Source organism: Variovorax sp. LARHSF232 (assembly GCF_052871435.1).
This window is the reverse complement of record NZ_JBIXJS010000010.1, coordinates 57084-114455: the sequence shown is the minus strand read 5'-3', so window position 1 is coordinate 114455 and position 57372 is coordinate 57084. Positions and strand designations below refer to the sequence as shown.

Genomic DNA, 57372 nt, shown 5'->3' with positions numbered 1-57372 from the left:
ACAAACGTCGCCCTGTCGCAGCACGCAGTCCTTACCGCGAACAACGGGGGCCACCGCGACCGAAGCGGCGCCGTGCTTCTGAACAATCCTGCAGTTGTGCAGCTGTATGCGCACACCGCCATCAATGTTGCGACCAAGTTTGGCAAGGCGGTGGCGGAGAAGTACTACGCGAAGACAGCCAGCTACTCGTACTACCAAGGCTGTTCGAATGGGGGCCGAGGAGCGCTGAACGCTGCAGCCAAGTACGGCTCGGATTTCGACGCCGTGATCGCGGGTGCGCCAACCCGAAACCTGCCTGGCCAGATCGAGCAGTGGACGCGCGCTTCCGCACTTGCAATGCCATCGTCCACCAAGCTCGCTGCGGTCAATGCCGCAGCCGTCGCCAAATGCGACGCGCTTGACGGGGCGAATGACGGAATTGTCTCGAACTGGTCGGCATGCCAGTTCGACCCGACCACTGACGTTTCCGCTGCGGCAGGCCTGACCGCGGACGAGGCTTCTGCGGTCAAGGCGCTCATGACGGACCTCAAGCTAGTGGACGGGAGAACGATTTACTCGGGCTTCGGCTTCGGAAGCATGAGCCAATGGGGCCCAGCCTATGCATCGCTCGGCGTTGGCCACATGAGGAACATTGTCCTCAACGACGCGAGCTGGTCGCCCACTAACTTCAACGTAGACACCTACTACCCAACCATTGCCGGAGTGATCGACGGGTACTACGGGTTCAGCGCCTCCGTGGGCGGCCTTGCCGATTACCTCAAGACAGGCAAGAAGATTGTGATTTGGCACGGCTCCGACGATGCGTTGCTGTCGCACAAGGACACCATCCGGACGTGGGAGCCGGTCGCCGCGTCCGCTGGTGCGGCAGCTCCGGCCAATTCGCGCCTCTACATTGCTGCTGGTGTGAACCATTGCGGAGGCGGGCCCGGCGCTGACACCTTCGATTTGCTGACGCCGACCATGGCTTGGGTGGAAGAAGGTACGGACCCAGGCACGCCAACGGCCACAAAGATGAACTCGTCCGGTGCAACGTTGTTCTCACGTCCGCTTTGCCAATACCCGTCGTACCCGAAATACAACGGGACCGGCGACATCAACAGCGTGAGCAACTATCAGTGCAGCGCAACCTGAGGAACTGTTGGCCACTGCGCGGTGGCTGCCACGCATGAGTCGACCCAACGGCGTATCCGCTTGCTGTCTAGCCGCCGTTGGGTCCGACTCGGCCCTCCACGTTCGCGGTGGCAAGCGTGGTGACACAAGCGGCGAGCGTCAAACCATCCTCGGCTCCGGGGAAGAGCCACTCAACGACCCGAGGTCAAGGCGGCCTGCTTAGGTGCCCGTTGACCATCCCTCACCCCACTCGATTCACTCTAAGGAGGTCTCCATGACCCAGACCAAGAAGTTCGCCAGCCAAGCTGACTTGGAAGAAAAGAAGGTCACCTTCAGCCAGATCTCGGAGCACGCATGGGCATACACCGCCGAAGGCGACCCGAACACCGGCATCATCATTGGCGACGACGCTGTGCTAGTCGCAGACACCCAAGCGACGCCCGCGATGGCCGCCGATGTCATCCGCCGCATCCGTGAGGTGACCGACAAGCCAATCAAGTACGTCGTGCTGACGCACTACCACGCGGTCCGGGTCCTTGGAGCCAGTGCCTATAAACCCCAGCAAATCATTGCGAGCCAGGACACGTACGACCTCATCGTTGAGCGCGGTGAGCATGACAAGGCAAGCGAGATTGGCCGCTTCCCGCGTCTGTTCAGCAACGTCGAAACCGTGCCGCCCGGTATGACCTGGCCAACGATGACCTTCGCCGGCAAGATGACACTGTGGCTCGGCAAGCTCGAAGTACAACTGCTGCAGCTTGGTCGTGGTCATACAAAGGGCGACACCATCGTGTGGGTGCCCGAGGAGAGGGTACTGCTGTCGGGCGACCTGGTGGAGTTCGGTGCGACGCCATATGCCGGCGACGCTTACTTCAAGGACTGGCCTCAGACGCTGGACAACTTGGCTGCGCTGAAGCCTAAGGCCCTGGTTCCCGGCCGCGGCGCCGCGTTGACCACACCCGCCGACGTGGCCAAAGGCCTGAGCGAAACGCGTGACTTCATCGCAGACGTGTACTCGAACGTGCAGAAGGGCGTGGCTGCCGGCAAGGACCTGAACGTGGTCTACAAGGACACGTTCGCCGCGCTCAAGCCGAAGTACGGCCACTGGGTCATCTTTGACCATTGCATGCCATTCGACGTGACGCGTTGCTACGACGAGGCTACGAAGTACACGGACCCGCGCATCTGGACCGCTGAGCGCGACATCGAAATGTGGAAGACGCTGGAGGGCTGACGCTCCTGCTGCCAGATGGAAGCGAATTGACGGAGCCGTAGTCCGTTTGACGATGAGTCTCAGCCAGAAGCAGGAAATCCGTCCTTCGCCGGACGGATTGTCCGTGTGGCTGAGAACAAGAGACGGCCAGGCTCACCCGGCCGCTTCAAGCGGGTTGATTACGGCAACCGAACGAGCTGTCCGGCGGCAGTGCGCTGGTATTTCGAGAACATCTCGCTCCAGATCTTCTCTGCTTGACCTTCGCTCCAGAAGTGCGGCTGGTACTGAGTCAGCTGCCACCTGTATTCGGCGACACCGTTGTTCCAGATTTCGGTCACGCGCCGTCCGTCGACTTGCAGCGTGGGGATGCCGCTATTCTTGTTGACAGTCTCGCGCCAGAACACTTGTGCAGCAGCTTCGCCCGCAGTACCGCCTGGGAAGTCCGAAGGCACTTCGTCTTGGCCCCGGCATTGCCATGTTGGCATCGGAACGTCCGTGCGAACGATTGCGTCGGCGTAGGCGGCGGGGCTCAGATGACCCGAGTAGCACGGTGCGATGGCCGCGAACAGGAGCGGGAACTGAACTGCCATGCGGTTCGTGAATGCGGATCCCATGGACGCCCCGTTCAGGAAGACCCGCGTTGAGTCAACGGCGTACTTGGTCTTCAACTCGTCGATGAGCGCGAGCTCGAAGGCCGCATCGACGTTGGTCGGAGCAATGCTTGTGTTCCAAGTTGCACCGTTTCCTTGTGGATACACCACAATGAAACCGTACTTCTCGCCGACTTCGTGCCACTGCGAGGTGATGGCTTGCCAGCGTCCGGAACCGTTACGCCCGTGATGACTAATGACGAGTGGGAGCTTCTGGCCGCCAGCGGTCAGCGCAGCATAGTTGGACGGCAGATAAGCGAGCCAGCGGCGAGGCGAGCCCGAGACGAACTCCTTCGTCGTCTCGATGAGCTTCATATCTTCGATGGTCTGGTTCGCATGCAGCGTTCCGTTCGTTCGGTTGTCATCGAAGAAGCGGACGGTCTTTGCGAACAGGGAGTCCCAGATGTTTTCCGTCAGCGCCTTTCCTGCATATCCTGAAAGCTTCGGCGTGGAAACCTTGACCTGGTGCAGCGGACGTGCATCCGATGCATACACCCGCGAAGTGAAGATTGGATCCTCGAACGCAGCCGGCGCGGAATAGGCCGAGTTCTGTTTGTTCCAGTATGCGATCTGCGTGGCTTCAGTTTCGTCTGTCTGGCCCTTTGTGTTGATGATCCATGACGACATCGTCGTGGGCGGAAGCTTGTTCGACGCCAGGCCGAATACCTCGGGCTCTGCGGTCCCATCGATGCTGGCGACCGCGGCCAGGAACTGAGGTGCCTGCATCGCCATCGACTGTGCCATCCGCCCGCCTTGTCCCACACCGGTGTAGTAGACGATCGCGTTGCTCGCCAAGGCGTACTTCGTCTTGATGGCAGGCAGCAGAGCTTTAAGGAAAGCCACTTCGTCGACGCTGGTCGGAGCAAATTTCGTGTTCCACGAACCCGCCACTGCAGAGGGAAAGACCGTGATGAAACCCTTCTCTTCCCCCACCTCATGCCAACACGTCGCTTCAGCCCCCTTCTGCCCTGTCTCGTTTGCATCGTGAAAATTCACCACGACGGTCAGACCTCGCGCATCGTATTCACGTAACGCGAGCACGTTGCTCGGCGCGCTTTCGTAATATTCGCGATCCACTCCGCCCACGTTCAGTGTCTTCTTTGTGAGCAAAGCAGCGCTGGTTGGACATGAGATTGCTTGCGCCGCGTTTGGCGTCACGGGGTCAGAAGGGGGCGGCGTTGTGGGGGCGGCGGTGGGCGGCCGATTGTTGTCACTGCCACCGCAGCCGGCGAGCAGAACTCCGGCGATGCAGAGTTCGAGAAGGTGTCTTTTTTGCAATTTTGTCTCCATTGGTTGTACCCAATGGAAATGATCCGCGGCCGCTGCGCGCAGTGCCAATGCCGAATTTTTCGGAATTGATGCTTTGAAAGCACCGCCCAGCAGCCCGGGCGTCGGCCGGTTTCGCGCGGCTGGTTCGCACCGCGCGACAAACAACCAGCACTACTCCGCCGCAACGCTCAACGCGGCGTTCCAGAAGTCCTCAGCGGCCTTTCCGATTGCACCGTGCGATCGAAACAGACGTATTTGCGCCGGCACACGCCAGTTGCTGTCGGCAGTCGCCTGGACAAGGCGCTTGCTGGCGAGGTCTTCTTCGATGAGCGTCCGGGGTAGCCAAGCGACCCCTCTGCCGTCCAGCGCCATGGTCCTCAAGACTGACGCCAAGTGCGCTGTGAACACGACGTTTGTCTTCATGTGAGCGAGCCTGTCGCCTACTACCGCTCGCGTGATTCTTCCGATTCCAGAATCAGTGCTGTACTGGAGGAAAGGAACCGGGTCCGCACGCGGGCCGTCCAGTGAATACATCGCATCCCCGCGCTGATTGGCGGCGCTAACGGGCACCAGCACGTCGCTGCCGACGATCGTTGATGGATATCCATCGACTTCAAGAGCGCCTTTGGTCATGGGATGTGTATGGCTCAGAACAAACTGGACTTTGCTCTGATGCATCAAAGCTTCGCACTGCCGAAGAACATCCGACATCAACTGCACCGGTCCGAGGCTCGTGCGTGTCTCCAATGTACGGAGCCATCGCGGCAGAAACGTAAAGGACAGCGCATGCGTGGCGGCTAGGCGCAGGGTTGTGGAATGCGCCTCAGCAACGCTCCTGGCCTCTCCCGGAATGCTCGCGACGCGAACCATCAACTCTTCAGACACGCCCCGGAACCATTCCCCCACTTCGGTGAGCCTCGCGGGCTGGGAGGTGCGATCGAGCAACTCCGTCCCCAACCAGTCTTCGAGTGCGCGGATCCGCCTGCTGAATGCCGGTTGCGTGACATGCCGTTCCTCGGCAGCTCGCGAGAAGTTTCCAGTCTCTGCGAGCACCAGGAAATCTTCGAACCACAGAAAGTTCATGCCAGTGCTTTCAAAACATCAAAGCCAAGAAAAACAGCATTGGCCAGTAGGTGTCGGTTCGCGCGACGATGGCTTCTCTTTGACCTCACCTCACCGGAACCAAGTATGAAGATCGTCGAAATCCGCGAGAAGACCATCCCAATCAGCTCGCCCATCCGCAATGCCTACATCGACTTTAGCAAGATGACGCTGAGCCTGGTCGCAGTGATCACCGACGTGATCCGCGACGGCAAGCCGGTGGTCGGCTACGGCTTCAACTCGAACGGCCGCTACGGCCAGGGCAAGCTGATGCGCGAGCGCTTCATCCCGCGCATCTTGGAAGCCGATCCGGCCTCGCTCGTGGACGACACCGGCGACAACCTGGACCCGCACAAGATCTGGAACACGATGTTCACCAACGAGAAGCCGGGCGGCCATGGCGAGCGCTCGGTGGCGATCGGCACCATCGACATGGCGGTGTGGGACGCGGTGGCCAAGATCGAAGGCAAGCCGCTGTTCCAGTTGCTGGCCGACCGCTATGGCGACGGCAAACCCAACCGCAAGATCTTCGTCTACGCCGCCGGCGGCTACTACTACCCGGGCCAGGACCACGGGAAGCTCAAGGACGAGATGCGCAGCTACATCGACCGCGGCTACACGGTCGTGAAGAAGAAGATCGGCGGCGCCTCGCTCGACGAAGACCTGCGTCGAATCGACTCGATCATGGAAGTGCTGCAGGACGGCCAGAAGCTCTGCGTCGACGCCAACGGCCGCTTCGACCTGGAAACCGCGATTGCCTATGCCAAAGCCCTGTCGCAGTACGACCTCTTCTGGTACGAGGAGCCGGGCGACCCGCTCGACTTCGAGTTGCAGGCGGCGCTGCGCAACTTCTACAAGAACCCGATGGCCACTGGCGAGGATCTGTTCTCGATGCAGGACGCGCGCAACCTGATTCGCTACGGCGGCATGCGCCCGGATCGCGACTGGCTGCAGTTCGATTGCGCCCTGAGCTACGGCCTGGTCGAGTACCTGCGCACGCTGGACATGCTCAAGGAGCACGGCTGGTCGGCCAGCCGCTGCATCCCCCACGGCGGGCACCAGATGTCGCTGAACATTGCCGCGGGCCTGGGCCTGGGCGGCAACGAGTCCTACCCGGACCTGTTCCAGCCCTTCGGCGGCTTCCCGGACGGCGTGAAGGTCGAGAACAGCTTCGTGACCCTGCCCGATCTACCTGGCATCGGCTTCGAAGGCAAGGCGGACCTGTATCGCGAGATGCAAGCGCTTTCGGCTTGAGCACCTATCTATAAGGAGACAAAAATGAACACGATTTCGCGCTTCGGCGCCGGCATCGCCCTGGCGGCACTGACCACACTGGCTTGCGCGGACTATCCCGACAAGCCCGTCACCCTGGTCGTGCCATTCGCCGCCGGCGGGCCGACCGACAAGATCGCCCGGGACCTGGCCGAAGCGCTGCGCAAGCCCCTGGGCCAGACGGTCATCGTCGACAACACGGTGGGTGCGGGCGGCACGATCGGTTCGGCCAGGGTGGCGAGGGCCACGCCGGACGGCTACACGCTGCTGGTGAACCACATCGGCATGGCCACCGCGCCGACGCTGTACCGCAAGCTCAGCTACAAGGTGCCGGACGACTTTGAAACCTTAGGCCTGGTCAACGAGGCGCCGTCCGTCCTGATCGGCAAGCCGACTCTGGCGGCCAACAGCTTCGCCGAGCTGCGCCAGTGGATTGCGTCCAGTGGCGGCAAGGTCAACCTCGCCAATGCGGGCCTCGGATCCGCGTCGCACCTGTGCGGCCTGATGCTCCAAAGCGCGCTGAAGACCAGCATGACGCCCGTGCCGTACAAGGGCACCGCGCCCGCCATGACGGATCTCATCGGCGGGCAGGTCGACGTGATGTGCGAGCAGGCTGTCAACGCGGTGCCGCAGATCGAAGGCAAGAAGGTCAAGGCCTACGGGATCACCAGCCTGCAGCGGCTCCCGCTTCCCGCCCTTAGGGAAACGCCGACCCTGTCGGAAGCCGGCCTGAAGGACTTCAATGTCCAGGTGTGGCATGGGCTCTATGCACCCAAAGGCACACCGCCCGCGGTTCTTGCCAAGATCAACGCCGCACTTCGAACCGCGCTGAAGGACCCCGAGCTGATCAAGCGCGAGGAGGCGCTCGGTCTCGCGATCGTGAACGACGACCGACTGGACCCGGCAGGCCACAAGAAATTCCTGGTCGCCGAAACGGCACGCTGGTCGAAGGTGATCAAGGACGCGGGCGAGTACGCAGACTGATGTGTCTGGTTCTGGCTGCCTCAGGGCGAGACGATGACCTGCAGCGCCAGCCGCAGAGCGCTTTCGTAGATCTCGTCCGCCGGCACGTTGCCGCGCGGCCGCGAGGCCACGTCGTCCTGCAACGGGGTGGCGGGCGCCGCGCCGGCCAGGCTCTGCCAGCGCGCGGCAGACAGCAGCAGCGCTTCGCCCTGCGGGCCCGGCAGGGCCATGCCGGCCAGCCGGCCCTGCGCATCGAACACCGGTCCGCCGTACGCGCCTGCCGCCACGTCGATGCCCAGCGGGCGCGGCTTGTCAGGTTGCGCCGGCATGGCGCCGAAGAAGCCCTGGCTGAGCCAGGGCCAGGCCGGCACGGCCGACGCGTCGGCGGCGTACTGGATGACGAAGCCGGGGCTGCCGGCAAAGGGCTCGCGTGGTGGCGTCAGCGCGCCGGCCACTGGCGGTGGCCCCAGCGGCGTATCCAAGCGCAGCAGCGCCACGCCTGGCGTGTCGAGCGGGCCGGCTTGGGGCTGCAGATGGGCGCGCGTGGTCTGGCCCAGGCCGTTGCGCACCCACAGCCGGGCGGGCGATGTGGTCCCGAGCGCCGCCTTGGGCACCAGCGCCAGCGTGCCGTTGCCGATCAGCACACCGCTGGCGACCACGCGCGCGCCGGGCGCAACCTCGGGCTGGCTGCCCAGCATCACCGGCTGCGGCGCCATGCGATGCGGCGTCTGAAGAAGCGGCGCGCCGGCCACCGGCAGCGCCGCCGCAAAGGCGAGCCGCGTCTGCAGCGCAACCGTGTCCTGCGGCGCTCGCTGCAGCGTGTCGTCCAGGGTGCGCTGCGCAAAAGCGTTCTGCCCGCCGGCGCGCAGCAGCCACGCGTACAGGGCACCGGCGGCCGGCGCCTCGCGGTGCACCCCGGCCGTGTGCGCGCAAAAGGCCAGTGCGCGCCGGTAGTGGCCGGCCTGCATGTAGCTGCGCACCAGGCCCATTTCGGTGTCGGGCGCGTGCAGCATCATGGCAGCGCGCTCGAAGGTCTCGGTGGCGGCAGCTGCATCGCCGCGTGCCAGCTGCGCCTCGGCGCGTTGCAGCAGGACGGCGCGGGCGTCCATCTGCTTCGCATCGCGCAAGCGCCCGTCGATGGTCGTCGCAGCATCGCCATGCGGACCCTCGTGCGCTACGGCGTTGATGCACCACCCCGTCGCCACCAGCGCGCAGACGGCGCCGGCCATGACGGCAACGAAGCGGGCGGCGGGCGTCTTGTTCAAGTCAAGGCAGCTGCGTGATGCGCGGGATGGCCAGCGCCGGCAGGCTCGGGTCGTAGGCCACCTTGGGCGCCTTGTAGCCGCCGCTCAGATAGGCGGTGAGGGCGTCGATGTCCTGCGCGCCACCCAGCACGTTGGTGCCGCCCAAGAGCACCGTGAAGCCGTCGCCGCCGGTGGCCATGAAGTTGTTGACGGTGACGCGGTAGGTCTTGCCCGGGTTCTGCACCACGCCGCTGGCCACCAGCGTCTCGGGCGCGCCGGTCGCCACCGGCGGCGTCTGGGTCACGTCGGTGGGCGTCAGCACCACGCTGTCGATCTTGGAGCAGGCCGCGGCCGATGCCTTCCACGAATACTTGAGCCCGTTGGACACCTGCATGATGCGCTGCTGGGTCTGGCCGTTGCAGCCCACGAACTGCTGCTCGAGCAGGTCCTTGATCTGCTGCGCCGTCAGCGTCATGGTGACCAGGCTGTTGCCGAAGGGCTGCACCGTGAAGGCATTGCCGTAGGTCACGTTGTAGGGGTAGGTGGCCCCGAGGAAGTTGAAGCCCGGGCTGCGCACGCCGCCCGCGTTCATGAAGGCCATCACGGCGCCGCCGAGCGCCGCCGGCTGGGTGGCCTGCAGCTGCGCGTCGGCAATGAGGCTGCCGGCCGGCATCTCGCCGGCGGCGCTGGCGCTGTTGGGCAGCGGCACGGTGACGGTGCCGATCACGGCATTGGCCAGCGGCGACACCAGCTGGCTGTAGCCATCCACCACGTTCTTCACGCCGGGGTCGGCGGCGATCATGGTGTTGATCACCGGGTCGGTGCGGTCCACCAGGCGGTTGGTCGGCGAGACCGACAGCACCTTGTGCGAGCGCGGATGCAGCGTCACGTCGATGTCGGTCAGCACGCGGCCGAAGGCGCTGGCGCTGGTCACCGGCACCAGGCGCCCTTCGCTGTTGGGCAGGCCGGTGGCACGCGGCGTGCTGACGGCGACGCCGTTCACGTTCTTCACGTCCACCGTGTTGGCCGAGCAGTTGTAGGCCGCGTGCGTGTGGCCGCTGATCACGAGGTCGACGCCGTTGTTCAGGCGCGAGACGATCCTGCCGATTTCCGAATCGCTGCCGTCGGGGTTCTTCAGGTTGCCATCGCAGCCGTTGATGTCGCCCACGTTGGGGTTGGTCTGAAAGCCCCCCTGGTGCACCAGCACCACCACCATGTCCGCGCCCTGGCGGCGCAGGCGCGGGAGCAGCGCGTTGACGGTGTCGGCCTCGTCGCGAAACTCCAGGCCCGCCACGCCGGTGGGCGTGACGATGGCGGGCGTGCCCTTGAGCGTCATGCCGATGAAGGCCACCTTCACCTTGCCGAAGTTCTTGATGCCGTAGGCCGGCAGCAGGGGGCGGCCGGTGGCGGTCTCGATCACGTTGGCCGACAGCCACTTGAAGCGCGCGCCGTCAAAGCTGCCCGGCGCGTTGGACCCTACGCCCTTGCAGCTGTTGATGTCGGGCACACCGTTGGTGGCCAACTTGCAGCCGCCCGCCTGCAGCCGCCTGAGCTCGGCCGCGCCCTTGTCGAACTCGTGGTTGCCCACGGCATTGAATTCCAGGCCGATCTTGTTGAGCGTCTCCACCGCCGGCTCGTCGAAGAACAGGGCCGAGATCAGCGGCGAGGCGCCGATGAAATCGCCCGCGCCCACCACCACGTTGTAGGCGTTCTGCGCCTTCATGCGCTGCACGTAGGCCGCCAGGTATTCGGCGCCGCCCACGGCGGGCCGCTGCGCCGCCGGCACCACCGTGTTCATGCCGAAGGTGCCGGGCGACTGCAGGTTGCCGTGGTAGTCGTTGAAGCCAATGATCTTGATCTTGATCGGCTCGCGGTCATGGCCGTGGCCGCGCTGCTGACCGAAGGTATCGTCCGGGGAACTGCCCTGGGCCTCGGCGGGCGCGATGCCGAGGCCGGTGCAGGCGGCGGCCAGCACGGTCAGGCTGAAGGAAAGGGCAAGGCGGCGCAGATTCATGGCAACGGCACTCCTCTTGTCAGTGTGTGAAGTGCGGACGCCGATGCACGAAGGCAGGCGGGCCGCGGCGCGAACTATCTGCGCCGGCGGTGACGAAGCCGTGACGGGCTTGGCACCAGCCAGCCAGGGCCCGCATGTCAACGGCCTGACACGGCGCATGGCCAGCATCGCGCGCATTCCATCATCCGACCACCGAGGAATGACATGCGTTCGATCCCATCCGTCTTGCGGCGTACCCTCACGCCGATCGCCACCTCCTTGCTGCTGACTGCCGGCGCCGCCGCCCATGCGCAGATGCTGATCGGCTGGGCCCAGATGCCGGCCGCCACTTTCGCCGACGGCCCGACCTCCGGGCAGTTCACCGGGCCCAATGCCTACGGAACGAACGTGCCGCCGTACGTCGACAAGCAGCCGGTGCAGGGCTTCTCGGGCGTGCTCGAAAGTCCGCGCAAGGACGTGTTCCAGTTCCTGGTCGACAACGGCTTTGGCGCGCAGGCGAACTCCGCCGATGCGCTTTTGCGCAGCTATGCGCTGCACATCCTCTGGCGCACGCCCAAGGGCGGCCAAGGCGCGATCGAGCCGGCCGACCTGGACAGCGGCAAGGCCCGGCCGGCGTTCGACACGCGCACGCGTCTTGCGTTGAACGACGCGCAGCGCAAGCTGACGATTCCGATCCAGGCCGACTACGCGAACTACTACAACAATCCGGCCAACGCGCAAGTCGACGGCGGCATCCGTGCCGGCCGCCTGCTGACCGGCGCCGACTTCGACGTCGAGTCGTTCCGGCGCGACCGCCAGGGCAATTACTGGTTCGGCGACGAATTCGGCCCCTACCTGGTCAAGACCGACGCAAACGGCACCGTGCTGCGCAGCGAGATCCCGCTGCCGGGCGTCTACGCGCCCCAGCACAAGGATGTCACTGCAGGCAAGGCCACGGCAAACCTGCCGGGCTCGGGCGGCTTCGAAGGCATGGCGATCAACAAGAACGAGACCAGGCTCTACACGCTGCTTGAAGGCCAGGTGGCCGGCGACCCGGCGAGGACGCGCCGCATCAACGAATTCGATCTCGGGAAGGAAAGCTACACCGGCCGCAGCTATGTCTATCGGCTCGATCCGAACGGCAACAACATCGGCGACATGGTGGCGGTCGACGACCTGCGCTTCATCGTGCTCGAGCGCAATGGCAGCACGGCCACCTCGCCGAATCCGGCCCCGTTCAAGAAGGTGTTCCTGATCGACCTGAAGGACGTGCCCGACGGCGGCACCGTGCGCAAGACCGAGCTCGTCGACCTGATGAACCTTGCCGACCCGTTCGACCTGAACGCCGACGGTCAGAGGTTCTTCACCTTTCCCTACACGACGATCGAGAACGTGCTGGTGCTTGACCCGCGCACGCTGCTTGTCGTCAACGACAACAACTTTCCCTATGGCGGCGGACGCGAGCTCGCATCGGACAACACCGAGTTCCTGAAAGTGCGCCTGCCGTTCTCGCTGAAGAACGACGGCGATGAGGGTGGGACGGGCCATGGCCAAGGCCGCGATCGCGACCATCGCGCAGGCGGCTACGACGGGGAGGACGACTGAGCGCGGCCGCGCGCGGCGTGCTGGGTGGCCAGCCGGCGGGCGCCTAGCGCAGAAGCAAGCCCATCACCAGTTCGTCCACGTAGTGCGCGTCGCCGGCGCGCTTGTAGAACTCGCGCAGCCGGCCTTCTTCGACAAAGCCCAGCTTTTGGTAGAAGCGCAGGCCGCGCGCGTTGTCGGCCTCGGCATAGAGCTCGACACGGCGCGCGCCTTCGGCCTTCAGCCGCGCGATCGCGTCGCCGACCATGGCATGCGCCACGCCCTGGCCATGCTGGCCGGGATCGACCGCCAGGGTGCCCAGCTGCGCCACATGGGCGACCCGGCCCGGCAGCCGCGTCGCCTTGTAGAAGCCGACGATGGCGCCGTCCACTTCCCACACGAAGAAGGCGCCGCTGTCCAGCAACCCCTGGTAGATGGGGCGGAAGTCGGCCAGCGGCATGCGCTCGTAGGTGAGGTAGGGCAGCACCGCCTCGTGCGAGTAGATGGCGTGGACGGCTTCGATGTCTTGCGGGGTCGCGAGTCGGCGCATGCTTTGGCGTGTGGTGGAAGAGGGAGTGCGGCGAGTCTATCGACAGCTACACTGGCGCGGCCATTCACGAACGAGAAGCGAAGGGACAACCATGCGCCGCTGGCTGCTGACCTGCACGAGCCTGATGCTGGCACTGGTGGCCGGCACCGCCGGTGCGCAGGCGCCTTCTTTCGCGCAGCAGCAAGCCATCGACAAGGCGGCCTTCGCCGAGGTCGAGCGCGCGCTGCAAAGCGAAGCCTTCGGCGACGTGCAGAGCGTGGTGGTGCTGCAGCATGGCCTCCGGCTTCGGCGGACAGTTCATCTGGGTGCACGAGCCGCTCGGGCTGGTGGTGGCGGTGAACTCGACGGTGTCGTTGGCGAGCAATGAGCGCGGCCAGGCCATGCGGCTGATGCGCCAGCAGATCTTCGCCGCCGCCCAGAAGCGAGCAGCGGGGCCATAGCGCTTCAGCCCGCGCGCTTCTCCATCAGGAAGCGCGCGATCGCCTCGTTGACGACGTCCGGATGGGTCACCGGCCCCATGTGGCCGAGGCCCTCGAACTCGACGACCTGAACGTGGGGCAAGGCCTGCGTCAGCAGACGCGCCACGCCCAGCGAGGAGGCGGGCGACTTGCTGCCGGTCATGTAGAGCACCGGCATCTGCAGCTGCGCAAAGGCGTCCAGCGGCGTGGTCTCGCCGAGCAGCGCGCTGGCCCAGTGCGACACATTGGCCACCGATTCCTGGATCGGGCCCTTGCGCGCATCCGGCGTGCGCGCCCAGGCGCCGTCGCCCATCCAGTAGTCAATGAAGCAGCGCGCCGCTTCGCTGCCGTCGCCGGCAGCCAGCGCGCGCTGCGAACCGGCGACCGCGGCGCGAATGCCGTCGGCCGCGTTGGGCGGCGGTGATTCCGCATCGAGCAGCGCGAACACGGTTGGCTCATACAGGGCCAGGGTGCTCACGCGCGCCGGTTGCAGGACGGCGGCAACAAGCGCCACCGCCGCGCCGTAGGAATGCCCAACCAGCGTCATCGGCCCCGGACCGGCGCGTTCGAACACCGGCTCGAGCAACGCCGCTTCGTCGCGCAGCGCGATGCGGCGATCAATGGGCCAGGCCGGACTCTTGCCGGCGCCATAAGAGTCCGGCGCCAGCATGTGGAAGTCGGGCGCGAGCCGTTCCATGAGGGCGCGCCACTGGCTGGAGCTGCTGGCGTTGGCATGCAGGCACACCACGCCAGGGCCGGAACCGGCTTCGCGGTAGAAGGGTTGAGCGGGCTGCATGGCGCGAGCGGGGCGAGGAGGGGAGTATCCGCTTCTGCCCATGTTGCGCGATCCTGGCATCGGTCATAGACCGTTCGCCAAATTGCCCGCACCTTCCCTCGGTGAAATATTGCGCCCTGCAACTGTGGGGGCTCGATGGAAGAAGCCATCCGGGACATGGTGAGCACGCGCCGCAAGGCGCTGCATGGCAATGACGGCGGCCGTCGCGCCTGGGGGCTCGCGCTCTCGGGCGGCGGCATCCGCAGCGCCACCTTCTGCCTGGGGCTCATCAAGTCGCTGGCGCAGCACCGGCAGCTGCTCGAGTTCGACATCGTGTCCACCGTCTCCGGCGGCGGCTACGTGGGCTCGACCCTGGGCCGCATGTGCACCCGCGCGCAAGACCCGGACGGCGTGCGCGCAGTGGAGGGCGCCTTTGCCGAAGTCGACAAGGTGCGCTTCGGCTGGTGGCTGCGCGGCAACGGCCGCTACCTGATTCCCGGCGGCATGCGCGACACCTTGTTCGCGGTGGCGCTGTTCCTGCGCAACCTGCTGGGCACGCACATCGAGCTGGCGATTGCCGCCACCCTGGTGGGCCTGGTGCTGGCCGCCATCAACCTGGGCGCCTGGGAGATCATGGCCGGCCTGATCGACCTGGACAACGCGCAGCAGGTGATCGCGCCGGTGCGCTGGGCCACCCAACTGCCCACCCTGTGGCTGGCCGCCTTGATACCGTGGCTGGCCTCCATCGTGCTCGCCGACGGCTACTGGGCGGTGCGCGACCGCAGCACCACGGGCGGCACGCTGGGCCAGGTGGCGCTGTGGGTGGTGCTGGGCACCGGGGCCTGGTGGGTTGGCCCGATCCTGGAGGAGCGCTATGGCGGCCCGCTGTGGCTGGCGCCGGTCTTCATCATCTTTGCCGCCTGCTGGGTGCTGGCCCTGTTGTGGGTGCTGATCTGGCGCAGGCTCGGCACGAGCCCCGGCGTGTTGCGCAACGAGCTCACCGACGGCCTGGCCTCGGTGCTCTACATCGTGCTGGTCATCGGCCTCCTGGGCCTGCTGGACTGGGCGGCCTGGTGGCTGGCGGCGCACACGCGCGAACTGCGCGCCTCCTATGGCGGCGTCCTGCTGGTGGTGGCCGGCGCATTGCGCGCCGTGCTGCCCATGCTGTTCACCGGCAAGCGGGAGGCGCCGGGCATCGGCAAGAGCCTGATGATGGCGCTGGCCAGCATCTTCGGGCTGGTGGTGGCCTTCTGCCTGGCGGCCTGGTGGATCGGCGTGCTGTACGCGGCGGTGCTGCTGCCGGTGTTCACGCCGCAGGGGCTGGAGTTTTCGCGCGGCTGGATCTGGCTGGGCACCATCGGCGTGGTGATCGGCACCTATGCCCTGTGCACGGGGCGCAACTTCGGCTTCCTGAACGCCTCGTCGCTGCACATGTTCTACAAGGCGCGCATCGTGCGCGGCTACCTCGGCTCGGCCAACAGGAAGCGGCTGGGGGCGGACCCGACGGCGGCGGTGTCGGGCCTGGCGCCGCCCAGGGTGCCGGTGGGCGAGGTGGAGGAGGACGACGACATCCTGCTCGCCAGGTACGCGCCGCACCAGCATGGCGGGCCGGTGCATCTCATCAACGTCTGCATCAACCAGACGCACGACCCCAAGCAGCAGCTGTTCAACCGCGACCGCAAGAGCCTGCCGCTCACCGTGGGGCCGCAGGGCTGGATGCAGGCGGTCGGTGCGCCCTGGACGCAGGCCAGGCCCAAGGGCGCGCTCACGCTGGGCGCCTGGGCCGCCATCTCGGGCGCCGCCTTTGCGCCGGGTCTGGGGCGGCTCACCAAGCGCGGCATCGCGGCGCTGTCGGTGTTTGCCGGGCTGCGCCTGGGCTACTGGTGGGACAGCAAGGAAGCCGGCCTGGTGCAGCAGGGCGCGGCGCGCCGGGTCAGCACCTTGCTGATGAAGTCGCGCTTCATCCTGTTGGAGTGCTTCGGCGCCTTTCCCGGCAGCGGCTCGCCCTACTGGTACCTGAGCGACGGCGGCCATTTCGAGAACACGGCCGCCTACGCGCTGCTGCGCGAAGAGGCCGAGCTGATCGTGATCGCCGATTGCGGCGCCGATCCGGACTACCGCTTCCATGATCTGGAGAACCTGATCCGGCGCGCGCGCATCGACCTGAACGCCGACATCGATTTCCTCAAGCCCAACAAGAACGCCAGCTGGGGGAAGCTGGGCCAGTTCGGCTCGCTCAACGACCTGGCTTCATCCAGCAGCCAGGCCTGCCTGGCGCTGGCGCGGGTGACGTACGCCAGCGGGCTGCGCGGCCACATCCTGCTGGTCAAGCCCAATGTGTCGTCCGACCTGGCGGTGGACCTAGTCAACTTCAAGGCGGCCCATCCGCTGTTTCCGCAGCAGCCCACCACCGACCAGTTCTTCGATGAGGCACAGTGGGAGTGCTACTTCCGCCTGGGCGCGGCGATCGGCGAGCGGCTGGATGGCGAGATGTTGTCGCGCGTGGCGCAAGGCGTGCCCGGCCTGTTCGCGGTGGACGACGGCCAGCCCGGCACGGTGGCGGCGGCCATTGCGTCCGCCGCCAGCGGCAACGGCAGCGTGTCCGGCGCCGTGGCGTCCATGGGCCGGTTGCAGGCGCGCGTGCTCAAGGCCGGGGCCGTCACCGCGTCGCTGGGCATCGGCACGGCAGCCACCTTCGGCGTGGCGCTGTGGCAGAGCATCGATGCCTTGCGCACCGAGCAGGACAACAAGCAGCGCGCCGAAAGCGCCGCCTTCAAGGAGCTGACCGAACGCTGGGCCAAGCTGCGCGCCGGCAGCGGTGGCGCGAACGAAGCCACTTCGCTGCTGGCCGCCGAGCTGCTGCGCACCGGCGACCTGCTGTGCCGCCAGGGCCGCGAGAACTTCATGGCCAACTTCAAGCTGTCGGTGCAGATCGTCGACGACGCCAAGGCCGCATGCGCCAACGACCCGCCGCGTCGGCGCACGCCGGCCTGCCAGCGCCTCCTGGACCGCAACAACGGCATCGAATGCCTGCAGCCCGCGAGCGCGCCGCCCTGCACGCCACGCTACTGGGCGCGCGACTACACCGGCCGCACGCCGCCGCAGGAGAACTGCAGCGGCTTCGGCAGCGGCTCGACCTCTTTCGTGACGGCGCTGGTGGCGCGCGCCAACGTGCCCTTCCGCATCCGTTTTCGCGAAGTGGCACCACCCGCAAGTACCCCGCCGGTGGTGGCAACGGCGCCCCCCGCCATGCCGGGTCCGTTGCCGGCGCCCGAGACGCCGCCCACAGCGGGCGCTGAAGAAGAAGCTGCCGTGTCGCCGGAAGTGGCGAGCGCCACACCGCCGCTGGCGCCGCCCGCGCTGGCAGCGCCGCCGCCGAACGTCTGTGGCGGCGCCCTGGTCTACATCCAGGTGTACGGCCAGGAGATGCGCGAGGATGCGCGCGCGTTTCGCAAGCCATGGCGCGCACTGGGTGCCACGGTGCCGCCGGTGGAGGACGTGCTGGAGAGTTCGCGTGCGGCAGGCCGGGCGCCGCCGGCCGGGCATCGGCAGGCCACCATCCTCTACCACGACGGCGCGCAATTGCCTTGCGCCGAGGCCATGGCGCGCACCTTGTTGCCGCCGGTGACGCGCTGGTCCGTGCGGCCGCTGGCCAATCACGTCCGCGGTACGCCCGGCACCATCGAGGTGTGGTTGCCGCGGCCGATGCCGAGTGCCCAGGCGGCCCGGCAGGCCGCGCCGGCCAGCAATGAGACCTATTGAGTGCGTCAGTCCGCGCCGCGCCGCCAGACGTTGACGAAGGCGTCCACCTTGCCACGCAGGGTCTGCCGGTCATCCGACAGCGCATCGATGAAGTCCGAAAGGCGCTTGGACTTGATCATGGTGTAGACCGTGAGCCAGGTGGTCAGCGTGCCCACGACGGCGAACCAGAAGACCTTGGTGATCAGCGGCGCATCGGCCTCGGCCAGCAGGTTCATGCCCAGGAAGCCGGTGGTGATGGTGCCGATCAGGCCGAACAGCGTCACCACGGTGAGCCGCACCACGGTGTTGGCCTGGCGGCGCAGGCTGTCGGTTTCCAGGTAGCTGTTCATGTCGTTGATGCGGTCGCGCACCTCTTCGTACAGCTCGTCCGTGCCCAGGTGGCGCGCGCACAGGTGCGACAGCGCCTTCACCTGCGCCTGCTGCGAGATCTCGTGGAACCAGTAGCGGTGCGTGAAGCGCAGGAAGCGCTCGAAGCTGGCGCGGATGGCCCGCTTGAAGCGCTTGACGCTGGGCGTGCTGTGGATGTCCAGCCGCTTGAGCGCTTCCACCAGCTGGTCGGAAAACATCAAGAGCGATGCCTTCTGGAAATGCGCGATCAGGAACAGCAGGAAGTGCTGGTGCCGGAACTGCGCCAGCACGCCGCGGTCGCGGCAGCCGTAGAACTGCGAGCGCGCATCACCCACCACGATCAGCGCATGGCCGTTGCACAAGTAGCGCGTGTTGGGCGCGGCGCCGGTGTCGGCCCAGAAGCGGTCGTAGCAGTACCGGGCCTCGAAGTCGGCCAGGTGCTCTTCGCCATAGGGCAGGGCGCCCTGGCCCTCGGCCGCGCCGGTGACCAGGCCCAGGCGGATGAAGTCGGCGCGTGTCAGCTTGCGCGGGTCGTCGAGGGCCAGGTAGGCCATCATCGGCATGCGGTAGTACTCGATCTGCCGATAGCGCAGCAGGCCCGGTTCCTCGGTGTGCTCGGCCACCAGCGGCTGCATCACGTAGGCCCAGTGGCTGGCGGTGCGCGGCGACCGGTGCCGGGCCACGTGCTGCAGGAATGCCTCGCGCTGCTGCACGTCGGAAGCGGCCAGCACCTGCCCCTGTGCATCCAGCCATTCGACGCTGGCCATGCAGTGCAGTGCGGCGCCGCTTGCATCCCAGCCGGCCGGGTAGGCGCGGCCGAAGCGGTAGAGCATCTCCTGTGCCTGCGCCAGGCTGAGATCGTTGACGCCGACCTCGACGTTGAGGATCACCACGTCCACGTCGAAGAAGAAGTACAGGTCGATGTGCACCACCTCCAGCGTGATCGGCGCATCGCCCCGACGCGGCACCACGCGCAGCGCGGCGATGTCGCGCCGCCGGAAGATGCGCATGGGCGATTCGATCACCTCGTCGCTGGCCCCCGGGCTGGCAGCGCCGGCTTCGCGCCGCGCCCGGCCTTCGCCGTAGAGGAACTGCTGCACGTAGGGCAGGAAGCTCACGAACTCGTTGTAGTGGCGCTCGTGAAAGTCGTCGATGCCGCCGGTGTATTCGTCGAATACCTCGCGCCAGGGCGAGGATTCGCCCAGCTCGCGCAGCAGCTGCAAAGAAGGCTTGCGCGGCTGCCCCGGTTCGTGCTGATGCATCAGGCGCAGCGGCCACAGAAGCACTTGCCGCAGGTGCTTGACGACGGGTGCCGCGGCCCCTTCGGCCGCGAAGCTGGGAATCGACTCGGCAGTGGCGCTTTGCATGGGCGCAGTGTAGGCGCGGCCTTTCGAGATCGCACCGTGCCGCCGACTTCCGGTCGGTACAAACCCTAGATGGTGTGAAACCGGTTTCAGATAAAGTCCGACGCGAGCCTGAACAAGACCCTGACTGCAAGAGACAACCGGCGCTCCCGCTCTTTTTCTCCCATCTCTCTCATGAACTACCAGTTTCAGTTCGAGGCGGTGTTTGCCGCCTGGCCGCTGCTGCTCAAGGGCACCTGGATCACGATCCAGCTCTCGCTGCTGGCCACCTTGCTGGGCCTTGCCGTGGCCATCGTCTGCGCCTGGGGCAAGACCTCGGGGCCGACGTGGCTGCGCTGGGTCGTCAACGCGTACATCGAGGTCATCCGCAACACGCCCTTCCTGGTGCAGCTGTTCTTTTTCTTCTTCGCGCTGCCGGCCATCGGCCTGCGCTGGTCGCCCTACACCGCGGCGCTGACGGCGATGGTGGTGAACCTGGGCGCCTATGCCACCGAGATCATCCGCGCCGGCATCGAATCCATTCCCAAGGGACAGATCGAGGCGGGCAGGGCGCTCAACCTGAAGGGGTGGGAGATCTTCCGCTTCATCATCATCAAGCCGGCGCTCAAGGCCATCTACCCGGCGCTCACCAGTCAGTTCATCTTGCTGATGCTCAGCTCGGCGGTGGTGTCGGTGATCTCGGCCGACGACCTCACCTCGGTGGCGGCCAACCTGCAGTCGCAGACCTTCCGCAGCTTCGAGATCTACATCGTGGTGGCGGGCATCTATTTGGCGCTGGCGCTGGCCTTTTCGGCCCTGTTCAAGCTGATCTACCAGCGCACCCTCAACTACCCCGACCGTCGATAAGGGAGAACCGACATGCGTACCTTCGGCTTTCCCGAATTTCTGTTCATCCTCGAAGCGGCCAAGTGGACCTTGGCGCTGTCGGTCATCGCCTTTGTCGGCGGTGCCCTCCTGGGGCTCGTCATTGCGCTGGCGCGCACCTCCGAGAACCGCGCGGCGCAGATCCTGTCGACCGGCTTCATCCAGATCTTCCAGGGCACGCCGCTCTTGCTGCAGCTCTTCCTGATCTTCTTCGGCGCGCCGGTGCTCGGCTTCGACATCAATCCGTGGATCGCGGCCGGCGTCGCGCTGATTCTCAACAGCGCGGCCTTCCTGGGCGAGATCTGGCGCGGCTGCATCCAGGCCATTCCGCGCGGGCAGACCGAGGCGGCCCATGCGCTCAACCTCGGCTATGTGAGCCGCATGCGCGACGTGGTGCTGCCGCAGGCCTTCAAGATCGCGCTGCCGCCCACCGTGGGCTACGTGGTGCAGATCATCAAGGGCACGTCGCTGGCCGCCATCATCGGCTTCACCGAGATCACGCGAGCCGGCCAGATCATCAACAACGCCACCTTCCAGCCGCTGCAGGTGTTCACCACCGTGGCAGCCCTCTATTTCGCCATCTGCTGGCCGCTGTCGCTGCTGGCCGCGCGCATGGAGCGCAAGCGCGCGCTGGCGCTTGCGCGCTGACGGTGCGTTCCTTTCGCCTTTCTTGACCTCAACCTACGGAGACTCGCCAACATGACCGCATTCATCACGCGCCGCGCCGCCACCGCCACCCTGGCCGCCCTGAGCCTGGGCGTTGCCCTTGCCAGCTTCACGTCCGCCGCCTCGGCCCAGAGCCTGGCCGACATCAAGAAGAAGGGCGAAGTCACCATCGGCATGCTGGTCGACTTCCCGCCCTACGGCACCACCAACGCGCAGAACCAGCCCGACGGCTACGACGCCGACGTCGCCAAGCTCCTGGCCAAGGAGTGGGGCGTCAAGGCCAACATCGTGCCGGTGACCGGCCCCAACCGCATCCCCTTCCTGCTGACCAACAAGGTCGACCTGCTGGTGGCTTCGCTGGCCGTGACGCCCGAGCGCGCCAAGCAGGTGCAGTTCTCGCAGCCCTACGCGGCCGCCACCATCGTGCTGTACGGCAAGACCGGCGCGCCGATCAAGAGCGCGGCCGACCTCAAGGGCGTGCGCGTGGGCGTGGCCCGCGCCAGCACGCAGGACGTGGTGGTGACCCAGTCGGCGCCCGAAGGCACCGAGATCCGCCGCTTCGACGACGACGCCTCGGCCATGCAGGCGCTGATGTCCGGCCAGGTCGACGCCATCGGCTGCTCGGTGACTGTGGCGGCGCAGATCGCCAAGCGCGTGCCGGCCAACACCTTCGAGAACAAGTTCACCCTGAAGCAGCAGGCCATGGGCATCGCCATGCGTCCGGGCCAGGAAGAGCTGGTGAAGAACGTGAACGATTTCGTGGCCAAGAACAGCGCCAATGGCGAGCTGAACAAGCTCTACCAGAAGTGGCTCGGCGCCGACTTCCCCAAGTTCTGAAAAAAAGAGAAGCCAAGGACCGCGACATGACGGGAACTCACACGATCGGCACCGAGATCATCCGGCTCGAGGGCGTGAACAAGTGGTATGGCCAGTTCCAGGTGCTGACCGACATCGACCTGTCGGTTCGCGCGGGCGAGCGCATCGTCGTGTGCGGTCCCTCCGGCTCGGGCAAGTCCACCCTGATCCGCTGCATCAACCGGCTGGAGCAGGTGCAAAAGGGCCGCATCGTGGTGGACGGCCTCGAGCTCACCGCCGGGGGCAAGAACGTGGACGCGGTGCGCGGCGAGGTAGGTATGGTGTTCCAGCAGTTCAACCTGTTCCCGCACCTGACCATCCTGCAGAACTGCACCCTGGCGCCGATGCGCTCGCGAGGCCTCTCCAAGGACGAGGCCGAGGCGATCGCGATGAAGTACCTGACGCGCGTGCGCATCCCCGAGCAGGCCAACAAGTACCCCAGCCAGCTGTCGGGCGGCCAGCAGCAGCGCGTGGCCATTGCCCGCGCCCTGTGCATGACGCCCAAGATCATGCTGTTCGACGAGCCCACCTCCGCGCTCGACCCGGAGATGGTCAAGGAAGTGCTCGACACCATGATCGGCCTGGCCGAAGATGGCATGACCATGCTGTGCGTGACCCACGAGATGGGCTTTGCGCGCAGCGTGGCCGACCGCGTGATCTTCATGGCCGACGGCAAGATCGTGGAGCAGGCAGCGCCCGAGGAATTCTTCCGTCAGCCCAAGGATGAACGCACGCGGCAGTTCCTGGGGCAGATCCTGAGTTCGCACCACGCTCATTGACTGAAGAGCCAAGAGGAGACACCGATGCCACCTGTACTCGTATCCCTCGCCGCCTTCGGCGCCGCCGAAGTGAGCCGTCATGGCCAGCCCTGGTTCGCCCGGCTGGCCAGCGAAGCCGGCGCCGATGGCGTGGAAGTGCGCGGCGAGCTGCTGCGAGATGACGACCTGCATGAAGAATTGGCGCTGCTGGCACCCTTCACCAGCGTCTATTCCGAGCCGATCGGCCTGTGGACGGCCGAAGGCGAACTGGACACCGGCGCACTCGAGCGCGCCCTGACCCGCGCCAAGGCGCTGGGCGCGCCGCGCATCAAGATGTCCATCGGCGGCTGGCACACGGCCGAATCGCGCTATTCGCTTGGCGACCTGGCCGGCATACTTTCCGCGGCCAAGGTGGAGCTGCTGATCGAGAACGACCAGACCGAGAGCGCCGGCACGCTGGACGCGCTGCAAGCCTTTTTTGCCAGCGCCGATTCCGCCGGCCTGGATCTGGGCATGACCTTCGACATGGGCAACTGGCACTTCGTCGGCGAATGCCCCCTGCGCGCCGCCGAGGCATTGGCGCCGCGCGTGCGCTATGTGCATTGCAAGGGCGTGCAACGCCAGCCGGCCAAGTGGGTGGCGGTGCCCATGACCCAGTCGCAGGCGCCCTGGCGCGCCGTGCTTCGGGCGCTGCCGGCCAACGTGCCCCACGCCATCGAATATCCGCTGGCCGGCGACGACCTGTTGGCCGTGACGCGCGATGAAATCGCACACATCCGTCTCTTGCGCGCTCCCGCTTCATGACTGACGCCTCTTCTGCTTTTGCCCCTTCTTTCGACGTCGCGCTGTTCGGCGAGGCCATGCTGCTGCTGGTGGCCGACCGTCCCGGTCCCATCGAGGATGCCGCGGCTTTTCACAAGCGCACCGCCGGCGCCGAGACCAACGTGGCCATCGGCCTCGCGCGCCTGGGCCTGAAGGTAGGCTGGGCCAGCCGGCTCGGCACCGATTCGATGGGCCGCTCGCTCATCGCCAGCATGAAGGCCGAGGGCATCGACTGCTCGCACGTCATCTGCGACGCGTCGCAGCGCACCGGCTTCCAGTTCAAGGGCCGCGTCACCGACGGCAGCGACCCGCCGGTGGAATACCACCGCAAGGGTTCGGCCGCCAGCCACATGGGGCCCCAGGACGTGGACGAGGCCTGGCTGCGCTCGGCGCGGCACCTGCACGCCACCGGCGTGTTCCCGGCCATCTCCGACACCAGCCTGCAGGCGGCCATCAAGTCGATGGAGGTGATGCGCGCCGCCGGCCGCACGATCTCCTTCGACACCAACCTGCGGCCCACGCTGTGGCCCTCTACCGAGGTGATGCGCCACTGGATCAACCACCTGGCCGCGCTGGCCGACTGGGTGCTTCCGGGCATCGAGGAGGGCCTCTTGCTCACCGGCGAAAGCACCGCCGAAGGCATCGCGCACTTCTATCGCAAGCTCGGCGCCAAGCTGGTGGTGGTCAAGCTCGGCGCGGCCGGCGCCTACTACGACGGGCTCGATTGCGGCACCGGCCATGTCGATGGCTTTCCGGTGGAAAAGGTGGTCGACACCGTGGGCGCGGGCGACGGCTTTGCCGCCGGCGTGGTGAGCGCGCTGCTCGAAGGAAAGAGCGTGCCCGAGGCCGTGCGCCGCGGCGCCTGGATCGGCGCCCGCGCGGTGCAGGTGCTGGGCGACACCGAAGGCCTGCCGACGCGTGCCGAACTCGAGGCGGCAGGGCTGTGATGGGCGAGCCGAAGAAGGTCCTGGTCTTTCGCGAGCTGCCCGACGACCAGCTGGCGCGCCTCACCGCCGCGCATGACGTGACGGTGGCCAACCCGCGCATCGCCGCGCAGCTTGCCGCCTTCGAGGCCGCGCTGCCACAGGCGCAGGGCCTGATCGGCTCCAGCTTTCCGGTCGACGCGGCGCTACTGGCCAAGGCGCCCAAGCTGGAAGTGGTCTCCAGCGTGTCGGTCGGTGTCGACAACTACGAACTGGCCGCGCTGCACGTGCGCGGCGTCCTGTTGTGCCACACGCCGGGCGTGCTGACCGAGACGGTGGCCGACACGGTCTTCGCCTTGCTGATGGCCACCTGCCGCCGCGTGGTGGAGCTTGCGAACCTGGTGCGCCAGGGCCAATGGCACAAGAACATCGGCCCCGAATTTTTCGGGCACGACGTGCATGGCAAGACGCTTGGCATCCTGGGCTTCGGCCGCATCGGCCAGGCGCTGGCGCGGCGTGCGGCGCTGGGCTTTGGCATGCCGGTGCTCTACAACGCGCGCCGTCCGGTCGATCTGGCATCGCAGGCGCCCGAACTGGCGGGCCGTGCGCACTACGCCGCCTTCGACGAACTGCTGGCACGCTCCGACATCGTGGTGGCGATGCTTCCGCTGTCCGCAAGTACGCGCGGCCTGATGGACGAGCGCGCCTTTGCGCAGATGAAGCCGGGAGCCGTCTTCATCAACGGCGGGCGCGGTGCCACCGTGCGTGAAGATGCCTTGCTGGCGGCGCTGGACAGCGGCCATCTGCATGCGGCTGGCCTGGACGTATTTGCCACCGAACCGCTGCCCCTGGATTCGCCCTTGCGCACGCACCCCAAGGTCACGGCCTTGCCGCACATCGGTTCGGCCACGCACGAAACGCGGCATGCCATGGCGGTGCTGGCCACCAGCAACCTGCTGCAGGCGTTGGCCGGCGAGCGGCCCGTGGCCTGCTACGACACCGGCGCAAGCGATCGATGAGCCGCCGGGCCGCTCCCAAGGCGAATACCGTCGCGCGCAGCGCGGAGGTTGGCGAATGAGCACGCGCGATTCGGTTCAACGCCCGGCCGGCCGCGCCACCATCGCCGACGTGGCGCGCGCGGCGGGGGTCTCCAAGGCCACCGTCTCGCGCTTTCTCAACCATCGCGAACGCCTGCTGAGTCCCGACATCGCCGCCAAGGTCGAAGCCGCCGTGGCGGCCCTGGCCTATGCGCCCAGCCCGATGGCGCAGGCCCTGAGCCGCGGCCGCTCGCGCCTGATCGGCCTGGTGGTGGCGGACGTCAGCAACCCGTTCTCGGTGGCGGTGCTGCGCGGCGCCGAGAAGGCCTGCCAGGAGGCCGGCTACCTCCTGATGCTGTTCAACCTGGGCAACGACGGCAGCCGCGAGCGCGAAGCCATCGATGCGCTGGCGCGCTACCAGGTGGATGGCTTCATCCTCAACACGCTGGGCCGTGGCGCCTCGGCGGTGGATGCCTCGGCCCTGCACGGCAAGCCGGCGGTGCTGGTGGACCGGCGCCATCCGGCCATGCGTGCGGATTTCGTCTCGCTGGACAACGCCGGCGCCATGCAGGCGGCGTGCACGCACCTGGTGGAGGGCGGCTATCGCGAGCTGCTCTACATCAGCGAGCCGTCCAAGGGCGTGAGCTCGCGGCGCGAGCGCATTGCCGCCTTTGGCGATTGCGTGCAGGCCCATGCGCCGGGCGTGGCTGGCGAAGTTTTCGAGAGCCAGGACGAAGACCACAAGGATGCAGAGGTCGAGCTCGACGCTGCGCTGCTGGCGCTCAAGCGCAGCGCAAAGCGCGGCAAGGGCGCTGCCGTGCTCGCCGGCAACGCGGTGGTCACCTTGCGCGTTGCGGCCGCGGTGGCGCGCCTGGGCTGGCAGTTCGGCCAGGACATCGGCTTCGTCGGCTTCGACGACACCGAATGGGCGGCGCTGATCGGCCCAGGCCTCACCACCATCGCGCAGCCTACCGACGCAATAGGCCACGCTGCCGCCAGTTGCCTGATCGAACGCCTGCAGGGCTTTGTCGAAGCGCCGCGGCAATTGCTGCTGCCGGGGCAACTGCTGGTGCGCGGGTCGTCGCGCGCGGGCTGAATTCCCGACACGCTCAACATAGATGCCAGCGTGCACCGGCAGGCCTTTCACTGAAAATCGGACCCGCCATGACCTCTTGCGAAAAACCACAACTGACCTTCCGCGTCGCCATCATCGGCGTCGGCATGATGGGCACGGCCATCGCGCAACGCTTCATCGATTGCGGCCACCACTTGAGCCTGTACACGCGCAGCCCCGAAAAGCTGCTTCCTCTGGTGGCTCAAGGCGCCCGCGCTGCCGAATCGGCGGCCGACGCGGCGCGCGGCTGCGACTTCGTCATCACCTGCGTGAACACGGCCGACATCGTGCGCAGCGTGGTACTGGGCCCTGGGGGCGTCGCCGAAGCCATGGCACCCGATGCCGTGCTGATCGACATGTCGTCGATCGATCCGGCTTCCACACGCCAGCTGGCCCAAGCGCTGCGCGAGCGCTGTCAGGTCGCGTGGGTCGATGCGCCGCTTTCGGGCGGCGCAGCCAAGGCAGAGAAAGGCCAGCTCACCGTCATGGCCGGTGGTGACGCCGATGCGGTGGAACGCGCACACGCGTTGATGCAGGATCTGTGCGCCAACTACACCCGCATGGGCCCCAGCGGTGCCGGGCAGACCACCAAGCTCGTCAACCAGGTACTGTGCGCGCTGGGGTTCCAGGCCGTGCGCCTGGCCGAGATGGGCGGTGTCGACGCCGGCGCGCTGGCCGTTGCCTTGCGTGGCGGGCGGGCCGACAGCAACTTCCTGCAGGAATTCGCGCCGCAGATGGCGGCGCGCAACTACCTTCCCACGGGCAGCCTCAACAACATGCTGAAGGATCTGAACGGCGTGCAGAGCGTGGCGCACTCGGCTGGCCTCACGCTTCCACTTATTACCACGGCCAGGCAGGTCTACGGTACGCTGGTCGACGCCGGCCTCGGCACCGCGCAGGTGGCGGAACTGATGCGGCAGTTCGACGAATAGGCGGGCCAGACAACAGCGGCGATCCTACGAGGAGCCTTGACGGCCTCCCGACTTGCGCGTGAAATCGTTGCTTGTCGACGGAGGTCTCGATGCAAAGCATCTCATTGACTTCAACAGCCGCTGTCTGCGCTTCCGTGGCGGCCGCTCCATTGATGCTGGCCATCTCATTGACCGTGTTCGTCTTGCTGATGGCGGCCTATGCCTGCTTTGCGTTGCAGGCGCTCGTGCGGCAGCAGCCGTCGTCCCTTCGGGCATTTTTCTACGACGCGTGGAAGTGATGACAGACCAGAAACGCCCCCTGCAGCCTGGAGAGCCCGCGCCCGCCTTCGCGCTTCCCGCGGTCAAGCCCGAAGAGGGAACGGTCTCGCTGGAGAGCTTGCGCGGCCGCCCCTTCCTGATCGGCTTCTATCGCGGGCTGCATTGCCCGTTCTGCCGCCGCCAGGTGCTGCAGCTGGCCGGCATGCAGCCGGCCTTGCGCGCCCTGGGCGTCGAGACCCTGGCCGTGATCAACACGCCGCTGGAACACGCCCGCCTTTACTTTCGCCACCGGCCGACGCCGGTATCGCTTCTGTGCGATGTGCAATGCGCCACGCACCGGGCGTATGGCGTTCAGTATCTGGAGTTCCTGCCCGATGGCACCGGCGAGCGGCACGAATGGCCCTATCGCGCCAGCATGGCGCAGTTCGAGGCGGCGCGCATCAATCCGACCGGCGAGCTGCCCGAGCCGATGCAGCCCATGGAAGCCAACGGTGTGCTGAATGCCAAGGACGGATTCGAGCTCCAGGAGCCCGACGCGGCCATCTTCGCGAGCTATGGCACCCAGCTGGTCGGGCACTTCCTGGTGGATGCGGCAGGCATCGTCCGCTGGGTGCAGATCGAAGCGCCCGACGGGCCGGGCGGCCTGTGCATCTTTCCGAATGCGGCGCAGTTGATCGCCGCGGCCGGCAGTCTTGCCTAGGAGTCCGCCGCAGCCTGCAGGCTCGACAAGGCGTTCTTCAGGTCTTCCACAGACGTGGGCTTGGACAGGTGCCCGTCGAAGCCGGCACTGGAGGCGCGCTCGGCATCCGCGTCCCGGCCATAGCCGGTCAGGGCCAATGCCCGGATCCGGCCGACGCCGGGAAGGCTTCGGACCTTGGCAATCAACTGGTAGCCGTTCATCTGCGGCATGCCGATATCCGAGATCAGCAGGTCGTACTTGATCGTTCCGAGCTTTTCGAGCGCGATGGCGCCGCTGCTGGCAACGTCGACTTGCGCATCTTCAATTTCCAGGAGGTCCTTGAACAGCATCAAGGTTTCCTTCGAATCGTCGACCAGCAGGATGCGCAGGCCGGACAGGATGTTGCCGTTGGCACTTTCCAATGGCGGGGCCGCGCGCTCCCGCTCCGGATGCGTCATGGGCAAGGTCACGACGAAGGACGCGCCGCGGCCAAGGCCTTCGGAGCTGGCGCGGACCTCGCCGCCGTGCGCCTCGACCAGTTCGCGGACCAGGGCCAGGCCGATGCCCAGGCCTCGTTCTCCAGCGTCATGGGAGAACCCTGCCTGGTTGAACATCTCGAATATGTGCGGCAGGGACTCTGGGTCGATGCCCTTGCCGGTGTCTTCCACCGACAAGCGGCAAAGCTCGGCTTCAGGGTCGATGTCCAGGCTGACGGTCACCTGTCCGCCGCGCGGCGTGAACTTGATCGCGTTGCTCACCAGGTTCCAGACGATCTGCTGCAGCCGCACCATGTCGCAGCGAACCAGGACCGGCTTGCTCGTCGATTCGAAGCCAATCCGGATCCCCTTGGCCTGGGCGTCCGTCTCGGCCGCGCGCACGATCGCCGCGACTGCCTCGTTGATGACCAAGTCTTCGACGCGAAGCGCCATCTTGCCCGTGCGCGCCCGGGACAGGTCGAGCAGGTCGTCGATGATCTTTGCCTGGCTGCCGGCGGCACGGTGGATCGCCTCGCCGGCTCGCGCCACCGCCGGAATCTTGCGTGCATCGGGCAAGCGCATCAGCAGCTGGGCATTGACGTGAATCAGGTTCAGCGGGTGCTTGAGCTCGTGCGACATCACCGCGAGAAACTCGTCCTTGAGCGCAATGTTGGCCTGCGCCTGCTGCCGCATGGTCTGCTCCTGGCTCAGCAGCAGCTCCTTGGTCGTCGCCAGTTGCTTGTGCTCGGTCATGTCGCGGGCAATCTTGTAGTAGCCCGTCTCGCCGGCATGGTTCAGCGACGCCATCACGCCGCTGCAGAAGAAGGTGCTGCCGTCCTTGCGGCGATGCCAACGCTCGTCTTCGGCGCGGCCGTGGGCCAGCGCGCGTTCCATCTCCACGCGCGGTATGCCATTGGCGCGGTCCTTGTCGGTGAAGATCAGGTCGATCGGCTTGCCGACGATTTCGTCCTCGCGCCACTGGAACATGCGCATCGCCCCGGCGTTCCAGGCGGTCACGATGCCAGCGTCGTCGGTGGTGATGATGGCGAAATCTCGCGTGACCTCCGCCGCCAGGCGCAGCCGCTCTTCGCTCATGCGAAACTTTTCTTCCGCCGCGTGCAGTGCCGAGACGTCGACGAAGGTGAGCACGGCCCCGACAATCTTGTCTTCGTTGGTCCGATAGGGCAGGAAGCGGGCCAGCAGATGGCGGCCATCGGATGCGCGCACGGTGCGCTCCACCACGCGCAGATCGACGAAGGCACGCTGTGCATCTTCGCCAAGCGTGGCGTAGTCGAGCTTGTGGGTGATGTCCAGGAGTGGCCGCCCCACGTCCGTGGCGATCAGGTTGAACAGCATGGCCGCCCGGGGCGTGAAGCGCTTGATGTGCAGCCCACGGTCCACAAAGATGGTGGCGATGTCGCTGGACGCGATGAAGTTCTGCAGGTCGTCGTTGACGCGGTCGGTTTCTTCGACCTTCATCTTCAGCTCGAAATTGACGGTGGTGAGTTCCTCGTTGGTCGCCTGCAGTTCTTCCTTGCTGGTTTCCAGCTCTTCGGTGGCCGAGCGCAGCTCTTCGTTGATGGCTTGCAGCTCCTCGTTGGATGCCTTCAGCTCCTCGGTCGATGTCTCCGAATGCTCGATGGTCTCTTGCAGGTGCTGCTTGAGCTGACGGTTTTCCTGTTCGAGATGCGCCACCAGCTTGCGGGTTGCGCCGTCCAGGGACACGCCTTCTTCGATGGGCGGCTCCGCCGGCGTCTCGTCGAACACGATCAGGGCGAGCTCGGCGCCATCTTCCGCCTTGAAGGGGCGCACCGAGATATGCACGCTGCGCAGACTGCCCGCGCGCTCGATCCGGACGTTGCGCACTTCCACGTTCTGGTGCGATTGCGTCGCGGAATACAGGGCGCTGCGCAGCTCCAGCCGAAGTTCGGGGCTGACGTTGGACAAGAGGTTGTGCGTGGGCGGGCCGCTGCCGTGCTCCATGTACAGGCCCGCGCCCTCGGACAAGTGCAGGATGTTGAGCTGGGCATCCACCAGCACGCTGGGCGGAAGCAGCTGCTCGAGCGAGTGGCGATGGATCTCGGCGTTGCTGGGCGGACGACGCTCGCTCACGCTGACCGACATTGCGTTGTTGCTGCTGCGCCGTTCCAGCGGCGGCGCCACCAGGGTCGGCAGGTTGCGCACGGCGGTGCCGCCGGGCACGGCACGGTAGATGCGGTGCTTCTTGTCGATGGGCACGAAGCCTTCGCCCGCGGCATCGGTCGACTCGGAAACGCCCAGGAACAGCGTGGCGTTGGGCTTGAGCGCAAAGCGGAACATGTCCAGGATGCTGCTCTGGGCGCGCCGCTCCAGGTAGATGAGCAGGTTGCGGCAGCACACCAGGTCCAGCCGCGAGAAGGGCGGGTCGCGCAGCACGTTGTGGGCGGCGAACAGCACCTTTTCGCGCAGCGACTTGACGACCCGGTAGCTCTCGCCTTCCCGGACAAAGAACTTGGACAGCCGGTCGGGCGAGACGTCGGCGGCGATGGCCCCGGGGTAGAGGCCGGCACGCGCCACGGCGATGGCGTGCTCGTCGATGTCGGTGGCGAAGATCTGGAAATCAGCGGCCACGCCATGCACGCGGTCGATCTGCTCGCGCAGCAGGATGGCGATCGAGTAGGCCTCCTCGCCGGTGGCGCAGCCTGCAACCCATACCCGTACCGGGTCATCGGCGTTCTGACGGTTCTCGAACAGACCGGAGATCACCTCGGCCTCGAGCGCCTGGATGGCCTCGCGATCGCGGAAGAAGTTGGTCACGCTGATCAGCAGGTCTTGCAGGAGCAACGGCGCCTCGGCCGGGTTCTGCCGCATGTAGTCGCGATAGGAGGCCAGATCCGGCAGCCCGTTGACCTGCAGGCGCCGCTCGATGCGGCGCAGTACCGTGGCCCGCTTGTAGTGCTTGAAATCGTTGCGGGTCTGCAGGCGCAGCAGGGTCATGATGTCGGCCAGCGCGGTTTCGGCGCGCAGGGACGCGCTGCGTCCCTGCTCGGCTTGCGCGTCGAGCTGGTGCGCGACATCGGCCGGCATGCGGATGCGGCGGATGTTGTTGCACAGCTCGTGCAGGCGCGCGGCCAGCTTGTCGGTGGGCAACACGATGTCGACCATGCCGGTGGCGATGGCGGCGCGCGGCATGCCGTCGTACTTGGCGTGCGTGGGGCTTTGCGCCAGCGTGATGCCGCCGGCTTCCTTGACGCGGGTCAGGCCGACGGCGCCGTCGCTGCCGGTGCCGGACAGGACCACGCAGATGCCGCGATCGCCGTGCACATCGGCCAGCGTGCGAAAGAACAGGTCGATGGCCGCATGCGTTCCGCCACGCACGCGCTGCGAAGGCCGCAACTGCAGTTGGCCGTCGTTCATGGCGAGGTCGTTGCCTGGCGGGATGATGTAGACGTGGTCTTGGCGGATGTGCTCCGTGCCCTGCACCTGCACCACCGGCATGGTCGTTACCCGCTGCAGGATCTCGGCGACGTTGCTCTCGTGGGTCGGGGACAGGTGGAGGATCACCACATAAGCCATGCCGCAATCGGCCGGGATGTGGGTGAAAAATTCTTGCAACGCCTCCAGCCCGCCGGCCGAGGCACCGAGGCCGACGACCGGGAAATCAAGGGTGCTGACTGCCACGTTCAGCGTTTCGTGATCGGCAGGAGACGGGCTTTCAGATGCCATTGGCATCTCCGGAGTTGACGGGCAAGTAGGTGGGCGCGCATCACTCGGATCTTAAGCTTCTACGGGACGCCAGGACGGATTCCCTGATGCCCTGGGCGCATGGGGCAACAGGGGTATCGGCTTGCCGATTTCACCGCCCCGGGCCGCCGCCGCCACCGCCGGGGCCGCCGCCACCACCGCCACCGGGGCCGCCGCCACCACCACCGCCGCCGGGACCACCGCCACCGCCGCCAGGACCGCCGCCACCGCCACCGCCAGCCCCACCGCCAGCCCCGCCCCCAGCGCCACCCCCAGCGCCACCCCCAGCGCCACCCCCAGCGCCACCACCAGCGCCACCACCAGCGCCGCCGCCGCCACCAGCACCGCCGCCTCCAGCACCGCCGCCTCCAGCGCCCGCGCCGGCTCCACCGCCTCCAGCGCCACCACCAGCACCAGCGCCGCCGCCTCCAGCACCGGCACCACCGCCTCCAGCACCGGCACCGCCGCCTCCAGCTCCCGCGCCGCCACCTCCAGCACCTGCACCAGCGCCGCCGGCTCCGGCTCCGGCTCCGGCTCCGGCTCCGGCTCCGCCGCCACCAGCACCTGCGCCAGCACCAGCACCAGCACCGCCTCCAGCGCCCCCGCCAGGCGCGCTGTCACCGGCATTGGCCGTCGCCGCTGCGATGCCTGCGGTGGAGACCGCGGTCGTCCCCTTCTGGACAGTGACCGGCGGCTGTTGAGCCACCGGCGGCGGTGTGCTGGGCGCCGTTGCCGCGACGGCGGCAGCGGGAGTGGTGGGCGACCCTTGCCCGGGACGCCGCGAGGGCACGCAAAGCGCCTGGCCGCTGGGATCGTCGGCGTCGCACAGCGAAGGGCCACGCGATGCCTCACGCGCGTCCGTGGGACCGGAACGGGCTGCGCCGCGCGCCTGGAGTTCGGGCGCGAGGGTGTAGTTGTAGGCGCGCGCCGTGCGTGCCTGCTGCGATGCTGGCGCGACGGGCGCGGCCCGGCGTGTGGCGCGAGGCGTTGCGGCCGTGCCCGCGGCAGGTCGCGCAGGCGTGCTGCTTTCCGGCGCCGCAGCGGGGGCCGGGTTGTCCAGCACGAGCCTGTCCTGGCCCGGAGCGTCGGGCCGCTGCGGCGCCTCCCGCACGGGCGCCGTGTTCGTCGCTTCGCTCGGGGCCGGGTCGGGTGGCATCACGTCGGCGGGCGGCAGGGATGACACCTGGACTGCCTTGCTTTCCGGTGCCGCAGGTGCCGGCGGCGCGGCCAGTTGCTCGAGCAATACGGGCGGCGATGCCAAGGCGGGTGGCGCCGCTTGCACCGACAAGCTCGCCTGCTCGGCGGGTACGGGCGTCGACTGCCGCGCCGGATCGATGCCGACGGCAGGGCGGCCCCAATACCAGAGCAGGGAAGCGCCCACCAGCATCACCAGCACGATGCCAACCCGGATCGTGGCCGAGTCGCGATTGCCCTCGGCTTCGGAGCTGAATACGGAATCGAGATCGAGATCGGTACTGGATTCGGGGTCAGGCTCGACCGCGGCCTTGCTGCGCCAGGCCGGCCTCACCACGCGTTCCAGCCGTGGCTGCCGCCATGGCTGGTCGAGGGTTCCCGACTCGAGTGCGACGACCGACGCGATGCGCGTCGCTTTCGCGGCATCGGGACCGCGCAAGATGTCGAAGATGGTCGTGCCGGACACGACGCCCGAGAACCTGCCGGCGCAGCCGCGGCAGTAGCTGGCGCTGTCCTTGTTGGGCGTGTGGCACGACCCGCAGAACTTCGTCATTCCAGTGCGTCCGCAGGCGAAGCGAGGTGCGTGGCGAAGGAACGGTGAGCTTCATGACATCGGCCGGCAAACTGGCCGACAAGCGTGGCAACGCCCGTTGCCCACAGGAAGAGGCGCGGCGGCGCGCTTTCCATCTCGCATTCGAGGGCCTCGCTGGCATAGAAGGCGGGCAACTTGTGGGCGCAGCATTTGCACAGATGGGCCGAACCCATGTTGATGGTGTTGCAGACGTCGCAGACCTCGGCATGAGCCCACCCGCTGGTCTGCAATCTCGCCAGATCGATCAGGTTTCCAAATGCGCTTTCCGAAAGCGCAGGGCTGGGAAATGAAGCGGCAGAAGCCATGAATGCTCTCCTCGCGGCAAGGGGCAAGCTGGGAAAATTTCACATGAGTAATGCATTTATCTTATTGTTTGGCTGCGCCGTCTGTAAGACGACTGCTGATGGCGATGTCAGGAGGCAAAAGAGGCAACAAGCTGATGCTTCTACCCAACGCATATGTCCACGAAATCCAAGGGATCGAGGCGCGCTGAAGGCGGCGGCTTGCCCACGCGCGAAGCAAGCGGCGCGCTTCCGGGCGAGCAGGCTTCATGGACGCTCGCGGCCTGCGCGCGCGTCATGCGGCCCGTGGTCAGGTTGGCGCTGGCGTTGGGCGTCAAGCACCCGCAACTCCAGCGCCTGCTGCGCGACTTGCTGCTGGACGAAGCGCAGAGCGTGTGGTTTGCCGACAAGGGAACGGCGCCAAGCATCAGCCAGCTGTCGGTGACCACGGGCCTGAACCGCAAGGTCATCACAAGCAGCGTGCGCGAAACACGGGCGCCCGTGCTCGATCGCGAGATGTCGGCAGCGGCCAAGGTGCTGACGCTGTGGCTTCAGATGTCCACCAACGATCCGGCGCTGCAGAACCTGGCCATCGCTGGCGATGCCCCGTCCTTCGAGAACATTGCGCGGCTTGCCAGCCGCGGCAACGTGCATCACCGCGCCATCCTCGACGAGCTGGTGCGGCTGAACATGGCGAGCGAGGAAGACGGGCGTGCGCAACTCAATGCCACCGCCTTCGTCCCTTCAAGCGATCTGAAGGGCATGCTCGGATTTCTCGGCGACAACACTGGCGACCACCTGCTCGCGGCCGTGGCCAACACGCTGGGTGCGCAGCCTGCCCTGCTTGAGCGTTCGGTGTTCGTCAGCGGGATTTCCGCGGCCGATTGCGAACGCATCCATCAACTCGCGCGCGAGCGGTGGGGCGGCCTTCACCACGAACTGACACAGGAAATGAGACGCGCCTTCGACGCGGAGAAATCTGACACGGCGGGCCGCATCCGCGTCGGCATTTACGCATACTATGCGGTAGCCGCGCCTCGCATAGCGCCGGTGGCTGCGCCCTCCAAGCGCGTCAGGAGAAAAACATGACGATGACCTTGCTGCGTCACGGCCTCCTTGCGGTCGGCTTCGGCTTGCTGCTGTCGTGCGGGGGCGGAGGCAGCAGCGGGAGCGCAAGCTTGAGCGTGGGCGGGGGCCAGGGGAGCGTCGCCGTCCAGTCGGGGAACGGCGCCAACGCCGGACTGCTGGCCGGCGATGCAAGCCCGGGCGGGGATAGCGGCGGCCCCTCGGGTGGCGGCGCAGGGGGTGCAGGCGGTGGCACCACGACAGCCTCCGGCGGCGACGAGGGCTCCGGCGTGGGCTCGGGCGGCACCGGCGTCAGCACCGCCGACGCCACGGGCGTCGGCGCCGTGGACGGCGCCGGCAGCATCATCGTCAACGGCTTGCGCTACGCGACCCGCGGCGTGAACGTGAACGTCGAGGACGCCCCGGCGCTTCAGCTGGGCATGAGCGCCAAGGTCACCGGCCCCGTCAACGCGGACTTCACGCTCGGCGTTGCGCATCAGATCGAATCCGCCGCGGAGATTCGCGGCCCCGTTTCCTCGGTCGACCTGGCGCAGGGCCGCCTTGCCATCCTGGGGACCACCGTCACCACCGACGAATCCACCGTGTGGGCCGATTCGGCCGGGCTTGCAGCGCTTGCGCCCGGCATGACGCTGCAGGTTTGGGGCCTGCCCGCCGGGCCGGGCGTGCTGCTGGCCACACGGGTCGAACAGCGCGGCCCCTCGACGCCGATCCTCAGCGGCACGGTGCAGGGCCTCGACATCGGGCGCCGCACCTTCATGCTCGGCGGCATGCTGATCGACTACAGCCTGGCAAGCATGGCGGGCCCGCTGGTCAACGGTGCCCTGGTGCGCGTCCGGGCAGACGTCATGCTGCCTAATCGCCTGCCGGCAAAGCTGGTGCAAGGGTGGTATCCGACGCCAACGGCCGATGCGGCGCTGCTGCAACTGGCAGGCGTCGTCACGGACTTCACCGGCATCGCGTCGTTCCGCGTGCTCGGCGTGCAGGTCGATGCCTCGGCCGCCGACCTGGCCCCCGTGCTTGCCTCCGCCCTCGGCAACGGCGTTCAGGTGGAAGTCGCCGGCGTCATGGCCAACGGGGTTCTCAAGGCGACCAAGCTCAGGCTGCGGCACGTGCCAGGAACCGGCGGACCTGCATCGTTCAGCCTGCATGGGCTGGTGAGCAATTTCGACTCGGCCTCGAACTTCCGGGTCCGCGGCCAGCCCGTGGATGCGAGCGGGGCGGGTGTCGTGTTCGTCAATGGAAGCGCATCCGCGCTCGGCAACGGCGTGGGCATCACCGTTGAGGGCGCGCGGGTCGTCAATGGCGTGCTGATCGCCACGCGCGTGCGCTTCGACTGACACCAGGCGCGGGCCTTCTGCGCCTCGATTGCGGCATGATCGCCGCTCCCATTCGAGGAGCAGTCATCTCATGTCGAGCTTTGTGCGCGTTTCTTTTCGTGGCATCACGACGGCGGTCCTCGTCGCAGTCCTCGCCTCTTGCGGAGGCGGCGGCGGGAGCAGCGGCGCGGCAGCACCCGTGGCCGAACTGCCTGCGCGCGAGGCGCTCATTGCCCGCGCCAAGGCCCTGGAGCTCGACACGCCCTACGTGCCGCCACCCGGCAACGTGCTGGAGCACCACACATCCGGCTACGCCAAGACGATGTGCTCGGCCGTCTTCATCACCGGGCTGGACCCGGAGACCGCCGCGGAAAGCGTGGGCTACTTCACCGGGCCCTACGAGCAGCGCAGGAAGGTCGGCAAGCCTGTGATCGACCGCGACCGGAAAGAGGTTCGCATCACGATCCCCAACGGCCCGACGCTGACGGCGCGCCATTTTGGATCGCAGGGCTGCGTCACGCTGCCACCCAACCAGGACGACGTGTCGTTCACGCCGGTCGCTGTCAAGAGCGCGCTTCCTCCCGCCGCCGGCCTGGCCTGGCCGATGGGCGACGTGCTCTCTACCGACCCGATTTCCGGTGTCGACATGCTCAAGGTGGCGCAGGCCATCGACGCGGCATTTGCCGCGCCGGACGCCTACACGACGGCCTTCGTCGTGACGCACAAGGGCCGGCTCATCGGCGAGCGCTACATGAGCGGCATCACGGCGACGACACCGCTCGAGTCGTGGTCCATGGGCAAGAGCGTGGTCGGGACGCTGATGGGCGTGCTGATCCGGCAAGGCGCGTATCAGCTCGACCAGGCCGCCCCGATCCCCGAGTGGCAGGCGCGCGGCGACGGGCGGCAAAGCATCCGCATCTCCGACATCCTTCGCATGTCGAGCGGGCTTCGCATCAAGGCGCCGGACGACCCGGACTTCGACCCCAGCGGCAGCTACCCCGATCACACCTATCTCTACACCGGCCGCATCAACTCGTTCAACTACGCGGCGACGCGGCCGCAGCAATGGCCGTCGAACATGGTGGGCCGCTATCGCAACACCGACCCGGTGCTGGCGAGCTACCTGGTCCGCCTGGCCGTCGAGAAGCGCGGTGAAGACTACCTGTCTTTTCCGCAGCGCCATCTGTTCGACAAGATCGGCATTCGAACGATGACGATGGAGACGGACCCCTTCGGCAACTTTCTGACGCAGGGCTACGAGTTCATGTCGGCACGCGACTGGGCGCGCCTGGGCAACCTGTATCTGCAGGATGGCGTGTGGAACGGCGAGCGCATCCTGCCCGAGGGCTTCGTCAACTTCGTGCGCACGCCGGCGGCGGCCTGGGTGGCGGACAAGCGGCCGATCTACGGCGGATTCTTCTGGCTCAACGGAACGGGCGCGCTGCCGGTGCCGACCTCCGCGTACTACATGCTGGGCGCGGGCGGCCAGTACGTGGTCATCATTCCCTCGCATGACCTGGTGGTGGTGCGCATGGGCTTCGACAAGGGGGCGCCGAAGTCGAGCCCTGGGCCTGCACTTTCGGTGCTGATGCAGGCGGTACAGGCGTCTCGCTGAGCGGCGAGGGGCAGGCCCTACACCCCGAACAGATACTGCGGCGCGCCATCCTGCCCCGCCACCAGTTCGCAGGGCGTGCGCCAGACCTCGCGCACCAGCGCCGGCTGCAACACCTGGGCACTCGGCCCCTGCACCACGGCGCGGCCCTGGCCCAGCACGATCACCTCGTCGGCATAGCGCAGCGCCAGGTTCAGGTCGTGCAGCACCGCCACCACGCCCACGCCCTGCGCGGCCCAGTCGCGCACCAGGCGCATGGACGCATGCTGGTGCGCGACATCCAGGGCGGCGGTGGGCTCGTCCAGCAGCAGCCAGCGATGCGCGCCGTCGGGCCGCGGCGACCACAGCTGGGCCAGGGCGCGCGCCAGATGCACGCGCGCCTTCTCGCCGCCCGACAGGGTGTTGAGGATGCGCGGGGCCAGCGCGGCCACGTCGGTCAGCGCCATCGCGGCACCGATGATCTGGTCTTCGTTGGCAGCGGGCGCCAGCCGGTGCGGCAGGCGGCCCAGGGTCACGATCTCCTGTGCATTGAAGTCGAAGGCGACGCTGCTTTCCTGCGGCATCACGGCGCGGCGCAGCGCCAGCGCCGCCGGCTTGTGATGCTCGATCGGCTGCTCGTCCAGCAGCACGCGGCCCGTGGTCGGGCGCCGCTGGCCGCTGAGCAGCGATAGAAAGGTCGACTTGCCGGCGCCGTTGGGGCCGAGGATGGCCGTCACGCGGCCCGGTGTCAGGCACGCCGTGACGCCCGCCAGCAAGGACTTGCCGCCGACTTGGAAGCTCGCGTCAATGCATGAAATCATACGGGCCCCCACGCTTGCCACTTCGTGTGCTGCGCTGCCCCCCGAGGGGGTGCGAGCTTGCTTGGAGCGGTCCGGCGCGCGCTCATATCCGGTTCCGGTAGTGCCGCAGCATCAGGAGAAACATCGGCACGCCGATGAAGGCCGTGAGCACGCCCAGCGGCAGTTCGGCTGGGGCCATGACGGTGCGTGCCACCGTGTCGGCGGCCAGCACCAGCGCGGCGCCGAGGAGGCCGGAGGCGGGCAGCACGATGCGGTGGTCGGGCCCGGCGATCATGCGCACCCAGTGCGGCGCGATCAGGCCGACGAAGCCGATGATGCCGGTGGTGGCCGTGACGGCGCCCACGGCGAAGGCCGTCACCAGGATGGCGCGGCGCTTGACCCGCTCGACGTCGACACCCAGCAGCGCCGCCTGCGATTCGCCCAGCGCGATCGCGTTGAGCGGCGCCGCCAGGGTGAGGGATGCGGCGCAGGCCAGCAGCACGATCACGCCAACCAGGATCACGGCGCTCCAGCGCGCGCCGCCCAGGCTGCCGAGCAGCCAGAACTGCAGGCTGCGCAGCTGCTCGTCGGTGGCCATCACGCTCAGCAGGCCGAGCCCGGCGCCGGCCAGCGCATTGATGGCGATGCCGGCCAGCAGCATCAACGCCATGCGCGTGCCGCCGTCGCTGCGCGACAGCGCGTAGATCAGCAAGGTCACGATAAAGCCGCCGCCAAAGGCCATGCTGACCAGGGTCCAGCTGCCCAGGGTGCGCGGCAGCACCGGCCACAGCCAGGCGCCCAGCACGATGGTGACGCCCGCAGCCAGCGCGGCGCCGCTGCTGATGCCGATCAGGCCCGGGTCGGCCAGCGGGTTGCGAAACAAGCCCTGCATCAGCGCGCCGGCCATGCCCAGGCCGCAGCCGGCCGCGATGCCCAGTACCAGGCGCGGCAGCCGGATGTTCATGAACACCAGGTGCTGCGGCGTCGGCTCGACCACGCCGCGCCAGGCATCGACCAGCACCTCCCACAGCTGGGCGGTGCTGATGGCGTAGGCGCCGGACGATGCGCCGAGCGCGAAGGCCAGCAGCAGCAGGCCGCAACCGGCCGCCATCACGGTGCGCGGTGGAAGGCGCTTGCTCATCGCCGCAGACGTTGCCGAAGCGCTCATGTGGCCTGCAATTGCTGGTGCAGCTGGCCGACGGCCGCCGGCAGCCGCGGGCCGAAGCCGAGCAGCAGCAGGGCGTCCATGGTGACGAGCGAGCGCTTGGCGTAGGCGGGGGTCAGCGCCAGTTCCGGACGCTGCCAGAAGCGCTCGACGCCGCCGTGCGCCTCGATGCTCTGGTTGCTGCTAAGGATCACGTCCGGTGCGGCGCTGGCCATGGCCTCGGCCGTCATCGGCCGGTAGCCCTGGAAGCCGGAGAGGCAATTGACGCCGCCGGCAAAGCCGATCACCGAATGGGCGGCGGTCTTCTCGCCGGACACCTGCGGGCTGGCGCTATGCGAGAGCACGAACAGCACGCGCGGCTTGCGCTTGCCGCTGCCCGCTGCTGTGGCCACGCGCGCCTGCGTCTCGGCCCATTGCGCATCGAGTTGGCGCTGCAGCTCGCCGGCCTGTGCCACCCGGTCGGCGGCGCGGCCGACCGCTTGCACCTTCTGCTGTACTTCGCCCCAGCTGTGGTCGGCATTGATCAGCGCCAGCTTGACGCCGGCGCTGCGCAACTGGTCGAGCACCACCGGCGGGCCCGATTCGGTGGTGGCGATCACCGCATCGGGCTTGAGCGAGAGCAGGCCTTCGGCCGACAGCTGGCGCATGTAGCCCACCTTGGCCGTCTTCTGCGCTGCCGGCGGATAGAGGCTGGTGGTGTCGGTGCCCACCAGCTGGCCTTCCGCGCCCAGCGCATAGACCACCTCGGTGACGGCGCCGCTGATGGTGATGAGGCGCGGCATCGCCTTGCTCTGGGCAAGCGAGGGCAGGGCCAGCGCACCGGCCGCCGCAGCCAGTCCCCGCAGGGCATCGCGGCGCTCGATCATGAAGGGCCGCGCGCTCAAGGCTGCTCTCCCTTCTTCGGAATGTTCTGCCCGATGCGCCAGCACACGCCGCACGGGTCGACCAGCGCAAAGTCGATCATGGCCCAGGGCTGCTCGACCGGCGAGGTCACGCGCACGCCGTAGCGCGCGGCGATGCCGCTGTCCTGCACGTGCAGCCACCAGGCCTGCACGTCTTCGACCAGCAGGTGCATCTGCAGGTTCTCGGCAAAGGCCTTCTCGTAGTAGTCCTGCAGCAGGAAGGCGCAATTGCCATGGTGGAAGTAGGCGATGCCGCCGCCGTCGGAGGCCATGGTGAAGCCCAGGTCCTTGTAGAAGCGCTTGGAGAGTTCGAAGTCCTGGCTCGGGACGAAGGCCTTGATCTCGACGCTCTTGAGATTGCCCGTCATGCGTGTGCCTCCTGCGTTGGCAGCTTCTTCACGATGCCGCGCCAGGCCTCCAGCTCCGGCTTGCCGGGCTTGCGGGCGCCAAAGAACATGGCCATCAGCTCGCCTTGCTGGTCGAAGGCCTCGACCGAGGTGACCACGCCGTCGCTGGTGGGCTTCTCGACCACCCATACGGCATCGATCAGGTCTTCGCGCAGGTGCAGGTTGAAGCCCGGATCCAGCACGTTGAGCCATTGCATGCCATGCACGTCCATCGGCTCGATGCGCTGCACCGGGCCGGTGTGGATCTGGATGCAGCCGGGGCTGCCGACGAAGACCATGATGGGCGTGCCGTCGAAGGCCGCCTCGTGCAGCAGGTCGCGCACCGCAGACTTGCTGGCGCGCCGGGTGAAGGCGCCTTCGGTCAGCCGAAAGCTCTGCTGGCGCTCCACGTCGAACTTCTTCAAGAGGCCGAAGAACTCGTGCGTGTCCTTCATCTGGCCCCAAGCGCCCGAGAGGGCTGTGGCGTCGATCGCGCCGTCGGGCCGCGGCGGCGTCTTGGCGATGGGCGGCTCGAAGGCCACCGGCTGGCCAACGTGGTCTGCATGGGCGCCGATCAGCGCTTGCAGCGCATCGCGGTCGGTGGCTTCGCGCGCAAACACCTTGTGCACCGCCAGGCCATGCCTGTCGAAGAACTGCAGGCTGAGACTCGCGCCTTCCGTGACCGCAAAGCCGGCATGCCAGTGATTGAAGAAGAGGCGCAGGTCGATCTCCTCGCCCAGCGCCAGCGCCACGTGGCCGCTGCCCGACAGCTTCTGGTAGACGCCGGTCTTCTCGTGCACGGTGGATTCGTTGCGCGTCAGGGCCAGCACCGGCCCGCAGGCTTCCAGGCCTTGCAGAAGGCCGAGCCAGGGGCCGCGCAGCGGCGTCGCCTGCATGGCAGGGCCGGCCGCGCCGGCATGCGCCGCGATGGCCTGGCCCTCGCTGATGCCGATGGCCTTGGCGGCGTCCTTGTGGCGCTTGCCGGCGGCGCGCAGTTCGGCGAAACGTTCCTGAATTTCGTGGGTGTTCATGGCAGTGAATGCTCCTTGTCGATGGCTTGATGGGCGATGGCGCTCAGAAGTCCGCCACCAGGGTCGCGTTGAACGTGCGGCCAGGTTGCGTGTAGGCGTCCAGCACCGGTGAGTTGGCGGCCAGGCCGCGCACGTCCGGCCAGCGCCAGTATTTCTTGTCGGTGATGTTGATCACCGCCATGGACAGGCGCAGATCCTTGCGGATGCGCCACTGCGCGCTCAGGTCCAGCGTGGTGGCGGCCGGCGGCAGGAACTGCTGGCCGGTGGTGAGCTCCGTCGGGTCCACGTCGTCGCGCTTCTTGGCGGCGTAGTGCACCACGTCCATGCGCGCGCTCCAGCCGCTGGCGCTGTACTTCAGGCCGATGCTGCCCTTGTCGGGGTCGACCGAGTTGAGCGGCCGGTCGTTGCTGCGGTCGGTGCCTTGCGTGTGGCCGTAGGCAAAGGGCACCGAGAAGCCGCGGCCGCTGTCGGTGAAGTCGAATTCGCCCTTGAACTCGTAGCCGCTGATGCGCGCCTTGCCGATGTTGACCGACTGGAAGATCAGCGGATCGACGCGCGGAATGCCGCGCCCGCCCACCAGCCGGTCGTTCTCGATCAGGTCCTTGTAGTCGCCGGTGAAGGCGGCCACATCGAAGTTCAGGATGCCGGTGCGCCCGCGCAGGCCCAGCTCGAAGTTCTGGCTCTTCTCGGGTTTCAGGTTCGGGTTGGGAATGGTCTTGTAGCCGGCCTGCACGTTCTCGAAGAAGTTGTTGACCTGGAAGGCGTTGGGCGCCTTGAAGCCGGTGGCGTAGTTTCCATACACACTGACGGCCGGCGTGGCGCGGAACAGCGCGCCCAGCTTGGGCGACACGGCCGAGCCCGACAGCGAGGCCGCCGGTGCGTTGAAGCCGGTCTGGTCGGCGTCGATGTCGAACCGGTCGACGCGCACGCCCGGGGTGATGCTCCAGCGCTCGTGGATCAGTTCGTCCTGGATGTAGAAGGCCGAGCTGGTTTCGCGTGTGTCGGGGAAGCGCTTGAGCGGAAAGGTCTCGCCAGCCGGCGGCGTGAGGCCGGTCTGCAGATTGCTCACGTCGGTGCGGGTGAAGTCCACGCCGTAGGTGATGTTGTGCGCCCAGTCCTGGCCGGTGCGCACCAGCTTGCCGGCCTGCAGTACCAGTTGCCAGGTGTCTTCGTCGTAGGTGACGTCGCGCACGCGGTCGGCCGCGGTGTAGCGGTCTTCGAAAGCGTATTCGCGCGAGCCCGCCTTCTGGTAGCTGGCGACGGCCTGCAGGGTGTCGGCCAGCGCGCTGTCCACGCGCACGCGGCCGTCGTAGGTGAGGCGGTCGCGCTTGAGCTTGGTCTCGGACTCCAGGTTGATCACCGAGGTCGATGTGAGCGGCGGCTTGGAGCGGCCGCTGAGCATGTCGTAGTCGGACTTCTTGTCCACGTGCTCGTAGGTGAAGCCGTGCGTCTGCCCGGCTGTGGGCGTGAGGATCACCTTGGCGAGCAGCGCCCGGTTGGTGTCGCGCTCTGGATTGGGCGTGGTGCGGTCGACGTTGGCCGAATCGTTGGTGCCCATGTTCTCCAGCGCGTGGGTCTTGCTGCCGCTGGCCGAGATCAGCCACTGCACCGTGTCCGATGCCTTGCCCGCCAGCGAGACGCCGCTGTGCCAGCCGTTGTCGTCGCCGCTGTAGCCCAGGCTCGCGCTGCCGCCGAAGCTGGCGCCGTCCTGCAGGAAGGACGAGGGGCTGCGCGTGATCATGTTCACCAGGCCGGCCATGCCGTCCGAGCCGTACAGGGCCGAGGCCGGGCCCTTGAGGATCTCGATGCGCTCGATGAGGTTGATGTCGAAGTAGTCGCGGCCGAAGGCGTTGGCGGAAAAGACGTAGCTGCGCGGCGTGCGCACGCCGTCGGTGAGCAGCAGCACGCGGTTGCCGTCCAGGCCACGGATGTTGAAGCCTGCATTGGCGTCGCGGCCGGTGTTGCCGGTGGCCAGGCCGAAGCGCGCCGGCGCCCGCTTGACCGACACGTTGGGCAGGTCGCGCACCGCGTCGCGGATGTCGTTGATCTGCTGCTCTTCGATGTCCTTGCGGTCCAGCACCTCGATGCTGGCCGGCACGTCGTCCTTCTTCTGCTCGGAGCGCGAGCCGCTCACCACCACTTCGTTGAGGGCGACCTGGGTGCGCTCCTGCGCGATGGCGCCAGTGGTGAAGACGCTGCTGCCGATGAGCCAGGGAAGAAGTCGAAGCCGGAGGTCCGGCGCGCGCAAGGGAGGAGGAGCCACGTGTCAATCCAGGTAACAGTTGTTCAAACTGCTAGCTGGATCTGCCCATGGGGGCGGCTATCTGGCTGGCATGGTCATTCGGGCAAGGCCGAAGCGCTCAAGTATATGAGAACTGTTCGCATTTACAACCATGACGGTTCTGTTGTGCGGCATGCACGGCCTGCCTTGCCATCAATGTCTGAGACAGGTCATCAAAGATCTGTCGACCCGCTGCGGCACGCGCATCCGCACGTGCCCGACGCGCACCACGCGCACCGTCACTGAATGCTGGCCGCCGTCCGGTAGCGCGCCGGCGGCAGGCCGGCGCGCCGCGTGAATTCGCGGGTGAAGTGCGCCTGGTCGGCATAGCCGCAGAGAAACCCGATCTCGGCGAGCGTCGGCCCCCCGCGCGCCAACCAGGCCGCGGCTTGGCGCACACGCACCTCACCCAGCAAGTCGCTGAAGCTGATCCCGGCCGTCGTCAGCCGGCGCTGCAGCGTGCGCAGCGGCAGGTCCAGCGCCGCGGCGGCATCCCCCACGCGCGGTGCGGCGGGCGGGGCCCGGGCCAGCCAGCGAGCCAGTTCGGCCGCGGGCTCGGGCCAGGGCAGCGGGCCGTCGAGCGGCGGCATGGCCGAGTGGCTGTTCGCGTTCGCCGCGTGGGCATCGGCCTCGGGTGATTCGGCCCTGGGCGACCACTGCAGTTGCCAGCTTTGCGTCGGCGCCGTCACCCAGGCTTCCGTGGCCCCGTCGCCATGCACCACTTTGCCGGTGACTTTCACCCGCAAGCCACGGGTTCCGATCGCCCGCAGCGCGCCGATCCACACCCCGAGCACCGCCACGCTCTCGGCCGCCATCGGCGGCTGGGCATCACGCGACGTGTGCTCGAGCAGCAGCGAGCGGGCGCCGCGTCGTCGAGGCAGCACGCGGTGGCTGGCATGCACGTAGCGCTCCAGGCGCTGCCAGCGGGCGAGGAAGTCGTCCGGATCGCGCGCGCCAATCAGGGCCCGGTGCAAAGGCTCGCCTTCGATGTGCTGCACCTGCTGCGCCAGCCTCAGCAACAGCGTCAGGCCGCCGGCGCGCACGATGCACGACACCACCTGCTGCTTGTGCTGCAGCGGCACGCGTGCGGCATCGGGCAGCGGCAGCGGTGGGGCCAGGCCTGCCTCGGCCATCGCCCGCAGCAGAAGGCGCAGCATGCTCGCACTGGCGAAGTCGTCCATCCGCGGAAGTATCAGGCCGCTGCCAGCACCTCGGGCTGCAGCGGCAGCCGGGTCGGCCGCCGGCCCGTGGCGTCGAACACGGCATTGGCGATCGCGGCTGCGCCGGCCGTCATCGCGCTCTCGCCGGCACCCGTGGGCTCGGCATCGGAATCCATCAGCCGCACCGACATGCGCGGAATCTGATCGATGCGCGGAATCGGCGATTCGGCAAAACCCGAGGCCGCCACGCCGGAGGGCCGCAGCGGCAAGGCCTCGACCAGCACCATCCCGAGGCACCACACCAGGCAGCCTTCGACCTGCGCCCGCACGCCCTCGGGGTCGATGACCACACCGCAATCGTGCGCGCACCACAGCGCCGTCACGCGCACCTGCCCTGCGGGCGAGACCTCGACATCGGCCACCGCTGCCACCCGGCTGCCGGCCTTGTACACGCCACAGGCCAGGCCGCGGCCGCGTCGTGCGCCACCGGTTCCGCTGCCGGATCGCGACGGCTCCCAGTGCGCGTCGGAAGCCACGGCACGCAGAACCTGCTGCAGGCGCAGGTCTTCGGTCATCGCCAGCCGGAACGCCAACGCATCACTGCCGGCCGCCCGCGCACAGGCGTCGACCGCCGTCTCCACCACCAGCGCGTTCGGCCCGGCACCCAGGCCGCGCCAGGGCCCGCCGTGCACCGGCAGCCGCAAGGCATCGAACTCGATACGCTGGCGGGGCACCGCATAGGGCAGCGCCGCGCCGCGAGCCACGCCCTGGTCGCCGACGAAATCGGCCGCCCGCTGCATCCAGGCCGGCATCGCTGCCGGCGTGAACAGGATGTGGCTGCTGGTGAAGGCATGCCACCAGTCGGTGATGCGCCCGTCTGCGACCCGTGCGCGTACGCGATGACTGGATGGCGGCCGATGAAAGCCTTGGGCGAACTCCTGCGCGCGTGTCCACATCAGCTTCACCGGGCGCCGCACGGCCCGCGCCAGCACGGCGGCCTCCAGTTCCACGAGCACCAGCGTGCGTGCGCCGAACCCGCCACCGATGCGGCAGGCCTGCACCACGACACGTTCAACCGCCAGGTCCAGCCGGCGCGCCAGCACGTCGCGCACATAGAAGAGGTCCTGCGTGCCGGTGTGGACGTGCAGCCGCTCGTCGCCCGCCGCGTCGGTCTCGACATGGGCCAGCGCGGCACGCGGCTCGATCGCCGCGTGGGCGGCGAACGGCACGTCGATGCGTAGGTCCACGGTCCAGGGATCCTGCGCTTCCAGCGCATCGCGCCGCAGGCGGTGGCGCAGGTCGCCACGCGCCAGGTGGCGGTCGACGTCGAGCGTGGCGTCGATCTGCGAAGGCTCGAATCCACCCTCGACCTGCCAACGCACCGCCAGTGCCTGTTCGATGCGATCGAGCGCCCCCGGTGTCTGCGCTACCAGCCCCAGGCCCAGGCTGTTGGCGTGGCGCAGACGCGTGTCGGCGAGCACGGCCACGAAGCCATGCAGCCGGCGCGCCGCCGCTTCGTTCCAACTCTCGGGCCGCGACACGAGCTCGGTCGACACCGGCGCGCGCAGCACTCGGCCGTAGACCATGCCGGGCAGGCGCATGTCGGCCGTGTACAGCGGCGCACCGGTGACGATGGCACGCAGGTCGGTGCGTTCCCCTTCCGCAGCCGAGGCCACGCCGACGCGCAGGCTGCGCAACTGTTCGCGTGGCCACGGAGCCGCCTCGATCTGTCCTTCGTTGCGACCGGCCGCGAGCGCTTCACGCAAGCTCGCACAGGCCTGCGCCAGCGGCAGCGCGAAGTCCTTCAGCGAGTCGCTGCCCACCGTGGCCTTCACGCGGCCGATGTCGCGGCTGGACGGCGAACGCAGCGTGATGCGATCGGCCGCCACGCCCAGCTCGACCGCCGCGATGCGGCGCAGCGCCGGCCCGACGTGCTGGCCCATCTCGGCGCAGGGCACGAAGAGTTCGAAGCGGCCCTCGCGATGGCGCAACCAGCCGAGCGCGTCGCCGGGCTCGGGCATCGGGCGTTTGGGAATCACTGGGATCGCGGCACAGCCGGCCGCGAGCGCGCCGAAGCTCACGGTCAGTCCGGCGGTGGCCCCCAGGAAGCCACGCCGCCTCACGAACGGCCTCCGGGGTCCATGGCCGCCGCCGCACGCTCGACGGCACGCCGCACGCGCTGCTGCGTGCCGCAGCGGCACAGGTGGCCCGCCAGTGCCGCATCAATGGCCGCGGCGTCGGGCACGAGCTGGCGGCGCAGCAGCGCCACGGTGGCCATGATCTGCCCGGACTGGCAGTAGCCGCACTGCGGTACCGCCTCGTCCACCCATGCCTGCTGCACCGGGTGCAGCGCGCCCGCGGGGGCCAGACCTTCGATGGTGGTGATGCTGCGCCCTTCGGCGCCGCGCGCCGGCAGCAGACAGGCGCGCTGCGGCTCGCCGTCGATCAGCACGGTGCAGGCACCACATTGGCCCTGGCCGCAGCCGTACTTGCAGCCCACCAGAGCGAGCGCCTCGCGCAGCACCCACAGCAGGCTCTCGTCATGCCAGGTGGCGGCCACATCGCACCGTTGGTTGTTGACAAGCAGCTGCATCGCTTGCTCCTTTCGTCGTTGAGACTGGGCGCGATGCTCGCGCAGCGCGGCGGCGGCGTCTTGAACGAATGCGCCAGGGACCGGCGATGCCAATGCGGGTGACGCGCAGCGTCGCGCCCTCGCAGCGCGGTTCGGATGACTACTTGCCCATGGACCGACGCCTGGATGCCGGCATGCCGACGATCACGCACGAGCGGAGGCGTGCTCAAGGAGCGAGTGGTTCGAGATCTGCCTTCAAGGAAGGTCGGCTGTACGACCGATTTGACGCAGAGTGGAAAGAGATCGCAATGGAGTTCGTGAACGGGAGCAAGAAGTGACGACGCGCAAAATTACCCTGGAGCGAAGGACAAGACACTGTCCGAGCACACGCGCAGAAGCAAAGGAAGTCGCTCGTGCCCAGCTGAGTTCCTCCAAGGTTGTCGCACTTGCCACCCCACGAAAATCAACAGCGTACGCGCGACGTTTTCAAAGTTGCACCCTTCGCTTCTTCACAGTTCCGCGGGCGCACAGGTGCAGGGAGGATCCAACGGCCGCTTTCGGGCGCCTTTGCCGTCCGCTGTAGGCCGGTTAGCCCTGAGCTCGCCCAGCGGTGACGGGCTACAGTCGGCCAGAACCCGTCATTCGCCGCCGCTCTCCAGTTCGCCGCCCAGCGGACATTCGTGCCGCGCTCGCAACAGCGTGATTGCGGGGACGGGATCCGTCGCCGGGGGTGCTGGACGGACACCATCGGCGTGAGTCACCTCGCTATGGCACGCTTCTGCTGAATGGGAAGGCGATCGACATCTCCGGCGGCGGCGGGGAGGGCTCCGTCGTCGTCGGCGGCGTCGCATTGCCCGGCGCGAGCTCGATGTCGTAGGCGTAGAGCTTGACACTCGTCCCCTCCTTGGGACTCTTCGACTGCATGGCGACGAACCCGCCAACGGACGCCTGCCGCTGACTGATGGCGTTCCCGGCGTCCCTGTTCGGCGTCTGGCCATCGGCCACTTCCTTCAGAACATGATGTTGCTTGACGCCGTCCTTGTCGGTATACAGGAACATCTTCATCTCGCCGGTCTTCTGGTCGATGGGCGTGTTGAACCATACCGCCTGATCCAACGCTCTGTCAGCGATCTGCGAACCCTCTTGGCCATTCGTCTGTCGCGTGATCAGCGAATGCTGACCCGCCACGACGGTGCCATTCGCTCCGTTGCCTCTGAACACGACGTGCGGGTAGGCATTGGTGCCATGGATGAAGCTCTGCATCGTGTGCCCTTCCTGAGCCGCGTACGGTCCTGCGGCAGGGCTCTTCGCCTCCTCGAAGACGAATTTGAGGTTGTCCTGGGCCAGAGCGGGTTCACTCGCGGGCGCATTCAAATTGCGCAATGGCAGAAGGGTGTCGCCACGGAGGATGACAGGCGTGCGCGATAGCGATTCCGGCGAAACCGTCGTCGCGGGCTTGCTTCTGTTGGTCAAGGCAGCGGCCTGCGTCTGTCCGTCAAAAGCCGACTCCCCGGACACGACCATGTACGTCCTCCCGGGCTCGAATCTCGTGACGAGTCGCCAGGCTTTCTCCGTCGCCGCATGCTTGTGCAACCGCAGTCCAAACGGGTTGGCGATCGGATCTCGTGGTGACAGGATGAGCGTGCTGCGGCCATGTTTGGGCACAGCCTTCGTTCCCGCGACGCCGGACGCTCTCGCCATGCCGTCGCTCCCATAGGAGGTCATGTACTGCTTGAAGGGGGTCACGCCGTCACTGAAGCGAACTTCCGCATAGGAGAGGGGTGCTTCCAGCGCGTTGGCGGCATCCATCCACCCGACGGTCATCTTTCCAAAGGACAGTACGAACGTCGCCGTGTTCTCCGCATAGGCAGTTGCCGGTGCGGGCCCCCTTGCGGTCACCGTCACATGGCAGGGTTTGCCGGGAACCACAGCGCAGTCGGGCGGGTTGAACTTCATGCTCTCAACGGCAAACCCCGAGGGCAGGGAGACGTTGCCAGCGGTGAAGACGACGTTCTTCGTTTCAACCGGCACGTTGATGTCAAGCATCGCCTGAGCGTTCTTGCCGCCCCAGGTCCTGGCTTTGAAGGACTCTCCGCCATAGCTGAAAGTCGCGGTGACGCCGTTCGGCGGCAAGCCCGCATCGATGAGGTACTGCTCCGGGTTCGTCGTGGCCCAGTACGCCTCCTTCGGTCGGCCGACTCCAGACCACGGATACCCGTTGGTGTGATAGCCCGGGTCCGTCATCCCCCACCAGGTCACCCGGTGCACGCCCCCCTTGTACTCGGGGTGACGGCCTCCCGGGCCGGCGGCGTACTCCTTGAGCAGGCTGAAAAGTTTCGCGTACTGGATGCCCTGCTCCATGAACAGGGCCTCCATTTCAGGGCCATTCTGAATCCGCTGGCCTTTGTCCAGACCCAGGGTTGGCGCGAGATCCAGCTCGGTCAGATCGACATTCGCCCCGGTTTCGAGATAGGTCTTGATGGTCTTCTCGAAGGCGTCCATATTGAGCCTCATGTCCCAGTGCCCCTGCGTGCCGATGACGTCGATCAGCGGCCTGGGATTCCCCTTGGCATCCCGAAGTACCCGCCCTTTGCCTGCGGCCGATTCAGCTGCATACCGTTCATTGAATTCCTTGACCATCGCAGCGATCGCGGTGGCCTTCGAGGCCCGCTCGTTGTCGTTGAAGTCGTTGTAGTTCAGGATCGCCGTCGTGTTTTGGCGCGCGTAGTAGAAGGCGTCATACATGTAGTCCCAGCTTTTCCCACCTTTGGAATAGGCTTGGGCCCATCGGGACGGCCGCTCCTCGGGGCTGTAACCGGTTCGCAGGGCGTTCCTCCAGTCGGCGGGGTTGTCGGGGTTGTCTTTGAACGCTTCGTTGACGACGTCCCAGGAGTAGGCCTTGAAGGGTTCCCGATCGAAATGGCCGGCCACGGTCCGAACGTAATGCTCCAGATTCGTCTTCGCGGTTGCGTAGTCCCACGGCGTTTCCCATCCGCCACTCGCAGTCAGGACGTTGGGGGCGGGCCATTGGGCCGACTGGTTGTGCCAGAGCAACGTGTGCCCGGTGACCTTGACGCCGCGCGCATTGGCCGCGCTGATGTCAGCGTTGATGCCCGAGGTCAAATTGGTAAGGAAATTCGGGGTTGGATTGCTCATCCCCCCATTCCAGAAATCCGGCTTCATCGCGTTGCTGGGCGTCACCGCGTTGAAGTGTTTCAAGGTCATGGCGGCGACCGAGTTTTCGCCCGGCACCACCTCGGCGCCGAAGTTGCGCGCGTCGAGATTGGTGCTACCGATCAGGAAGTAGTTCTTGTATACATCCTTCAGCGCCGGCCAATCGGCAGGGTTCGCAGGCCGATCAGCTGCGAAGGCGCTGTTCGCGATCACAACGCCGGTTGGTACGGCAATCAAGACACTCTTGATGTCAAGTCTGCCGAACATGGTTCCAATCTTCCTGATGATTCCGAAGATTCGAGAGTTCTCGTTGGGTGGCTCGGCGCCAGGCGCCTTTTCGCCTTGTAGCCATGTCGCAGATCGACGTTCGATGGTCAGATGCATGCTTGTCTCCTTTGGTTGGAAGAAATCTCTCCCCGGCGTGAATGCACTCAGAGCTTCAGTAGAGCCAGCGCAGCGGCGCCAGCACCGTCTGCGGGAAAATAATCATGACGAACATCACCGCGAATTGGGCAGCCATGAACGGCAACACCCCGCGCGTGACATCGTCCATCTTCATGCGGCCGACGCCGGCCACCACGTTCAGGATGGTGCCCACCGGCGGCGTGATCAGGCCGATGGAGTTGTTGATGATGAACAGCACGCCGAAGTAGACGGGGTCGATGCCGGCAGCCTTGATCAACGGCATCAGCACCGGCGTCATGATCAGGATGGTGGGCGTCATGTCCATGGCCGTCCCCACGAGCATCACCAGCAGCATGATGGCGATCAGCAGCAGCGTCTGGTTGTCCAGTAGCGGGCGGAGAAGGTCCACCATCTGCGCCGGCAGGTTGGCGACCGTGACCAGCCAGGCAGACACCATGGCCGCGGCCACCAGGAACATCACCACCGCCGTGGTACGGGCCGCCGTGACGAAGATGCGGAACAGCGCCTGCAGCGACAGTTCGCGGTAAACCACGGTGGCGACAAACAGCGCGTAGACGGCTGCGACGACGGCCGCTTCGGTGGGCGTGAACACGCCCATGCGCAGGCCCACCAGGATGAACACCGGCAGCATCAGCGCCCATGCCGCTTCGCGTGCGGCGGCCCAGACTTCGGCGTGCGTCTTGCGTTGGGGCAGTGCCAGCGTCTCCTTGCGTCCCACCCACCACCAGGTCAGCGCCAAGCCGAGGCCGATCATGATGCCGGGGAAGATGCCGGCGATGAACAGCTTGCTGATCGACACGTTGGCGGCGACGCCGAAGATGACGAAGCCGATGCTGGGCGGAATGATGGGACCGATGACACTCGACGCCGCGATCAGTCCGCCCGACACCTCCTCCTTGTGCCCGGCCTTGATCATCATCGGCAGCAGCAGCGCCGTCAGCGCTGCGGCGTCGGCCACGGCCGAGCCCGACAGCGCCGACAACAGGCAGGCCGCAAGGATCACGACATAACCCAGCCCGCCCTTGACGTGGCCGACGAGCGCCAGCGCGAAGTTGACGATGCGCTGCGACAGCCCGCCGACGTTCATGATCTCGCCGGCCAGCATGAAGAAGGGCACCGCCAGCAGCGGGAAGCTGTCGGCACCGTTGATGAAGTTCTGCGCCAGGATCTGCGCGTCGAACAGGTCCAGGTGCCACATCAGGGCCACGCCGCTGGCCAGCAGGGCGTAGGCGATGGGGATGCCCAGCGCCATCGAGCCGACGAGGCTGCCGAGGAAGATGAAGACGGTCATGAGCGTGCCCCCCTGGGCGTGCCGCTGGAAGGGTTGGCGTGGGGCAGGTCCCGCTGCGCGAACTCGGCCTGCAGGTTTTCGAGCTCGGCCTGCTCTTCCGATTCCTTGACCATCACGAGTTCGGCTTCGCGGATGTGGCCGGTCAGCAGACGCATGAGCTGCAGCAGCAGCAGGATGCCGGCGCAGGCCGAGAAGACCACGCCCGATGCGTAGAAAATGGCCATCGGCGCACCGGTCGCCGGCGCTTCCATGTCCAGGTTGATGCCGGCCTGCTGCCAGCTGCCGTCCAGGAACAGCCAGGTCACGTACAGCATCAGCAGGTGGCCCAGCAGCATGCACGCCTTCTTGCCGGCCACCGGCAGGCGAGACACCAGCATGTCGGTGCCCAGGTGCCCACCTTCCTTCAGCGCGGTCACCGCGCCCATGAAGCACAGCCAGACGAACAGCCAGCGCGACACTTCTTCGCTGACCGCGATGCCGGAGTTGAAGGCGTAACGCAACACGACATTGCCGAAAACCAGCACCACCATCACGGCGAGTGCGGCGGCGATCAGCACGTCGATGGCACGGCAGAACCGATCGATGGCGGCGTCGATCATGGCCCTGTCCCGAGGAGGTGCCCGGCCGTCACAGCCGCGCTCCCTGCAGCAGGCCGCGGTCGGCCAGGTTGCCGATGAACGCACGCAGGCCGAAGCGCCAGGGCGGCGCGGCCTCGCAATGCGTCACCCGGTTCCGCAGGGTGCCCAGCCAGTGGCTGTGGATGGTGACCACGTCGCCCAGCTTGTGGGTGAAACCGCCGCCCGGCTCGTCACGGTCTTCGGTGGGCGCGAATAGCGTGCCCAGGAACAGCATGAAGCCGTCGGGGTACTGGTGGCAGGCCAGCGTCTGCGCCACCAGGTCGACCGGGTCGCGGCTGATGCTGGTCATGGTGTTGATGCCGCGCAGCGTGTAGCCGTCGTTGCCTTGCACCTGCAGGTGCACGGTCTCGCGGCGCAGCTGGTCCAGGCCGAAGTGGCCGTCGAACAAGCGGATGAAGGGGCCGATGGCGCAGGAAGCGTTGTTGTCCTTGGCCTTGCCGAGCAGCAGCGCGCTGCGGCCTTCGATGTCGCGCAGGTTGACGTCGTTGCCCAGCGCGGCGCCGACGATGCCACCGCGGCTGTTGACGGCCAGCACCACCTCGGGCTCGGGGTTGTTCCAGGACGAATCGGCGCGGATGCCGATGTCCTGGCCATGCCCCACAGAGGCCAGCACCGGCGACTTGGTGAAGACCTCGGCATCGGGCCCGATGCCGACCTCCAGGTATTGCGACCACAGCTTCTTCTGCTGCAGCAGGTTCTTCAGCGCCTGCGCCTGGGCCGAGCCGGGGCGGATGTCGGACAGGGTGGTGCCGATCAAGGCCGTGACCTGGCTGCGCAGCCCTTCCGCACGACTGGCGTCGCCGCCGGCCTGCTCCTCAATCACGCGTTCGATCATGCTGGCGGCGAAGGTCACGCCGCCGGCCTTGACGACCTGCAGGTCGCAGGGCGCCAGCAGCCAGGGCACGGTGGTGTCCCGGCCTTCCGCCTTGCTGTTGTCGAGCAGCACATCGATGCTGCACAGGAACTCGCCGGCGACCGAACCCACGGCTTGCGCCGGCTGGTCGGTCTCCAGCAGCGTGCTCATGGTGGCGAAGTGCTTGCTCAGATCGAACACGCCATCGGGGCGCAGCACCACCACGGCCGGGCCGGCGGGCGTGCCGGGACGCCAGACACGACCCACGAGCGTGCCGGCCAGGCCGTCCTGCGGCAGCACGTGGTGCAGGCCATCGGTGCGCACCGGCATGGCCGTCGTTGTTGCAGTCATTCAGACTTCCTTTGGTGTTGTCAGTGGTTGTGGCGCAGTGCTTCAGACGTCAATCCGTAATTCATGAAACGCTCCAGATAGAGCGCCGTCATGTCGGAACGTTGTGGATCGGCAAACCATTCGCGCGAGCGAAAGCTCCGACCTGCTTGGTTGTCCATTGCCGTCGTCGTGAGAAGAGGAAAGTGAATGGAAGGCGGCCGCGCCGCCTCCATGAGAAGTGAATTACTTCTTGGCTGTCGTGCCGCCGCGCACCTTGGCCAGTTCGGCATTCAATTCGGCGGTGGTGTCCTCGCCGAACTCCTTGCTGAACTTGGCCAGCACCGGCTGCAGCTTGCTGCGCATCTTGGCCTGTTCGGCCGGTGGCAATTCGGTGATCTGCATGCCGGCCTTCTTCAGGTCAGCCAAGGCCGTGTCGGAGAACGCCCGGATGGTCTTGCGTTCATACAGGGTGGCTTCGCGCGCAGCGTCCTGCACGATCTTCTGTTCCTCGGGCGACAGGCCGTCCCAGGTCTTCTTGGACATCAGCAGCACCCATGCGCTGTACATGTGTCGCGACAGCACCAGGTGCTTCTGCACTTCGTAGAACTTGCTGGCCAGGATGGTGGCCGGCGGGTTCTCCTGCCCATCCACCGCAGCCTGCTCCATCGCCGAATACAGCTCGGTGAAGGGCATGGGGGTCGCATTGGCGCCCAGTGCGTTGAAGGTGTCTAGGAACAGCGGGCTCTGGATGACGCGCAGCTTCAGGCCGCTCAGGTCATCGGCGCGCTGCACCGGACGACGCGAGTTGGTGACGTGGCGAAAGCCGTTCTCCCAGAAGCCCAGTCCGATCAGGCCTTTTTCGGGCAGCTTGGCCAGCAGCTTCTGCCCGAAGGGGCCATCCAGCACTCCATCAGCTTCCTGCTCGTTGTTGAAGGTCAAGGGCAGGTTCAGCACACCGAAAGGCTTGATCAGCGACACCAACGTGGAGCTGTCGGGAATGGTCATCTCCAGCGTGCCCCCGCGCAGCGCCGAAGTCATGCTGACGTCGTTGCCCAGCGAGCCGCTGGTGTAGACCCGCGCCACCAGCTTGCCGCCGCTCTTGGCCGCCAACTGGTCGGCAAAGTACTTCAGCGCCTGCGCCTGCGGATGGTCTTCGCTGAGGCCGATGCCGACCTTGAACACGTGTTCCTTGATCTGCGCCGAAGCGGGGCCGGCCAATGCGGCCAGCAGCGCAGCCGTCAAGCCTAATGATCTGATTTTCATGATGTCTCCGGAATGGGAATATGCGGAGTGCGGCGACCTTGCCGCGACGCACCGGCTCTCTGCGGAGCCGTACTTGATGGACCCGAAGGCTAGGTGACAGCCCCCTGCCGGTCCACTGACTTTTTCGCTAGCATCCATTCCAAATGCTGATGAGTTCAGGCAAAACCTCTGGTAGACCTCTGATGCTGGCGCAGGTCTCGCGTCTGCGTTTCCGGCATCTGCAGTTCCTCGACATCCTGGGAAAGACGCGCAATTTGCGCCTGACTGCCGAGCAGATGTA

Annotated in this window: 48 protein-coding genes (2 of these 48 running past the window's edge); 23 read left to right on the top strand and 25 right to left on the bottom strand. The window is 67.0% G+C overall.

Going from position 1 to position 57372, the window contains the following annotated elements; genetic code table 11:
- A protein-coding gene (locus ACIPRI_RS22080; RefSeq protein WP_446623633.1) for a tannase/feruloyl esterase family alpha/beta hydrolase crosses the window boundary here: on the top strand, positions 1-1131 show its 3' portion. 432 nt of this gene lie to the left of the window's left edge; 1131 of the gene's 1563 nt are visible here — the last part of the coding sequence; the start codon falls outside the window, past its left edge; the stop codon is at positions 1129-1131.
- 253 nt (positions 1132-1384) lie between these two features.
- Positions 1385-2344 carry an MBL fold metallo-hydrolase gene (locus ACIPRI_RS22075; protein WP_446623632.1) on the top strand — a complete coding sequence of 320 codons (960 nt, stop codon included), beginning with the start codon at positions 1385-1387 and terminating at the stop codon, positions 2342-2344.
- A gap of 158 nt (positions 2345-2502) precedes the next feature.
- Here ACIPRI_RS22075 and ACIPRI_RS22070 read toward each other — a convergent pair whose 3' ends face one another.
- Both ACIPRI_RS22070 and ACIPRI_RS22065 read right to left on the bottom strand, forming a co-directional pair.
- Positions 2503-4311 carry a PHB depolymerase family esterase gene (locus ACIPRI_RS22070; RefSeq protein ID WP_446623631.1) on the bottom strand — a complete coding sequence of 603 codons (1809 nt, stop codon included), beginning with the start codon at positions 4309-4311 and terminating at the stop codon, positions 2503-2505.
- 102 nt (positions 4312-4413) lie between these two features.
- Positions 4414-5325, bottom strand: coding sequence for a LysR family transcriptional regulator (locus ACIPRI_RS22065; RefSeq protein ID WP_446623630.1), 912 nt, complete (start codon positions 5323-5325; stop codon positions 4414-4416).
- A gap of 105 nt (positions 5326-5430) precedes the next feature.
- On the opposite strand from ACIPRI_RS22065, the gene ACIPRI_RS22060 reads away from it, so the two are divergent.
- Together ACIPRI_RS22060 and ACIPRI_RS22055 are read left to right on the top strand one after the other, a co-directional pair.
- Complete coding sequence (locus ACIPRI_RS22060; RefSeq protein WP_446623629.1) at positions 5431-6597, top strand: mandelate racemase/muconate lactonizing enzyme family protein; 1167 nt, start codon at positions 5431-5433, stop codon at positions 6595-6597.
- 24 nt (positions 6598-6621) lie between these two features.
- Entirely contained in the window at positions 6622-7599 is a 978-nt protein-coding gene (locus tag ACIPRI_RS22055) for a tripartite tricarboxylate transporter substrate-binding protein (RefSeq protein WP_446623628.1), read from the top strand.
- 20 nt (positions 7600-7619) lie between these two features.
- Here ACIPRI_RS22055 and ACIPRI_RS22050 read toward each other — a convergent pair whose 3' ends face one another.
- The gene (locus tag ACIPRI_RS22050; RefSeq protein ID WP_446623627.1) at positions 7620-8843 is read right to left on the bottom strand and encodes a trypsin-like peptidase domain-containing protein; all 1224 of its coding nucleotides are present in this window, start codon (positions 8841-8843) and stop codon (positions 7620-7622) included.
- 1 nt (position 8844) lies between these two features.
- Positions 8845-10836 carry a bifunctional metallophosphatase/5'-nucleotidase gene (locus ACIPRI_RS22045; RefSeq protein WP_446623626.1) on the bottom strand — a complete coding sequence of 664 codons (1992 nt, stop codon included), beginning with the start codon at positions 10834-10836 and terminating at the stop codon, positions 8845-8847.
- Between the two features lie 204 nt (positions 10837-11040).
- On the opposite strand from ACIPRI_RS22045, the gene ACIPRI_RS22040 reads away from it, so the two are divergent.
- Positions 11041-12420 (top strand): esterase-like activity of phytase family protein, encoded by a 1380-nt coding sequence (locus ACIPRI_RS22040; protein ID WP_446623625.1) that lies wholly within the window; start codon positions 11041-11043, stop codon positions 12418-12420.
- A 43-nt stretch (positions 12421-12463) separates the two neighbouring features.
- Here the strand turns inward: ACIPRI_RS22040 and ACIPRI_RS22035 are convergent, their stop codons facing one another.
- Positions 12464-12946: an N-acetyltransferase family protein gene (locus ACIPRI_RS22035; RefSeq protein WP_446623624.1), complete on the bottom strand. Its 483-nt coding sequence runs from the start codon at positions 12944-12946 to the stop codon at positions 12464-12466.
- Between the two features lie 91 nt (positions 12947-13037).
- Between ACIPRI_RS22035 and ACIPRI_RS22030 the strand changes: the two genes are divergently transcribed.
- A complete protein-coding gene (locus ACIPRI_RS22030; RefSeq protein WP_446623623.1) occupies positions 13038-13313 on the top strand; it encodes a hypothetical protein in 276 nt (91 codons plus the stop codon).
- A gap of 77 nt (positions 13314-13390) precedes the next feature.
- Here ACIPRI_RS22030 and ACIPRI_RS22025 read toward each other — a convergent pair whose 3' ends face one another.
- The gene (locus ACIPRI_RS22025; RefSeq protein ID WP_446623622.1) at positions 13391-14200 is read right to left on the bottom strand and encodes an alpha/beta fold hydrolase; all 810 of its coding nucleotides are present in this window, start codon (positions 14198-14200) and stop codon (positions 13391-13393) included.
- 135 nt (positions 14201-14335) lie between these two features.
- Here ACIPRI_RS22025 and ACIPRI_RS22020 point away from each other — a divergent pair, with 135 nt between their 5' ends.
- Entirely contained in the window at positions 14336-17941 is a 3606-nt protein-coding gene (locus ACIPRI_RS22020) for a hypothetical protein (RefSeq protein ID WP_446623621.1), read from the top strand.
- Between the two features lie 5 nt (positions 17942-17946).
- Here ACIPRI_RS22020 and ACIPRI_RS22015 read toward each other — a convergent pair whose 3' ends face one another.
- Positions 17947-19656 (bottom strand): hypothetical protein, encoded by a 1710-nt coding sequence (locus tag ACIPRI_RS22015; protein ID WP_446623620.1) that lies wholly within the window; start codon positions 19654-19656, stop codon positions 17947-17949.
- A 171-nt stretch (positions 19657-19827) separates the two neighbouring features.
- Between ACIPRI_RS22015 and ACIPRI_RS22010 the strand changes: the two genes are divergently transcribed.
- The 11 genes from ACIPRI_RS22010 (at position 19828) to ACIPRI_RS21960 (ending at position 28582) form a co-directional block, all read left to right on the top strand.
- Positions 19828-20499 (top strand): amino acid ABC transporter permease, encoded by a 672-nt coding sequence (locus ACIPRI_RS22010; protein ID WP_446623619.1) that lies wholly within the window; start codon positions 19828-19830, stop codon positions 20497-20499.
- Positions 20500-20511: 12 nt separating this feature from the next.
- Positions 20512-21165 carry an amino acid ABC transporter permease gene (locus tag ACIPRI_RS22005; RefSeq protein ID WP_446623618.1) on the top strand — a complete coding sequence of 218 codons (654 nt, stop codon included), beginning with the start codon at positions 20512-20514 and terminating at the stop codon, positions 21163-21165.
- Positions 21166-21216: 51 nt separating this feature from the next.
- The gene (locus tag ACIPRI_RS22000) at positions 21217-22020 is read left to right on the top strand and encodes a transporter substrate-binding domain-containing protein (protein ID WP_446623617.1); all 804 of its coding nucleotides are present in this window, start codon (positions 21217-21219) and stop codon (positions 22018-22020) included.
- Positions 22021-22046: 26 nt separating this feature from the next.
- Entirely contained in the window at positions 22047-22817 is a 771-nt protein-coding gene (locus ACIPRI_RS21995) for an amino acid ABC transporter ATP-binding protein (RefSeq protein WP_446623616.1), read from the top strand.
- Positions 22818-22841: 24 nt separating this feature from the next.
- Positions 22842-23600 carry a sugar phosphate isomerase/epimerase family protein gene (locus ACIPRI_RS21990; protein ID WP_446623615.1) on the top strand — a complete coding sequence of 253 codons (759 nt, stop codon included), beginning with the start codon at positions 22842-22844 and terminating at the stop codon, positions 23598-23600.
- Complete coding sequence (locus ACIPRI_RS21985; protein ID WP_446623614.1) at positions 23597-24565, top strand: sugar kinase; 969 nt, start codon at positions 23597-23599, stop codon at positions 24563-24565. The genes ACIPRI_RS21990 and ACIPRI_RS21985 overlap by 4 nt, the downstream gene beginning before the upstream one ends.
- The gene (locus ACIPRI_RS21980; RefSeq protein ID WP_446623613.1) at positions 24565-25560 is read left to right on the top strand and encodes a 2-hydroxyacid dehydrogenase; all 996 of its coding nucleotides are present in this window, start codon (positions 24565-24567) and stop codon (positions 25558-25560) included. The genes ACIPRI_RS21985 and ACIPRI_RS21980 overlap by 1 nt, the downstream gene beginning before the upstream one ends.
- A 55-nt stretch (positions 25561-25615) precedes the next feature.
- The gene (locus tag ACIPRI_RS21975) at positions 25616-26674 is read left to right on the top strand and encodes a LacI family DNA-binding transcriptional regulator (protein ID WP_446623612.1); all 1059 of its coding nucleotides are present in this window, start codon (positions 25616-25618) and stop codon (positions 26672-26674) included.
- A gap of 68 nt (positions 26675-26742) precedes the next feature.
- Positions 26743-27624 carry an NAD(P)-dependent oxidoreductase gene (locus ACIPRI_RS21970; protein WP_446623611.1) on the top strand — a complete coding sequence of 294 codons (882 nt, stop codon included), beginning with the start codon at positions 26743-26745 and terminating at the stop codon, positions 27622-27624.
- Between the two features lie 89 nt (positions 27625-27713).
- A complete protein-coding gene (locus tag ACIPRI_RS21965; protein WP_446623610.1) occupies positions 27714-27902 on the top strand; it encodes a hypothetical protein in 189 nt (62 codons plus the stop codon).
- Positions 27902-28582, top strand: coding sequence for a redoxin domain-containing protein (locus ACIPRI_RS21960; protein WP_446623609.1), 681 nt, complete (start codon positions 27902-27904; stop codon positions 28580-28582). The genes ACIPRI_RS21965 and ACIPRI_RS21960 overlap by 1 nt, the downstream gene beginning before the upstream one ends.
- Here the strand turns inward: ACIPRI_RS21960 and ACIPRI_RS21955 are convergent.
- Both ACIPRI_RS21955 and ACIPRI_RS21950 read right to left on the bottom strand, forming a co-directional pair.
- Positions 28579-32742, bottom strand: coding sequence for a chemotaxis protein CheB (locus ACIPRI_RS21955; RefSeq protein ID WP_446623608.1), 4164 nt, complete (start codon positions 32740-32742; stop codon positions 28579-28581). The two genes, ACIPRI_RS21960 and ACIPRI_RS21955, sit on opposite strands and share 4 nt — an antisense overlap.
- Before the next feature lie 51 nt (positions 32743-32793).
- On the bottom strand, positions 32794-33387 hold the full coding sequence (locus ACIPRI_RS21950) for a hypothetical protein (protein ID WP_446623607.1): 594 nt from the start codon (positions 33385-33387) through the stop codon (positions 32794-32796).
- A gap of 392 nt (positions 33388-33779) precedes the next feature.
- On the opposite strand from ACIPRI_RS21950, the gene ACIPRI_RS21945 reads away from it, so the two are divergent.
- Complete coding sequence (locus ACIPRI_RS21945) at positions 33780-34457, top strand: hypothetical protein (RefSeq protein WP_446623606.1); 678 nt, start codon at positions 33780-33782, stop codon at positions 34455-34457.
- 46 nt (positions 34458-34503) lie between these two features.
- Here ACIPRI_RS21945 and ACIPRI_RS21940 read toward each other — a convergent pair whose 3' ends face one another.
- Complete coding sequence (locus ACIPRI_RS21940; protein ID WP_446623605.1) at positions 34504-34851, bottom strand: hypothetical protein; 348 nt, start codon at positions 34849-34851, stop codon at positions 34504-34506.
- A 198-nt stretch (positions 34852-35049) separates the two neighbouring features.
- Here ACIPRI_RS21940 and ACIPRI_RS21935 point away from each other — a divergent pair, with 198 nt between their 5' ends.
- The 3 genes from ACIPRI_RS21935 (at position 35050) to ACIPRI_RS21925 (ending at position 38844) form a co-directional block, all read left to right on the top strand.
- Positions 35050-35916 (top strand): DUF6502 family protein, encoded by an 867-nt coding sequence (locus tag ACIPRI_RS21935; protein ID WP_446623604.1) that lies wholly within the window; start codon positions 35050-35052, stop codon positions 35914-35916.
- On the top strand, positions 35913-37250 hold the full coding sequence (locus ACIPRI_RS21930) for a DUF5666 domain-containing protein (RefSeq protein ID WP_446623603.1): 1338 nt from the start codon (positions 35913-35915) through the stop codon (positions 37248-37250). Before ACIPRI_RS21935 ends, ACIPRI_RS21930 begins: the two co-directional genes overlap by 4 nt.
- 178 nt (positions 37251-37428) lie before the next feature.
- Positions 37429-38844: a serine hydrolase domain-containing protein gene (locus ACIPRI_RS21925; protein ID WP_446623602.1), complete on the top strand. Its 1416-nt coding sequence runs from the start codon at positions 37429-37431 to the stop codon at positions 38842-38844.
- Between the two features lie 17 nt (positions 38845-38861).
- On the opposite strand, the gene ACIPRI_RS21920 is transcribed toward ACIPRI_RS21925, so the two are convergent.
- The 15 genes from ACIPRI_RS21920 to ACIPRI_RS21850 all read right to left on the bottom strand — a co-directional run bounded on the left by ACIPRI_RS21920 (position 38862) and on the right by ACIPRI_RS21850 (position 57092).
- Complete coding sequence (locus tag ACIPRI_RS21920) at positions 38862-39641, bottom strand: heme ABC transporter ATP-binding protein (RefSeq protein WP_446623601.1); 780 nt, start codon at positions 39639-39641, stop codon at positions 38862-38864.
- 82 nt (positions 39642-39723) lie between these two features.
- Complete coding sequence (locus ACIPRI_RS21915) at positions 39724-40761, bottom strand: FecCD family ABC transporter permease (RefSeq protein ID WP_446623600.1); 1038 nt, start codon at positions 40759-40761, stop codon at positions 39724-39726.
- A gap of 23 nt (positions 40762-40784) precedes the next feature.
- A complete protein-coding gene (locus ACIPRI_RS21910; protein ID WP_446623698.1) occupies positions 40785-41651 on the bottom strand; it encodes a heme/hemin ABC transporter substrate-binding protein in 867 nt (288 codons plus the stop codon).
- Positions 41652-41665: 14 nt separating this feature from the next.
- Entirely contained in the window at positions 41666-42055 is a 390-nt protein-coding gene (locus ACIPRI_RS21905; RefSeq protein WP_446623599.1) for a VOC family protein, read from the bottom strand.
- Entirely contained in the window at positions 42052-43104 is a 1053-nt protein-coding gene (locus ACIPRI_RS21900; RefSeq protein ID WP_446623598.1) for a hemin-degrading factor, read from the bottom strand. The genes ACIPRI_RS21905 and ACIPRI_RS21900 overlap by 4 nt, the downstream gene beginning before the upstream one ends.
- 43 nt (positions 43105-43147) lie before the next feature.
- Positions 43148-45367 carry a TonB-dependent hemoglobin/transferrin/lactoferrin family receptor gene (locus tag ACIPRI_RS21895; RefSeq protein ID WP_446623597.1) on the bottom strand — a complete coding sequence of 740 codons (2220 nt, stop codon included), beginning with the start codon at positions 45365-45367 and terminating at the stop codon, positions 43148-43150.
- A 257-nt stretch (positions 45368-45624) separates the two neighbouring features.
- Positions 45625-46566: a helix-turn-helix transcriptional regulator gene (locus ACIPRI_RS21890; protein WP_446623596.1), complete on the bottom strand. Its 942-nt coding sequence runs from the start codon at positions 46564-46566 to the stop codon at positions 45625-45627.
- Positions 46567-46577: 11 nt separating this feature from the next.
- On the bottom strand, positions 46578-48668 hold the full coding sequence (locus tag ACIPRI_RS21885; RefSeq protein ID WP_446623595.1) for a molybdopterin cofactor-binding domain-containing protein: 2091 nt from the start codon (positions 48666-48668) through the stop codon (positions 46578-46580).
- Entirely contained in the window at positions 48665-49138 is a 474-nt protein-coding gene (locus ACIPRI_RS21880) for a (2Fe-2S)-binding protein (RefSeq protein ID WP_446623594.1), read from the bottom strand. The genes ACIPRI_RS21885 and ACIPRI_RS21880 overlap by 4 nt, the downstream gene beginning before the upstream one ends.
- Positions 49139-49882: 744 nt before the next feature.
- Positions 49883-52675 carry an endo-1,4-beta-xylanase gene (locus ACIPRI_RS21875; RefSeq protein ID WP_446623593.1) on the bottom strand — a complete coding sequence of 931 codons (2793 nt, stop codon included), beginning with the start codon at positions 52673-52675 and terminating at the stop codon, positions 49883-49885.
- Positions 52676-52730: 55 nt separating this feature from the next.
- Positions 52731-54008 (bottom strand): TRAP transporter large permease subunit, encoded by a 1278-nt coding sequence (locus ACIPRI_RS21870; RefSeq protein ID WP_446623592.1) that lies wholly within the window; start codon positions 54006-54008, stop codon positions 52731-52733.
- A complete protein-coding gene (locus ACIPRI_RS21865) occupies positions 54005-54607 on the bottom strand; it encodes a TRAP transporter small permease (RefSeq protein ID WP_446623591.1) in 603 nt (200 codons plus the stop codon). Before ACIPRI_RS21865 ends, ACIPRI_RS21870 begins: the two co-directional genes overlap by 4 nt.
- Positions 54608-54635: 28 nt before the next feature.
- A complete protein-coding gene (locus ACIPRI_RS21860; RefSeq protein ID WP_446623590.1) occupies positions 54636-55850 on the bottom strand; it encodes a fumarylacetoacetate hydrolase family protein in 1215 nt (404 codons plus the stop codon).
- Positions 55851-55870: 20 nt separating this feature from the next.
- Positions 55871-56008: a hypothetical protein gene (locus tag ACIPRI_RS21855; protein WP_446623705.1), complete on the bottom strand. Its 138-nt coding sequence runs from the start codon at positions 56006-56008 to the stop codon at positions 55871-55873.
- A gap of 64 nt (positions 56009-56072) precedes the next feature.
- The gene (locus ACIPRI_RS21850; protein WP_446623589.1) at positions 56073-57092 is read right to left on the bottom strand and encodes a TRAP transporter substrate-binding protein; all 1020 of its coding nucleotides are present in this window, start codon (positions 57090-57092) and stop codon (positions 56073-56075) included.
- Between the two features lie 182 nt (positions 57093-57274).
- Here ACIPRI_RS21850 and ACIPRI_RS21845 point away from each other — a divergent pair, with 182 nt between their 5' ends.
- Positions 57275-57372, top strand: the 5' portion of a protein-coding gene (locus tag ACIPRI_RS21845; protein WP_446623588.1) for a LysR family transcriptional regulator. The gene runs 898 nt beyond the window's last position; the window shows 98 of its 996 coding nt (coding positions 1-98); it begins with the start codon at positions 57275-57277; the stop codon falls past the right edge of the window.

Coding starts and splice junctions, on each gene's coding strand:
- ACIPRI_RS21975 (WP_446623612.1), top strand. CDS start 25,616: ATGAGCACGCGCGATTCGGTTCAACGCCCGGCCGGCCGCGCCACCATC.
- ACIPRI_RS21955 (WP_446623608.1), bottom strand. CDS start 32,742: ATGGCATCTGAAAGCCCGTCTCCTGCCGATCACGAAACGCTGAACGTG.
- ACIPRI_RS21995 (WP_446623616.1), top strand. CDS start 22,047: ATGACGGGAACTCACACGATCGGCACCGAGATCATCCGGCTCGAGGGC.
- ACIPRI_RS22060 (WP_446623629.1), top strand. CDS start 5,431: ATGAAGATCGTCGAAATCCGCGAGAAGACCATCCCAATCAGCTCGCCC.
- ACIPRI_RS21875 (WP_446623593.1), bottom strand. CDS start 52,675: ATGCATCTGACCATCGAACGTCGATCTGCGACATGGCTACAAGGCGAA.
- ACIPRI_RS22040 (WP_446623625.1), top strand. CDS start 11,041: ATGCGTTCGATCCCATCCGTCTTGCGGCGTACCCTCACGCCGATCGCC.
- ACIPRI_RS22020 (WP_446623621.1), top strand. CDS start 14,336: ATGGAAGAAGCCATCCGGGACATGGTGAGCACGCGCCGCAAGGCGCTG.
- ACIPRI_RS21965 (WP_446623610.1), top strand. CDS start 27,714: ATGCAAAGCATCTCATTGACTTCAACAGCCGCTGTCTGCGCTTCCGTG.
- ACIPRI_RS22035 (WP_446623624.1), bottom strand. CDS start 12,946: ATGCGCCGACTCGCGACCCCGCAAGACATCGAAGCCGTCCACGCCATC.
- ACIPRI_RS21880 (WP_446623594.1), bottom strand. CDS start 49,138: ATGCAGCTGCTTGTCAACAACCAACGGTGCGATGTGGCCGCCACCTGG.
- ACIPRI_RS21985 (WP_446623614.1), top strand. CDS start 23,597: ATGACTGACGCCTCTTCTGCTTTTGCCCCTTCTTTCGACGTCGCGCTG.
- ACIPRI_RS21940 (WP_446623605.1), bottom strand. CDS start 34,851: ATGGCTTCTGCCGCTTCATTTCCCAGCCCTGCGCTTTCGGAAAGCGCA.
- ACIPRI_RS22015 (WP_446623620.1), bottom strand. CDS start 19,656: ATGCAAAGCGCCACTGCCGAGTCGATTCCCAGCTTCGCGGCCGAAGGG.
- ACIPRI_RS21870 (WP_446623592.1), bottom strand. CDS start 54,008: ATGACCGTCTTCATCTTCCTCGGCAGCCTCGTCGGCTCGATGGCGCTG.
- ACIPRI_RS21970 (WP_446623611.1), top strand. CDS start 26,743: ATGACCTCTTGCGAAAAACCACAACTGACCTTCCGCGTCGCCATCATC.
- ACIPRI_RS21980 (WP_446623613.1), top strand. CDS start 24,565: ATGGGCGAGCCGAAGAAGGTCCTGGTCTTTCGCGAGCTGCCCGACGAC.
- ACIPRI_RS21920 (WP_446623601.1), bottom strand. CDS start 39,641: ATGATTTCATGCATTGACGCGAGCTTCCAAGTCGGCGGCAAGTCCTTG.
- ACIPRI_RS21855 (WP_446623705.1), bottom strand. CDS start 56,008: ATGGACAACCAAGCAGGTCGGAGCTTTCGCTCGCGCGAATGGTTTGCC.
- ACIPRI_RS22055 (WP_446623628.1), top strand. CDS start 6,622: ATGAACACGATTTCGCGCTTCGGCGCCGGCATCGCCCTGGCGGCACTG.
- ACIPRI_RS21950 (WP_446623607.1), bottom strand. CDS start 33,387: ATGCCGGTGACAGCGCGCCTGGCGGGGGCGCTGGAGGCGGTGCTGGTG.
- ACIPRI_RS22025 (WP_446623622.1), bottom strand. CDS start 14,200: ATGCAGCCCGCTCAACCCTTCTACCGCGAAGCCGGTTCCGGCCCTGGC.
- ACIPRI_RS22075 (WP_446623632.1), top strand. CDS start 1,385: ATGACCCAGACCAAGAAGTTCGCCAGCCAAGCTGACTTGGAAGAAAAG.
- ACIPRI_RS22045 (WP_446623626.1), bottom strand. CDS start 10,836: ATGAATCTGCGCCGCCTTGCCCTTTCCTTCAGCCTGACCGTGCTGGCC.
- ACIPRI_RS22065 (WP_446623630.1), bottom strand. CDS start 5,325: ATGAACTTTCTGTGGTTCGAAGATTTCCTGGTGCTCGCAGAGACTGGA.
- ACIPRI_RS22005 (WP_446623618.1), top strand. CDS start 20,512: ATGCGTACCTTCGGCTTTCCCGAATTTCTGTTCATCCTCGAAGCGGCC.
- ACIPRI_RS21865 (WP_446623591.1), bottom strand. CDS start 54,607: ATGATCGACGCCGCCATCGATCGGTTCTGCCGTGCCATCGACGTGCTG.
- ACIPRI_RS21850 (WP_446623589.1), bottom strand. CDS start 57,092: ATGAAAATCAGATCATTAGGCTTGACGGCTGCGCTGCTGGCCGCATTG.
- ACIPRI_RS21930 (WP_446623603.1), top strand. CDS start 35,913: ATGACGATGACCTTGCTGCGTCACGGCCTCCTTGCGGTCGGCTTCGGC.
- ACIPRI_RS22000 (WP_446623617.1), top strand. CDS start 21,217: ATGACCGCATTCATCACGCGCCGCGCCGCCACCGCCACCCTGGCCGCC.
- ACIPRI_RS21860 (WP_446623590.1), bottom strand. CDS start 55,850: ATGACTGCAACAACGACGGCCATGCCGGTGCGCACCGATGGCCTGCAC.
- ACIPRI_RS22030 (WP_446623623.1), top strand. CDS start 13,038: ATGCGCCGCTGGCTGCTGACCTGCACGAGCCTGATGCTGGCACTGGTG.
- ACIPRI_RS21890 (WP_446623596.1), bottom strand. CDS start 46,566: ATGGACGACTTCGCCAGTGCGAGCATGCTGCGCCTTCTGCTGCGGGCG.
- ACIPRI_RS21960 (WP_446623609.1), top strand. CDS start 27,902: ATGACAGACCAGAAACGCCCCCTGCAGCCTGGAGAGCCCGCGCCCGCC.
- ACIPRI_RS21905 (WP_446623599.1), bottom strand. CDS start 42,055: ATGACGGGCAATCTCAAGAGCGTCGAGATCAAGGCCTTCGTCCCGAGC.
- ACIPRI_RS21910 (WP_446623698.1), bottom strand. CDS start 41,651: ATGATCGAGCGCCGCGATGCCCTGCGGGGACTGGCTGCGGCGGCCGGT.
- ACIPRI_RS21900 (WP_446623598.1), bottom strand. CDS start 43,104: ATGAACACCCACGAAATTCAGGAACGTTTCGCCGAACTGCGCGCCGCC.
- ACIPRI_RS21915 (WP_446623600.1), bottom strand. CDS start 40,761: ATGAGCAAGCGCCTTCCACCGCGCACCGTGATGGCGGCCGGTTGCGGC.
- ACIPRI_RS21990 (WP_446623615.1), top strand. CDS start 22,842: ATGCCACCTGTACTCGTATCCCTCGCCGCCTTCGGCGCCGCCGAAGTG.
- ACIPRI_RS22010 (WP_446623619.1), top strand. CDS start 19,828: ATGAACTACCAGTTTCAGTTCGAGGCGGTGTTTGCCGCCTGGCCGCTG.